Origin of the sequence: Deinococcus sp. QL22 (assembly GCF_023370075.1) — a bacterium.
Lineage (GTDB): Bacteria > Deinococcota > Deinococci > Deinococcales > Deinococcaceae > Deinococcus.
Genome location: NZ_CP097149.1, coordinates 3,155,855 through 3,210,882, shown reverse-complemented (window position 1 = coordinate 3,210,882; position 55,028 = coordinate 3,155,855). Strand labels below are relative to the sequence as shown.

General features: G+C 59.4%; 63 protein-coding genes and 1 pseudogene (2 of these 64 running past the window's edge). 43 read left to right on the top strand and 21 right to left on the bottom strand.

Features of this window, described 5'->3' with window-relative positions:
* A protein-coding gene (locus M1R55_RS15975) for a ComF family protein (protein ID WP_249392708.1) crosses the window boundary here: on the top strand, positions 1-529 show its 3' portion. It extends 71 nt beyond the left edge of the window; only the last 529 of its 600 coding nucleotides appear in the window; its start codon lies off the left edge, out of view; it ends in the stop codon at positions 527-529.
* Here the strand turns inward: M1R55_RS15975 and M1R55_RS15970 are convergent.
* The 8 genes from M1R55_RS15970 to M1R55_RS15935 all read right to left on the bottom strand — a co-directional run bounded on the left by M1R55_RS15970 (position 504) and on the right by M1R55_RS15935 (position 7,898).
* Complete coding sequence (locus tag M1R55_RS15970; RefSeq protein WP_249392707.1) at positions 504-1,892, bottom strand: recombinase family protein; 1,389 nt, start codon at positions 1,890-1,892, stop codon at positions 504-506. The genes M1R55_RS15975 and M1R55_RS15970 overlap by 26 nt on opposite strands.
* 17 nt (positions 1,893-1,909) lie before the next feature.
* Positions 1,910-2,542 carry an HNH endonuclease gene (locus tag M1R55_RS15965; RefSeq protein ID WP_249392706.1) on the bottom strand — a complete coding sequence of 211 codons (633 nt, stop codon included), beginning with the start codon at positions 2,540-2,542 and terminating at the stop codon, positions 1,910-1,912.
* Between the two features lie 129 nt (positions 2,543-2,671).
* Complete coding sequence (locus tag M1R55_RS15960; protein WP_249392705.1) at positions 2,672-2,827, bottom strand: hypothetical protein; 156 nt, start codon at positions 2,825-2,827, stop codon at positions 2,672-2,674.
* Between the two features lie 353 nt (positions 2,828-3,180).
* Positions 3,181-4,200, bottom strand: coding sequence for a tubulin-specific chaperone A (locus M1R55_RS15955; protein ID WP_249392704.1), 1,020 nt, complete (start codon positions 4,198-4,200; stop codon positions 3,181-3,183).
* A 76-nt stretch (positions 4,201-4,276) separates the two neighbouring features.
* Entirely contained in the window at positions 4,277-5,983 is a 1,707-nt protein-coding gene (locus tag M1R55_RS15950; protein ID WP_249392703.1) for a type I restriction endonuclease, read from the bottom strand.
* A gap of 147 nt (positions 5,984-6,130) precedes the next feature.
* Positions 6,131-6,691 carry a hypothetical protein gene (locus M1R55_RS15945; protein WP_249392702.1) on the bottom strand — a complete coding sequence of 187 codons (561 nt, stop codon included), beginning with the start codon at positions 6,689-6,691 and terminating at the stop codon, positions 6,131-6,133.
* A 31-nt stretch (positions 6,692-6,722) separates the two neighbouring features.
* A complete protein-coding gene (locus M1R55_RS15940) occupies positions 6,723-7,385 on the bottom strand; it encodes an ImmA/IrrE family metallo-endopeptidase (RefSeq protein ID WP_249392701.1) in 663 nt (220 codons plus the stop codon).
* Positions 7,386-7,898 (bottom strand): helix-turn-helix transcriptional regulator, encoded by a 513-nt coding sequence (locus M1R55_RS15935; protein ID WP_249392700.1) that lies wholly within the window; start codon positions 7,896-7,898, stop codon positions 7,386-7,388.
* A gap of 129 nt (positions 7,899-8,027) precedes the next feature.
* Between M1R55_RS15935 and M1R55_RS32145 the strand changes: the two genes are divergently transcribed.
* The 11 genes from M1R55_RS32145 to M1R55_RS15885 all read left to right on the top strand — a co-directional run bounded on the left by M1R55_RS32145 (position 8,028) and on the right by M1R55_RS15885 (position 14,894).
* Complete coding sequence (locus M1R55_RS32145) at positions 8,028-8,255, top strand: helix-turn-helix transcriptional regulator (RefSeq protein ID WP_371827123.1); 228 nt, start codon at positions 8,028-8,030, stop codon at positions 8,253-8,255.
* Entirely contained in the window at positions 8,252-8,431 is a 180-nt protein-coding gene (locus tag M1R55_RS15930; RefSeq protein WP_249392699.1) for a hypothetical protein, read from the top strand. Before M1R55_RS32145 ends, M1R55_RS15930 begins: the two co-directional genes overlap by 4 nt.
* Positions 8,432-8,484: 53 nt before the next feature.
* The gene (locus M1R55_RS15925; RefSeq protein ID WP_249392698.1) at positions 8,485-8,895 is read left to right on the top strand and encodes a hypothetical protein; all 411 of its coding nucleotides are present in this window, start codon (positions 8,485-8,487) and stop codon (positions 8,893-8,895) included.
* Between the two features lie 416 nt (positions 8,896-9,311).
* The gene (locus tag M1R55_RS15920) at positions 9,312-9,530 is read left to right on the top strand and encodes a hypothetical protein (RefSeq protein WP_249392697.1); all 219 of its coding nucleotides are present in this window, start codon (positions 9,312-9,314) and stop codon (positions 9,528-9,530) included.
* On the top strand, positions 9,527-10,675 hold the full coding sequence (bet, locus tag M1R55_RS15915; protein ID WP_249392696.1) for a phage recombination protein Bet: 1,149 nt from the start codon (positions 9,527-9,529) through the stop codon (positions 10,673-10,675). The genes M1R55_RS15920 and bet overlap by 4 nt, the downstream gene beginning before the upstream one ends.
* Entirely contained in the window at positions 10,672-11,670 is a 999-nt protein-coding gene (locus M1R55_RS15910) for a hypothetical protein (protein WP_249392695.1), read from the top strand. Before bet ends, M1R55_RS15910 begins: the two co-directional genes overlap by 4 nt.
* Positions 11,657-12,142: a hypothetical protein gene (locus M1R55_RS15905; protein WP_249392694.1), complete on the top strand. Its 486-nt coding sequence runs from the start codon at positions 11,657-11,659 to the stop codon at positions 12,140-12,142. Before M1R55_RS15910 ends, M1R55_RS15905 begins: the two co-directional genes overlap by 14 nt.
* A complete protein-coding gene (locus M1R55_RS15900) occupies positions 12,129-12,344 on the top strand; it encodes a hypothetical protein (protein WP_249392693.1) in 216 nt (71 codons plus the stop codon). The genes M1R55_RS15905 and M1R55_RS15900 overlap by 14 nt, the downstream gene beginning before the upstream one ends.
* 34 nt (positions 12,345-12,378) lie before the next feature.
* Positions 12,379-13,388, top strand: a protein-coding gene (locus M1R55_RS15895; protein WP_249391752.1) for an IS630 family transposase whose coding sequence is annotated in 2 segments (ribosomal slippage) — positions 12,379-12,865 and positions 12,865-13,388 — 1,011 coding nt in all. Because the reading frame shifts where the segments join, the coding sequence is not laid out codon by codon here.
* A 31-nt stretch (positions 13,389-13,419) separates the two neighbouring features.
* A complete protein-coding gene (locus M1R55_RS15890; protein WP_249392692.1) occupies positions 13,420-14,019 on the top strand; it encodes a hypothetical protein in 600 nt (199 codons plus the stop codon).
* Between the two features lie 44 nt (positions 14,020-14,063).
* The gene (locus M1R55_RS15885) at positions 14,064-14,894 is read left to right on the top strand and encodes a hypothetical protein (protein WP_249392691.1); all 831 of its coding nucleotides are present in this window, start codon (positions 14,064-14,066) and stop codon (positions 14,892-14,894) included.
* Positions 14,895-14,905: 11 nt separating this feature from the next.
* On the opposite strand, the gene M1R55_RS15880 is transcribed toward M1R55_RS15885, so the two are convergent.
* Entirely contained in the window at positions 14,906-15,172 is a 267-nt protein-coding gene (locus M1R55_RS15880) for a hypothetical protein (RefSeq protein WP_249392690.1), read from the bottom strand.
* A gap of 92 nt (positions 15,173-15,264) precedes the next feature.
* Between M1R55_RS15880 and M1R55_RS15875 the strand changes: the two genes are divergently transcribed.
* Positions 15,265-15,438, top strand: coding sequence for a hypothetical protein (locus M1R55_RS15875; protein ID WP_249392689.1), 174 nt, complete (start codon positions 15,265-15,267; stop codon positions 15,436-15,438).
* Positions 15,439-15,440: 2 nt separating this feature from the next.
* On the opposite strand, the gene M1R55_RS15870 is transcribed toward M1R55_RS15875, so the two are convergent.
* Both M1R55_RS15870 and M1R55_RS15865 read right to left on the bottom strand, forming a co-directional pair.
* Positions 15,441-15,680 carry a hypothetical protein gene (locus M1R55_RS15870; protein WP_249392688.1) on the bottom strand — a complete coding sequence of 80 codons (240 nt, stop codon included), beginning with the start codon at positions 15,678-15,680 and terminating at the stop codon, positions 15,441-15,443.
* A 356-nt stretch (positions 15,681-16,036) separates the two neighbouring features.
* A complete protein-coding gene (locus M1R55_RS15865) occupies positions 16,037-16,807 on the bottom strand; it encodes an LAGLIDADG family homing endonuclease (RefSeq protein ID WP_249392687.1) in 771 nt (256 codons plus the stop codon).
* An 89-nt stretch (positions 16,808-16,896) separates the two neighbouring features.
* On the opposite strand from M1R55_RS15865, the gene M1R55_RS15860 reads away from it, so the two are divergent.
* The gene (locus tag M1R55_RS15860; RefSeq protein WP_249392686.1) at positions 16,897-17,526 is read left to right on the top strand and encodes a RusA family crossover junction endodeoxyribonuclease; all 630 of its coding nucleotides are present in this window, start codon (positions 16,897-16,899) and stop codon (positions 17,524-17,526) included.
* An 8-nt stretch (positions 17,527-17,534) separates the two neighbouring features.
* Here M1R55_RS15860 and M1R55_RS15855 read toward each other — a convergent pair whose 3' ends face one another.
* Positions 17,535-18,728: a GGDEF domain-containing protein gene (locus tag M1R55_RS15855; RefSeq protein WP_249392685.1), complete on the bottom strand. Its 1,194-nt coding sequence runs from the start codon at positions 18,726-18,728 to the stop codon at positions 17,535-17,537.
* 252 nt (positions 18,729-18,980) lie between these two features.
* Between M1R55_RS15855 and M1R55_RS15850 the strand changes: the two genes are divergently transcribed.
* Positions 18,981-19,514 carry a hypothetical protein gene (locus M1R55_RS15850; RefSeq protein ID WP_249392684.1) on the top strand — a complete coding sequence of 178 codons (534 nt, stop codon included), beginning with the start codon at positions 18,981-18,983 and terminating at the stop codon, positions 19,512-19,514.
* Positions 19,515-20,066: 552 nt separating this feature from the next.
* Here the strand turns inward: M1R55_RS15850 and M1R55_RS15845 are convergent.
* Positions 20,067-20,318, bottom strand: coding sequence for a hypothetical protein (locus M1R55_RS15845; protein WP_249392683.1), 252 nt, complete (start codon positions 20,316-20,318; stop codon positions 20,067-20,069).
* Between the two features lie 124 nt (positions 20,319-20,442).
* Between M1R55_RS15845 and M1R55_RS15840 the strand changes: the two genes are divergently transcribed.
* Entirely contained in the window at positions 20,443-20,679 is a 237-nt protein-coding gene (locus tag M1R55_RS15840) for a hypothetical protein (RefSeq protein ID WP_249392682.1), read from the top strand.
* Between the two features lie 221 nt (positions 20,680-20,900).
* Here M1R55_RS15840 and M1R55_RS15835 read toward each other — a convergent pair whose 3' ends face one another.
* The 3 genes from M1R55_RS15835 to M1R55_RS15825 all read right to left on the bottom strand — a co-directional run bounded on the left by M1R55_RS15835 (position 20,901) and on the right by M1R55_RS15825 (position 23,008).
* Positions 20,901-21,236 (bottom strand): hypothetical protein, encoded by a 336-nt coding sequence (locus tag M1R55_RS15835; protein WP_249392681.1) that lies wholly within the window; start codon positions 21,234-21,236, stop codon positions 20,901-20,903.
* 294 nt (positions 21,237-21,530) lie between these two features.
* Entirely contained in the window at positions 21,531-21,959 is a 429-nt protein-coding gene (locus M1R55_RS15830; protein ID WP_249392680.1) for a hypothetical protein, read from the bottom strand.
* A 263-nt stretch (positions 21,960-22,222) separates the two neighbouring features.
* Positions 22,223-23,008, bottom strand: a complete 786-nt coding sequence (locus M1R55_RS15825; protein WP_249392679.1) for an MHYT domain-containing protein — start codon at positions 23,006-23,008, stop codon at positions 22,223-22,225.
* A 610-nt stretch (positions 23,009-23,618) separates the two neighbouring features.
* Between M1R55_RS15825 and M1R55_RS15820 the strand changes: the two genes are divergently transcribed.
* The 7 genes from M1R55_RS15820 (at position 23,619) to M1R55_RS15790 (ending at position 29,528) form a co-directional block, all read left to right on the top strand.
* The gene (locus M1R55_RS15820; RefSeq protein ID WP_249392678.1) at positions 23,619-24,188 is read left to right on the top strand and encodes a hypothetical protein; all 570 of its coding nucleotides are present in this window, start codon (positions 23,619-23,621) and stop codon (positions 24,186-24,188) included.
* Entirely contained in the window at positions 24,172-25,986 is a 1,815-nt protein-coding gene (locus M1R55_RS15815; RefSeq protein WP_249392677.1) for a hypothetical protein, read from the top strand. The genes M1R55_RS15820 and M1R55_RS15815 overlap by 17 nt, the downstream gene beginning before the upstream one ends.
* 55 nt (positions 25,987-26,041) lie before the next feature.
* Positions 26,042-27,448, top strand: a complete 1,407-nt coding sequence (locus M1R55_RS15810; protein WP_249392676.1) for a hypothetical protein — start codon at positions 26,042-26,044, stop codon at positions 27,446-27,448.
* Positions 27,411-27,566 carry a hypothetical protein gene (locus M1R55_RS15805; protein ID WP_249392675.1) on the top strand — a complete coding sequence of 52 codons (156 nt, stop codon included), beginning with the start codon at positions 27,411-27,413 and terminating at the stop codon, positions 27,564-27,566. The genes M1R55_RS15810 and M1R55_RS15805 overlap by 38 nt, the downstream gene beginning before the upstream one ends.
* On the top strand, positions 27,556-27,750 hold the full coding sequence (locus M1R55_RS15800) for a hypothetical protein (protein WP_249392674.1): 195 nt from the start codon (positions 27,556-27,558) through the stop codon (positions 27,748-27,750). Before M1R55_RS15805 ends, M1R55_RS15800 begins: the two co-directional genes overlap by 11 nt.
* Before the next feature lie 3 nt (positions 27,751-27,753).
* The gene (locus M1R55_RS15795; protein ID WP_249392673.1) at positions 27,754-29,067 is read left to right on the top strand and encodes a hypothetical protein; all 1,314 of its coding nucleotides are present in this window, start codon (positions 27,754-27,756) and stop codon (positions 29,065-29,067) included.
* A 77-nt stretch (positions 29,068-29,144) separates the two neighbouring features.
* Positions 29,145-29,528, top strand: a complete 384-nt coding sequence (locus M1R55_RS15790) for a DUF2190 family protein (protein ID WP_249392672.1) — start codon at positions 29,145-29,147, stop codon at positions 29,526-29,528.
* Between the two features lie 49 nt (positions 29,529-29,577).
* On the opposite strand, the gene M1R55_RS15785 is transcribed toward M1R55_RS15790, so the two are convergent.
* Positions 29,578-30,378 (bottom strand): hypothetical protein, encoded by an 801-nt coding sequence (locus M1R55_RS15785; protein WP_249392671.1) that lies wholly within the window; start codon positions 30,376-30,378, stop codon positions 29,578-29,580.
* Positions 30,379-30,492: 114 nt separating this feature from the next.
* Between M1R55_RS15785 and M1R55_RS15780 the strand changes: the two genes are divergently transcribed.
* Genes M1R55_RS15780 through M1R55_RS15740 form a run of 9 tightly spaced genes read left to right on the top strand, consistent with a single transcriptional unit; the run spans position 30,493 to position 35,780 of the window.
* A complete protein-coding gene (locus tag M1R55_RS15780; RefSeq protein ID WP_249392670.1) occupies positions 30,493-31,695 on the top strand; it encodes a hypothetical protein in 1,203 nt (400 codons plus the stop codon).
* Positions 31,696-31,752: 57 nt separating this feature from the next.
* Positions 31,753-32,310 carry a hypothetical protein gene (locus M1R55_RS15775; RefSeq protein WP_249392669.1) on the top strand — a complete coding sequence of 186 codons (558 nt, stop codon included), beginning with the start codon at positions 31,753-31,755 and terminating at the stop codon, positions 32,308-32,310.
* 3 nt (positions 32,311-32,313) lie between these two features.
* The gene (locus M1R55_RS15770; RefSeq protein ID WP_249392668.1) at positions 32,314-32,712 is read left to right on the top strand and encodes a hypothetical protein; all 399 of its coding nucleotides are present in this window, start codon (positions 32,314-32,316) and stop codon (positions 32,710-32,712) included.
* Entirely contained in the window at positions 32,709-33,068 is a 360-nt protein-coding gene (locus tag M1R55_RS15765) for a hypothetical protein (protein ID WP_249392667.1), read from the top strand. Before M1R55_RS15770 ends, M1R55_RS15765 begins: the two co-directional genes overlap by 4 nt.
* Positions 33,068-33,508, top strand: a complete 441-nt coding sequence (locus M1R55_RS15760; RefSeq protein WP_249392666.1) for a hypothetical protein — start codon at positions 33,068-33,070, stop codon at positions 33,506-33,508. The genes M1R55_RS15765 and M1R55_RS15760 overlap by 1 nt, the downstream gene beginning before the upstream one ends.
* A gap of 5 nt (positions 33,509-33,513) precedes the next feature.
* Positions 33,514-34,182: a hypothetical protein gene (locus M1R55_RS15755; protein ID WP_249392665.1), complete on the top strand. Its 669-nt coding sequence runs from the start codon at positions 33,514-33,516 to the stop codon at positions 34,180-34,182.
* A gap of 60 nt (positions 34,183-34,242) precedes the next feature.
* On the top strand, positions 34,243-34,944 hold the full coding sequence (locus M1R55_RS15750) for a hypothetical protein (protein ID WP_249392664.1): 702 nt from the start codon (positions 34,243-34,245) through the stop codon (positions 34,942-34,944).
* Between the two features lie 21 nt (positions 34,945-34,965).
* Positions 34,966-35,310 carry a hypothetical protein gene (locus M1R55_RS15745; protein ID WP_249392663.1) on the top strand — a complete coding sequence of 115 codons (345 nt, stop codon included), beginning with the start codon at positions 34,966-34,968 and terminating at the stop codon, positions 35,308-35,310.
* Positions 35,307-35,780, top strand: coding sequence for a hypothetical protein (locus tag M1R55_RS15740; RefSeq protein WP_249392662.1), 474 nt, complete (start codon positions 35,307-35,309; stop codon positions 35,778-35,780). The genes M1R55_RS15745 and M1R55_RS15740 overlap by 4 nt, the downstream gene beginning before the upstream one ends.
* 140 nt (positions 35,781-35,920) lie before the next feature.
* Here M1R55_RS15740 and M1R55_RS15735 read toward each other — a convergent pair whose 3' ends face one another.
* Positions 35,921-36,364 carry a hypothetical protein gene (locus M1R55_RS15735; RefSeq protein ID WP_249392661.1) on the bottom strand — a complete coding sequence of 148 codons (444 nt, stop codon included), beginning with the start codon at positions 36,362-36,364 and terminating at the stop codon, positions 35,921-35,923.
* 306 nt (positions 36,365-36,670) lie between these two features.
* Here M1R55_RS15735 and M1R55_RS15730 point away from each other — a divergent pair, with 306 nt between their 5' ends.
* The gene (locus M1R55_RS15730) at positions 36,671-37,015 is read left to right on the top strand and encodes a hypothetical protein (protein ID WP_249392660.1); all 345 of its coding nucleotides are present in this window, start codon (positions 36,671-36,673) and stop codon (positions 37,013-37,015) included.
* A gap of 135 nt (positions 37,016-37,150) precedes the next feature.
* On the opposite strand, the gene M1R55_RS15725 is transcribed toward M1R55_RS15730, so the two are convergent.
* Positions 37,151-38,110 (bottom strand): nuclease-related domain-containing protein, encoded by a 960-nt coding sequence (locus M1R55_RS15725; protein WP_249392659.1) that lies wholly within the window; start codon positions 38,108-38,110, stop codon positions 37,151-37,153.
* 210 nt (positions 38,111-38,320) lie between these two features.
* Here M1R55_RS15725 and M1R55_RS15720 point away from each other — a divergent pair, with 210 nt between their 5' ends.
* Positions 38,321-38,752 carry a hypothetical protein gene (locus tag M1R55_RS15720; RefSeq protein WP_249392658.1) on the top strand — a complete coding sequence of 144 codons (432 nt, stop codon included), beginning with the start codon at positions 38,321-38,323 and terminating at the stop codon, positions 38,750-38,752.
* A 248-nt stretch (positions 38,753-39,000) separates the two neighbouring features.
* Here the strand turns inward: M1R55_RS15720 and M1R55_RS15715 are convergent.
* Positions 39,001-40,192 (bottom strand): annotated as a pseudogene (locus M1R55_RS15715) (IS701 family transposase).
* 111 nt (positions 40,193-40,303) lie between these two features.
* On the opposite strand from M1R55_RS15715, the gene M1R55_RS15710 reads away from it, so the two are divergent.
* On the top strand, positions 40,304-40,741 hold the full coding sequence (locus M1R55_RS15710) for a hypothetical protein (protein WP_249392657.1): 438 nt from the start codon (positions 40,304-40,306) through the stop codon (positions 40,739-40,741).
* Between the two features lie 185 nt (positions 40,742-40,926).
* Here the strand turns inward: M1R55_RS15710 and M1R55_RS15705 are convergent, their stop codons facing one another.
* Complete coding sequence (locus M1R55_RS15705) at positions 40,927-41,556, bottom strand: hypothetical protein (RefSeq protein WP_249392656.1); 630 nt, start codon at positions 41,554-41,556, stop codon at positions 40,927-40,929.
* A gap of 70 nt (positions 41,557-41,626) precedes the next feature.
* On the opposite strand from M1R55_RS15705, the gene M1R55_RS15700 reads away from it, so the two are divergent.
* The 8 genes in view from M1R55_RS15700 to M1R55_RS15665 are tightly spaced (at most 8 nt apart) and all read left to right on the top strand, a layout consistent with a single transcriptional unit that may run on beyond the window.
* Positions 41,627-44,629 carry a phage tail tape measure protein gene (locus tag M1R55_RS15700; RefSeq protein WP_249392655.1) on the top strand — a complete coding sequence of 1,001 codons (3,003 nt, stop codon included), beginning with the start codon at positions 41,627-41,629 and terminating at the stop codon, positions 44,627-44,629.
* Entirely contained in the window at positions 44,602-49,041 is a 4,440-nt protein-coding gene (locus M1R55_RS15695) for a hypothetical protein (protein ID WP_249392654.1), read from the top strand. The genes M1R55_RS15700 and M1R55_RS15695 overlap by 28 nt, the downstream gene beginning before the upstream one ends.
* Entirely contained in the window at positions 49,041-49,472 is a 432-nt protein-coding gene (locus M1R55_RS15690; RefSeq protein ID WP_249392653.1) for a hypothetical protein, read from the top strand. The genes M1R55_RS15695 and M1R55_RS15690 overlap by 1 nt, the downstream gene beginning before the upstream one ends.
* Complete coding sequence (locus M1R55_RS15685; RefSeq protein WP_249392652.1) at positions 49,469-49,816, top strand: hypothetical protein; 348 nt, start codon at positions 49,469-49,471, stop codon at positions 49,814-49,816. Before M1R55_RS15690 ends, M1R55_RS15685 begins: the two co-directional genes overlap by 4 nt.
* Before the next feature lie 3 nt (positions 49,817-49,819).
* Complete coding sequence (locus M1R55_RS15680) at positions 49,820-52,060, top strand: hypothetical protein (protein ID WP_249392651.1); 2,241 nt, start codon at positions 49,820-49,822, stop codon at positions 52,058-52,060.
* On the top strand, positions 52,057-54,036 hold the full coding sequence (locus tag M1R55_RS15675; protein ID WP_249392650.1) for a hypothetical protein: 1,980 nt from the start codon (positions 52,057-52,059) through the stop codon (positions 54,034-54,036). Before M1R55_RS15680 ends, M1R55_RS15675 begins: the two co-directional genes overlap by 4 nt.
* On the top strand, positions 54,033-54,839 hold the full coding sequence (locus tag M1R55_RS15670) for a hypothetical protein (RefSeq protein WP_249392649.1): 807 nt from the start codon (positions 54,033-54,035) through the stop codon (positions 54,837-54,839). The genes M1R55_RS15675 and M1R55_RS15670 overlap by 4 nt, the downstream gene beginning before the upstream one ends.
* 8 nt (positions 54,840-54,847) lie before the next feature.
* A protein-coding gene (locus M1R55_RS15665; protein WP_249392648.1) for a hypothetical protein crosses the window boundary here: on the top strand, positions 54,848-55,028 show its beginning. The gene runs 284 nt beyond the window's last position; only the first 181 of its 465 coding nucleotides appear in the window; the start codon lies at positions 54,848-54,850; its stop codon lies beyond the right edge, outside the window.

Genomic DNA, 55,028 nt, shown 5'->3' with positions numbered 1-55,028 from the left:
GGCAGAGGCGGGTCTGTGTGCGGCGTGCAGGGCGGCCCTGATGCCCCGCATAGAGTGGCACAGCCCGATGCGCCCGCAGCCGGAACCGCATCTGGTCACGCTGGGCCGCTACGTAGGAACCACCCGCCGCGCCGTGCGTGCCCTGAAATACGGCGGCGCACAAGACCTGTCGGGCGTGCTTGGAAGCGTGCTGGCACGGGGTATTCCGGCAGCGTGGGGGGTAACGTCGGTGGTGCCCGTGCCGCTGCACTCTGGCCACCAACGAGAGCGCGGCCTCAATCAATCCATGCTGCTGGCCGAAGTGGTGGGACGGGAACTGGGCATTCCGGCTGTGCCCGCTGTGCGCCGGATCCGGGCCACGACCCAGCAGGCCAAACTGCACGCCACCGAACGCAGTGCCAACCTCACCGGGGCATTTCTGGCCGATGCGGGAAGGTTGCCGCGTGGGCCCGTGCTTTTGCTGGATGACGTGATGACCACCGGAGGCGCACCCATCACAACAATCACCCCGGATCAAGCGTCAAGCTGATCTCCCCACCCGCAACCACCCGCGCCATCAGCCCCAGCCGCACCACAGCCTCATACAAATTCTCCGCACCCACCGCGTCGCTCAGCGCCCGCTGCACCAGCCCCAAATCGGCCACCGGCTGCACCGCGCCCTCCTCACTCAGCGCCAGCAACCGCGCTCGCTGAGCGGTCAGCAAGGTTTTGCTCTCCGCATACTCATCCTCGGTATCGATGCCGCGCAGGTAAGCGGCGCGGGCTTTGCTCAACTGACCGTCCAGATCCCGGATCGCTGCGGTGGTGTCCAGCCGCACGACGGGAGGCGCGATCAATTGCTGGGCTGCCGTCAACGGTTCGGCAGCGAGTGACCGGATACTTCCCCAAATGGCCTCATGCAGCCGCTCAGCACGGTAATACGCCAAGTGGTCACACCCCTTTTTGGTGTGCTTGGACAAGGCCCGGTCTCCACATGAGTAGTAATAGTGGAAGGATTTGCTGCCGTCTTTCCGGGTGTAGCTACTTTTGCAGCCCACCATCGCGCCCGCACACTCGCCGCAGCGCAGTCGTCCGGTCAAGGGATAGATGTCGGTGCGGCTGCCCCGGCGTCCCGCTCCAGTGCTCCGGTAGATCATGGCCCGCTGCACGGCATACCAGACTTCATCGGTCACGATGCGCGGGACAGGGCAACTGATGGATTCGGCCAAGGGACGGCGACTGACCCGCTCCCGGCCATAGATGTACTCGCCCCGGTAGACGCTGTTCATCAGTACCTTGCGGATGGAGTCCCGATCCCAGTTGGGTTTCCCGGTGGGGGAGAGCACACCCAAGCGTCCCAGCTCGGCACTCAGTTCATGCGTGCCTATTTTCAGGGCCTGCTCAAAGATCCAGCGCACCCACTGGGCTTGGGGTTCGTAGATCTCGCCATCCTGATAACCGTAGGCGCTGAGGGGTTGCAAGGGCTTGCCGCCCCGCACTTTCTGTTTCTTACCTTCCATCATGCGCCGCACAATCCGCCGCCGTTCGGCATCGGCCATGACGATCCGGACACCGAAGTTGAGTGCCCCGGCGTCGTCTTGGAGATCAAGCATGCCTTCGATGGCGGTGTGGACTTGGAGGCCTGCGGATTGCAGGGTCTCCAAGAGGGCATACCCGGCGCGGGGGTGGCGGGCCAGACGATCCACGGCGTAGATGATGACGTCGGTGTAGGCGGGGGCGTCGGCCAGGAGCTTGCCGAAGCCGATGCGGGTTTCGGTGGTGCCGGTGATGGCGTCGGTGTAGACCTGGTGGACGGGGAGGCTGAGGCGTTCGGCGTATTCGCGGCAGGCGCGTTCTTGGACGGCGAGGCCGAAGCGGTCAGCAGTGTCGCCACGTGGGTCGGATACGCGCAAATACACTGCTGCCCTACTCATGGCACACTCGGCAAAATAAGTTTCGTATTTTTCTTAGAGTTACAGAGAGCGTGAACAGGACGAACATTTTCAGGGATATGAGCGCCTCCCTTATCAAACGGAATGATGTGATCGAAAGAAAGCTCATAACCTTGAATCGTTTTTCCACAAAGGTAACAAGTTGATCCGTATTGCAGCAGGAGAGCTTGGTAATCAACGTTAGCCACAACTACACCTTTAGCCTTCGCTTTTGATTTGGCTGTTCTTTGCCTACCTATTAAGGGGCTGAGGGCACGAGTACGTACAGCCCTCTGTTGCTCTTGTTCCCTGTTTGTCTCACGCCATTTACGGGCTATCTCAGTCTGGGCACCAGGATGTAAAGCGTGCCATGCTTTTACGCAGGCGCGATGTTTTTCTTTGTTGTTTACATACCAGCGGTGAGAGCGCAAGCGAGTTGCGTCAGCGGTTCTCCTGCGTTGCTCGACAATCTTGTCAGCATTTTTGCGCTTGTATTCAGCATCTTGTAGGCGATTACATGTTCTGCAGACTGTCCTCAAACGCCCTCTGGATTCTCCAAAGAATTCACTAGTTTCACCCTTCGTTTGACCACAGCGTGTGCAGACACGGGTGGCTGTTGTACCCTCATCCATGCGGAACCTCCCAAATAGGTTTCGCCATGCTCCGGGCAGCTCGCTACTGCGCCGGGGCTTAGCTCTTCTACTGTACCCCGCATGATTTTCTAAGCGGAGATAAACCGCAGCGCGGGGAGTCATAGGGTGTCAACCATTGGTTGTCAGTCCTCTGACGGATTTGGGCCGTCTTTTAGAGAACTGGGCATCGCGGAGCTGCACGTCCAGCCCAAAGCGGTCTTCACCGACCTGGTTGCGGGTGCTGACGCGCAGATAGAACGTGGTGGGCTTGGGACTGTTAGCCATTAATGTTTAGACCTATTGTCGTAAAACAAAAGACAAAAATGTCAACGGGGGAACTGCTTCCCGTTGACATTGAATACCAGTTGGTTTGGACTAGCGAGTCAATCCTAAGCTCTTGAGCAGTTCTGCTCTTGGGGTTTCTTTTGCTCGTACCTGAGCAAATTTTTGAGCGGCTTGGCGAATTGCCTGCAAGTTTGGCGTACTGGAACTGAGGGTTTTGGAGCTGGGGGTACTGGCGCCCTTCAACTCGACTGAAGCTCGATTTGATGTGGTGAGGGTCTTTGCGGCCATGGTTCCTCCCTTTTAATGTAGGTACTACCTGAGTGTACGCTACCTCTCTTACTGGGGTATGAATGTCAGAGACGTTCATGTTTGAACATCCTTGGGTCGTTCAGGCACAACGAAATTGACGAAATAATCGGCAAGCAGTACTGGTAAGCTTGGTTTACCAATTCTTCATTTCCGAAGGCATCTACAGCGGGACTATCAACGTTCACGATGGCCATGATCTGTCCTGAGAGATCGTAAACCCTGAGGTTGGCGACCGCCCTATACCCTCGATCCTCTGAGACGCCGCAATCACGAATGTCAGGGATATAGATATTTTTGTTCTGGCGCAAAACATCACACATACCCCAAGTCATCTCCGGTATGTAGCACTCTCTGGGTATCTTTTGACTTCTTCCGCGCCCACCAGGTTCGATCTTTACAATCTGCAACTTTTGACGATCTTGGCTCACAAGGGCAAGAGTTGCAGTGAGGTCAAGGGGAGTCTTGGCTGAATCCGTAAAGAACATTTTAAAACAAGCAATTATTGCTTTGAGATAAGAGTTTATGGCTTCAGTGCTAACGGTTTCATCCACATTGAATGTCATCCCATAGGACAGTTGACGATTTGCATTTATCATTCCATCTTCGTGATTACGTGCGACTTCAGCCCAGAGAATCATTTTTTCCTCTGCGCCTTCCTCTAATCCTTTCTCGAAACTGAGCTGAAGTCGAGAGTGAGCTGCTTCTAATCTCGCTTCAGTTTCGGATAAGGCTGTCTGATAGGTCGCCTCCGCGGCTTTTTGCTCTAATTTTGTCTGTTTGTCTTTCTGCTCTTTGATTTCTTTCTCGCGTTTGTCTTTATAATGCTTGATTGTTTTGCTCGCGCCAATGAGGAGTGCCGCTATGAAAGTAGCAATGCTTAAAGGTGGCCATTTCGCGTCCAGGCCGTTCAAATAGGCAAAGACCAGTAACCCCGCCGGAACCAAGCCAAACCAATCACCTAAAACAATGAATCCATCGAAGATACGCGTTCTCGTGGTGCCGCCGAACATAATGTCGATGGCGCGAGTGACGGCGTGTGGTGGTGGCTCGTTGCTGGATGTCATTGTGAAATCTCAAGATTCATGGTTGCCATCGCTCCACCCCTCAGCTCCAGCACACGCCCAACACCGCATTGGTCTGTCACTTTGCGTCTAGTACTTTGACGGTGTGTAGCAAGCGACTGGCGTGTTTGAAGATGTCATCCAATCCATCCAAGGTCACTCGGGACTCCTGGCGGTCTGCCTTGTCAAAGATGCCCAATTGCAGCCGCTTCTCGCTGAAGTACAGCCGCCCTATTGCTTTGCGCCGGTTGTTGTCCAGCAAAATGGAGCTATAAGACTGGTGCTTACGCAAATGCACGCGGGCATAGTTGATGTTCTCCCGGAGAATGGAACGAATGATGTAAAACGCCTGCCACTCCTCGGTGGTGATGACCAGCCCCGCGTCATCTGAGTCCTGATCGTCAGGTTCTGAGCTGCTGGCCTGATTCGGGTCAGCGGCAACAAAGGCATCCCGCAATCGGTCACTGATCAGTTGCGCCACAAACTCATTCAGAGCCTTGCGCGTGTACAGGGCGAAGCGGTTGCGAACGCCTGTGGTCAGCCGGCCCTCAAAGACTCGGGCCGTAAGCAGGCGAATGAATTCATCCGATGGCTCGGTAAATTCTTGGGCCAAATGTTGCTTGATGGCCTTGACGTATTTCATCTCGCTCGCCAAGCTCAAGATGTTGTCTTGGTCGAAGGCATGCTTGGCGAACTTCAGCAACTCCACCAGCTCGGCTTCCTTGATCTTCAGCAGATTCACTTCAAGGAAGGGCCGACTGTCCATAGTGTTGGGCTTTTCCAGATCAGTGTAGAAGCGGTAAGTAACACCGTTGGTCAAGATGGCAAAACGGGCCTCAGTGACGCTGAAATAGCGGTAGAGCTGCGAAGCGTGCTCCAGACTCGGCGCGACGTTGTGGTGCTTGCACTCGAGCAAGATGATGGGTTTACCGTCTTGGAGGATGGCGTAGTCGACTTTCTCGCCCTTTTTTACGCCAACATCTGCCGTGAGCTCCGGTGTCACTTCCAATGGGTTGAAGACGTCATAGCCCAAGGCCTGAATAAAAGGCATGACAAGGGCATGCTTGGTTGCTTCTTCCGTCTGGAGCTGCTGAATCACAGTGGGGATGCGCCGAGCGACTTCCAGCAACCGAGCCGAAACTTCTACATCTTGCGGTTTAAGTCGACTGATCGGGATCGTCAAGCTCTGCTCTATTTGTGCGGGTGTCACAGGGGCTGGCGCTGGCTCTTCTACAGTTGGCGTCTCTGCGACCGGTGAGGGAGAATCTTCTGTTGTTGCACCACCGAAATGGTGCAGCAGACCTGCCAGATCACCAGCAAACGGCGTTCCAGTAGCTTGCAGATGCCACGCGCCAGAAACTTGGGCGAATTCGCACACCATGACCGACTGCTCAGAGGTGCTGAAGGGCAGTGAGAAGGTGGCTTTGGCCTCTTGATCTGCACCCATCAGGCTCAACTCAACACGTTGTAATTCGCTGAGCCCTTCTTCTGCGGACAAAGTGACCGTGATCCGGCGAACATGTGATGGCAGGGCGGAGAGCGATAGGGCTAATCGTTTCTGGCCCTCTTGCGGGTCAGGCAGCAACCGCAGCTCACGCTTGGGACTGGCCTGCTGATTGTAAAAAACGAAATACGCCTCATCTTTAAGTTTGAGCCGGTCTGTCGTAGCGAACAGGCTGACATCTGCTTCTAGTGGGGGATGCAGTTGAAGGCTGAGGAAGGTTGTAGCTGCAATATCGTCAGAGGCGAGCGTGAAAGGGTCTTGGGGTGGCTGTTCAGTCGTCATGGTTGAATTCCCCTCAGCTGGTGTGTCAAGCGCCCTCGTGTTGGCCTTGGACTATTGCAGCCATTTCAAAGTGATCTTCTTGACCTATCACGCTTACGGCCTCCGCGCACGCAACTTTGACCACCCTCAGCCCCAGCACAGGCCCAATCACCCTGACAGGCTGCAGTAATTCACCCAAGGTGATTCGCCAGGGGTGCCCTGTCTTTCCATCCTGATGACGACTGCTTGGCCGTTCATTGCGCCGGCACGCTTGCTTAAGGTCAACTTAAGCGGCCCAAAATTTGCTTGAGCCAGATCCATCTCAGAAGTTTGAGATGCCCCTGCTTCTTTCACGGAATTGGTCGCAATCCAGTTCTGGATAGACGGTAATCGTGAAACATCCGAGTTAAAACATTTCGTTGCCAACTTTGCGATGCCTTGGCTAAATAGAAGTAACTCCGTTTTGTCCAACTTCCCATTAAATTTGAACACGCTAAGACTGAGGGTGTTGTACCCATTGTCTACAAAATCCAAGACGTTCACACCGACAGTGATTGTCTTGTTGCTGCCTTTGATCTGATAAACAGCATCACCGCCACTTAAGACAAGGACACTCTTCCCATCACCTAAGAGCCGCCACAGGTCTGTGCTCTCAGCAGACGATTGGCCGCCCAGCAATATTCCGATAAGGGCGGAATTGCGTAACACATTAACGACGCTCTTTTTCATGCCATTACCCCCAGCACACGCCCAACACCGCTCACGCCTCTTCCTCACGCCATCCCACGATCACGCCAATTGTTCGGGGCCGGATGTGATCCGACAACGTCAGCAGGGCCGCATGTGGGAATGAAGCCCGAGGATCAGGCAACCGCGAATAAGGGCGTAAGGAGCTACGGGGATGCGTACTTGCCACATCCAAAACAGTCGTCGCTCCGCTCAAAAAGATCGTGGTCGGCTCATCGGTATGGGCCAGCGCAATCCGACGCGAGGCCGCGGCAAAGGACACCCGGGCACTGGACTGCAAATCAAGCACGGTCTGAGGCGTCACGCCATAACGGTCAAATGCCCGCCGCACGAGCGGATCGGGCATCACGAGTAGGGAACCGATATAACTCGCCACCATCTCCAGGTGATCTTGCGCGTCCTCTGCATCAACCTCCCCTTTGATGGCCTCTTCAAGCCCGGCCCGTTGGATCATGATGTGCCCCAGCTCGTGATGCATCGTGAAGCGCTGACGGGGTGCGTAGGTGTCACGTTTCAGGGTGATGACACTGGGTGGCCCGTTGGTGGCGCGATTGGCTTTGCCAGGAATGATGATGACGCCCCAAGCTTTGGCGAGCGGCTCCGGTTCAACGATATGGTTGACGGCTTCATGCTGTTTCAGGGCAAACGCAATCGCCTGATTCGTTGCCCGCCGCACTCAATTGCCCCCGGGTTCGATCCCGGCACGGGTCAAATCCCGGTACAAGTCAAGCCATGCTTCAGGATCTTCTGGCAGCCCTTCACGCCAGTTGAAGCCTGCGAGATAGGTTTGCCAGCGGGGTTCACGCAGATCAGCAAACCGCTTGCCGTACAGGTCGATGGCGGCTTGAAGACCTTCTGGGAGTGGCATAGGGCGGGGTTCAGGTTTAGGTGGTGTAACAACTACCTGGGAAGCATCCAAAGATGCCAACGTGAAATCCAACCCAAGCGCAGCTTCTAATTCAGCCATTGTCCAGTTCAGACCACGTGCGAGGCCAGACAAACGGGCAACGGTCAGATTGCCGACCTCATAGCGCCCACCCTCCAGTTCACTCACGGTGGTCTGGTTCAAAATGCCGCTGTCTAAAGCGACTTGCTCCTGACTTTTACCCAAAGCCGCACGACGTACCCGTAGAGCTGTAGCCCATGCGGGGGGCGGAGTTTTGGGACGGGTACGTGGTTTGGGTGTCATCCCCGAAACCCCTGATATAGACATATGCATATCCGTGTACCCATACGTACATACTCCTCTATGGGTTCCCCGGTGGTCTAACGGTCAACCCATAGTGCTATTGACGTATCACCCGCCAAACCATAGAATATGGGTATGCAGATGAAACGACTAAGAGAGCACCGGGAGGCGCGGGGCCTATCGCGTGAGGCTCTGGCGCGCGAGGCGGGGGTGTCTGCTGCCCTAATTCAAGCCCACGAACAAGGCAGAAATCACGATACGCACGTATCTGTGGCTTCACCGCTGGCTTGTGCGTTGGGTATCCCTATGGAAGAGCTATTTGCGCCTGAAGATATGGGTCTGCGGGTAAAATCATGACCCGTCCTCCTACTCCCACTCTCCGTGTGGTGTCCATCGCGATGGCTGATGGCAGCGACATCAACAGCCCTGCAGCGCGTGCCCAGATCGCTCGCGCCTTGCTGAGCATTCCCGTTTCTCAACCCGTGCCCAGTGCACGTCAAGAGCAGTCTGCCAAAACCAACGCGGCGGACTGAGCAAAAAAAGCCCCGCTTATGGCCTGCAGAGCCAGCGGGGATCGGAGATCGATATGCGAAGTGTACCAGAAACGCTAACTCAGAGCCGCCAACGTGAACGCTTCAACGTGCAGCTGGCCCAGGCGCACACCTACGCACGTGACCACAGCGTGCCCTTCAACCCCATCAAGCCGGATGCGCTGGTTGAACTGAACGGCGATACCTACAGCGTGGAGTGGAAGCTGGTGCGCTTTGACCTGATGAGCCCTACGCAGGTCTGGGCCGTGACGATCCGCCCCCGCAGCACGGGTGTAGCGCAGGGCTACGGCCAGATCATCCGCAAGCAGCGCCGCTCCAAGAAAACGGGCCTCGCCACCGTGCGTTACAACTCGCCTGCTGGCAACCACAGCACTGAAGACGAAGTGCAGACCGCGCTGGTCGCGTTGACGGCTGCCCGCATGACTGACAAGGCAGTAGCGGCATGAATCATCACCTCTTCCAGATGGCCTACACCGCTGCCCTGACTCAGCCCGTGGTGGGCTGGGTTCTGGGCCTTGTGACCGTGGTAAGCAGCGTTTGGGCGGTGTTCGGATGATGGGCATTCACGACCTGCGCCTGCCGGTGCTGCGCCGTCAGACCGCGCCTATGAGTGCCTGCCGCGCCTGCAAATTGCCGATCAGCTCAGACCACCTGTATTGCGATGAGTGCATGGAGCGCCCCGTTCAACCGGGTTACGGCCCCGTGTGCATCGACTGTGGAAATTTCATCGCGTGCGTGTGTGAGGGAGAAAAGTCATGAAGAACGCCCTGATCGTCTGCCTGTTGATCGTTCCCGTGTTCAGTGTGATGTGGGGCTGCTGTGTCGTCAGCGGCGGCATCAGCCGTCAAGAAGAGGCCTGCGCATGATGTTCGCCCTGCTGGTCATCAGCCTGATCCTGATCGCCGCCCTCGCGCTGGATAAGACCCGCGACATCCCCCTGCCTGCAGTCGAAGTCACGCCCCGCAACCGCCGTGTGTACACGCCCGGTGTGGTGATCCGGACTCGCCAGCTTGTGCGGGCGATGGAAGCTCGCCGCGCTGTGCGTGGTGACGACGGGTACGTCAAATCGAGCCGCGCATGACTGCTTCCCAGATTCAGCCCGCCCACAACATACAATTGGCCCACGCTTTCGACTTCACCCGTGAGCAGATTGACCTGATTAAAAACACCGTAGCTGTGGGCTGCACTGACCTGGAACTGCAACTGTTCCTAGAAGTCTGCCGCTCCACTGGACTCAACCCCATGCTGAAACAGGCCTATGCCATCAAGCGCAAGGTAGGCCGTGAAGAGAAGATGGTTATTCAGACTGGCATCGACGGTTACCGCCTGATCGCCAGTCGCACCGGGATTCACCTCGGCACCACCGATCCAGAATTTGGCCCCAAGAATGCTGACGGCTACCCGGACTGGGCACGGGTCATCGTACGCCGCCTCGTGCACGGGCATATCGCAGAGTTCCCCGCCACCGCCCGTTGGAGTGAGTACGTTCAGACGAAGAACGAGTGGAAGAACGGGCAATCCACTGGAAACAAAACGGTGTCGGACATGTGGGCGCGGATGCCCCACACCATGCTCGGAAAATGCGCGGAGAGCTTGGCGCTGCGGAAAGCCTTTCCCGCTGAACTATCGGGCGTGTTTACCAATGAGGAGATGGCGCAGGCGGATAACGTCCACCCCGTTCCAGCAGCTGTGCAGGAAGCCAAGCCTGTTGTGCAGGAAACCAAACCCGCGCCCGCTCCCCAGTCTGCCCCCGATCCCAAAGAAGCCGCCCTGCAAGCATGGGCCATCAAGATCGGAGAGATGGCCGAAAGGGTACGCAATTTGGGCGCACCAGAGAACGTCAGCGCCATCGAGAAGGCGCACGCTTGGCGCACCGATCTGGACGCCGCCCGCCTTTGCTATGACCAATTGAAAGCGCTGGGCATGGAGCTGCACAACGGCAAGGCACAGCCGACTGAACCCACCCCCATGCCCGCCGAAGCCATGCTCACCCCAGAGCAGCGGGGCCAATTGCAAGCTGTCGCCAAAGCCAGCGATGCGGCCAGCAGTGAGCAGCGGTACGCGCTGTGGGCTTACATGATCAATAGCCCCACGCCGATTGCCACCAATAATCTGACCGCTGAGCAAGCCGCCTATTTGTTGGACACCTTCAGCGCCATGAATCCGGATGAGCGTGCCCAGTGCCTCACCGAAGCCTGCGCCAAATTCAAGGTCGCTGCGGAATGACAGCCCCTATTCCCGGCGTGCATACGGCCCTCAAGCGTGGTCAAGACACCGTCATGCCTAATTGGGCGCTCGAAGCCTTCGACACCCTGACGCTGATGAGCGATGCCAAGTTGCTGAACTGGCTCACCCGCCACCGTCAGTACCGCGCCAACAGTTACAGCACCAAGCAACTGGCGATTGCTCTGGAGCTTGATCCCAGAACGGTGAGAGATGGGTTGGTCAGATTGCGCGAGGCCGGGTACATCCTGAGTGTCGATGGGCTGCACTGTTCGGTAGACGCGCACAGCAGATTGACCCCCAGCCAGATCAAGGCGGCGGCAACGCCGGTGCAAGCCTCGCGCAAGCCCGCTGCAACGCCCGTGCAAATATACCCCGCCCAAAACGCTGAATATGGCGTGCAGAACGAAGAAAAACAGTCCCTGAAGAAAGGAAGAAAGGAATATAAGGAAGAAAAGAATTTAAAACCACAGGCGCAGGAAGACGCTGCGCCGTGGGGTGAAGATCCTGCTGCTCCTGTTCAGGATGAAGTTCAAAGCCCGGCACGCCAGAAGACCAACGGCACCGACAAGCAAAATGTTCCGGCGGCGCGGCGGGCGGCGGGCGAATCCACGCCCTTCCAGGAACTCTTTGCCGCCCTTGCGCTGGCTTGCTACGGGGGTCAGGACGATCTGACCAACAGCGCCAGTATCCGTCTGGCCAGCGCTGCCAAGAGCTTCGACAAAGCCAAATTCGTAGCCAGCGACATCCCGCCGCTGGTGGCGTGGCTGCACCAGACCGAAAGCTGGCGGGATGCCGTGACGCCTCAAGTGCTGGAGGAACGCGCCCCAGCATGGCGGGCCACGCTTCGGGGGTCACTTCCAGCCCGACCCATGAAGGCCCACGTCGTGAAGTTCACCCCCCGTCCGCAGAGCACTGAACAGGCCAACCAGCAGGCCGCAGACCGGGCCAGCGATATCTACGCCGCGCTCCAGGAGGGAACCCATGCCGTTTTCTGATCAACACTTTGCCGCCGCCTGGACAGTGCTGGAAGACCGTTTCAACCGCAAGCACAACGCTCAGACCGTCAAGATTTACCACGACATCTTGGCCGCTGAACTCACGGCTGACCAGTTTGCTGAAGCGTGCCGTGCGGCGTTCCGGTTTGAGCAGTTCATGCCCAGCCCGCAGAAGCTGATCGACTACGGCTTGGGTGCAGGTGACTTCCAGGCGCAGGCCTTGAGTGCATGGGATGACCTGGTGACGCGGGTGAACCGGGGCGAACAGGCCACTACTGAATCCGGCCCGATCCGCACGCTGCTGAACAGTGTCTGCAACGGCCAACCGCTTGGGATGATGGAAACCCGCCAGTTCCCCTTCCTGAAAAAAGAGTTTGTGGAGCGGTACGCCCAGCAGCTGCTGACCGAAGCCCGCACGAATACGCCCGTCCTTGTGGCCCCAATTCAGGAGGTGGCGCGTGTTCTCCAGTAACGAACGCATGAACCGGCCCGTGACCTTTGGCGAGGCACTGGGCGCGAAAGCAGGGGAGACGTTGGAACTGAACACGATGCAGGCCGCGACGTGCCACCGATGTGGCGCGGAACCCCGCCTGTACCACCACGTTTCCCCGAAAGGTCGTGACGTAACGGTCTGGATCCCCGCCGTTCACTCTTGCTCCGCTCGCCACTATTGATCTCGGCTGAAGTAAAAGACGATAGATTGTGTGGGTGACCGACCATTGGCGACCCTCGCACCTTACGCGAGCTCAACTTGAAGAACGTCGACTGCACTTCCTCCAGCTGCTCGAGACCCAGCAGCATAGTTCCAAAGAGCTGGCTGAGTTCCTAGGGGTCTCGATGAGTACCCTCCGCACTTGGAGACAACGCCTGCGGCAGCAGGGGTCAGACGCCCTGCAGGCCACCGTCACTACGGGGAGAGCGCCGGCGCTCTCCCCAGAGCAACGGGAGACGCTGAAGCGCCTCCTCAACGAAGGGGCGCAGGTTCACGGCTTCCCGGACGTGAGTTGGACGACGCTCCGGGTCAGGGACGTCATCGGTCGTCAGTTCAACATCTGGCATCATCGCGATCACGTCCGCAGAATCTTGCACCAGCTAGGTTTTTCTCGTCAGAAACCCGATAAACGCGCTCTGGAACAGAACCCAGAAGCCGTGGCGACTTGGATCCAAACCACGGTTCCGGAACTGAAAAAAAAGTAGCTGCGGGCGCGACTTTAGTCTTTCTCGACGAAGTGGGGTTCAGTTTGAAAGGCACCGTGAAGCAGACGTGGGCTCTGCGTGGGCAGACTCCGGTGGTCTTCGCCAAAGCCAGTTGGGACAAGGTGTCCACCCTAGGGGCGATCACCAGTGCCGGCCAGTTTCTGCAGCACACGCAGCAGGGGGCCTTCACAGGCCCCCAGGTAATTCGCTTCTTTCAACACCTCTTGACGCACATTCCAGGCGATCTCCTGGTGGTGTTGGACAATGCCAGCATCCATAAAACGAAGGCCGTCACGGCCTTCGTTGCTGCTGAAACACGGCTGTCCTTGTCGTATCTGCCGCCATACGCTCCGGAACTGAATCCTATTGAACTCGTCTGGGCCTACGTGAAGCGCAATATTTTAGGCAATTTCTGCGCGCAAACCTTGAAGGTGTTGAAGGCACGACTCCGGGTCGGTTGGCAGCGCGTTCGATATATCCGGCTGCCAAAACAGCTGCTTCATAGCTACCTTCCGTCGTAAACTTCAGCCGAGATCAATAAGGAGACCCACCATGCAAACCTACGGAATTTTCGGCCTGACCTTCAAGACCGCCACCATCAAAACTGATAACGACGCGGGTCGCGTACTGGACGCCAAATACAAGTTCTCTTCTGGGGTACGGGCGGAGCGCCGATTCATGCTGGAGCATGTGCCTGTCCTCAAGGGTGCGGCGCAGGACGGCGGCAAGCTGCGCTTGGAAGTGACCCCCATGATGGACGGCCAAGCTTTCCCCGCTGTCGACGTGCCGGTGATCTTGCGCGGCAACATCACGATTGATGAGGCTGGAGACGTGCTGGTCAACTTGCGGGTGCAGTTCTCTGAGTTGGAGAACGCAGGCTTGGGGGTGGATGCCCTGCTGATGGCCAGTTGCTGCCTGGAATGCACGGTGAGCAATCAGCCCACGTTGGACGAGCAGATCCGGACGGAATTGCAGGCAGAAGGACAGCTCAAAGAGGACGTAGCTGATGTGCTCAGAGACACGGAAGCGCTGCTTAAACCTGCTGAAGCGGCTGCCCCGAATATCCCTCTTGGCCCGGATTTGGATGTGGAAGAAGACATGCCCTTCCCGACTGGCGGCAGCGACAACTTCGGCACACAACCCAGCGCCTGAACGAACCGGGGCGGGCCTGTGTGCCCGCCCTGTTGGAGATTCCTATGACGATGACTGAGCAAGGCGTGACGCCACTGGCGCCGGAAGAACAAGAGACCCTCATGCGGCTGGAAGCTGTAGTCCGGCAAGGCTGGGCTGGGTTTGTCAGTGTTGGAGAAGCTCTACTGAGCATCCGGGATGCCCGGCTATATCGCGCAGCCCACAAGACTTTCGGTGACTATTGTGAACAGGTCTGGGGTTGGTCTCGCCAGCGGGCGCAGCAGTTGATGGACGCAGCAGAAACCAGCCAGACGTTGACAACCATTGGTTTACACCCGGAGAACGAACGGCAAGCCCGCGAGTACAAAGACGCCGCCAAACTAGTGGCCACCCTTGAGCCGGAACTGCAGGTGGCTGTGGCCACGTACTTGAAGACGGCCACCGGTAGTGAGCGGCCTAGTACGAGTCAAGTGAAAGCAGCGGCAGAGGTGGCAGCGGCCATCGATGCACACGGGACGGTGGCACACCCGGATACGGGCAATGAAGTCCCCTTCCACGCTTTGACCGGTGAGCAGCGGGCAACGGCCTTGGCCGAGAACGTCACCAACGGAACCTACGAACGGCTGAAGCGGCAAGAGAACCACATCCAGACCAGCATTCAGCAGACCAACAGCACCGGCAAAGGGGGCTGGGCGGATTGGTGCTTGAACTATGCCCAGCAGCAGTTGACCGACACCCAAGAACTACGGATCGTGGTCAAGAAAGACACCAGTGGCAACGCTCAAGTGCAGGCGTTAATCGTCGATTCGGAATCGCACGCGACGGTGGCTTTCGGCGACACGGCCCCTTATCTGAAGAAAGCCGTGCTGAACCTCGTGGAAGAGGTCAAAGGATGATTCCAACTGGTTCAAACCGAATCTACAACGCTCTGTGCCCCATTCAAGCCGGACGGCTGAAGGTTCAACGAGGCCAAAGCCTCCTGAATGGCCATCAGCAAGGCCCGGTTCATGGTGTTGCCCCAACCACGGCCAATCACCTGCCCATGCTGACTGACCTCATAGCGGTCAAGCAGTTGGCCTGCCTCCCACACTCTCGGCAACACGTTCAATTGACATCCGTTTTGACGCAGCGCCTCCCAGGTTTCGAGCATTACCCCTTTCGCAAGCAGATTCATTCTCTGGAGCCTAGAGGGTTCAGTTTCGCGCCGCCTAACGCCTTTCTTGAACGAGTGCAGAGCGTCAAATCATGCTGTGAAGTGTGGGATTTATGACTGCATCTGCCCTTCAAATCGAAGCCAAGTTCTTCGTCAATGGGTTGGCTGTTGGGCACCCGACCACCCTGGACTTGAACAGCCACCTGCGGGAGGCGCTGACCGACCTTTCTGCCAAGCCATCTCTGAAGAACGCCGTGATGAACTTAGTCGAAGAGGTCAAAGGGTGAAGCTACAGCAAGCGGTACCTGCCAACGCCCACCCTTTCAAAGTCGTTATATCTCTGGCCATGACGTTGCCTGGGAGCGTTCTGACACATGAGCGAACTGATGTACGTCCGAATCGTCGGAATCGAATACTGGGTGTGATTGGCCACCATCGAGGCCAGCACTTCACGGATATGAAACGTCTTGGGCGTGCGGTCATCCACCAATGCGTTGACGGTTTTCAAAATTTCATTGCGGCAGGTCATGGGCGCATCTTGACGCCGCCGATGGGTCCATGATTGTGCCCTCTGTAAACGCCGAGCTCGCCCCACCCGAGGCAGGTGAGGGCTGATGCCGATCAAGCCAGAGAATCTTAAGCGCTACCCCACTGACTGGAAGGATGTCGCTGCCAGCATCCGGCAACGGGCCAACAACCGCTGTGAGGGCAGCCCTGCTTACCCTGACTGCCGCGCCGCCAACGGTGAACCGCACCCTGTGACCAGAAGCCGTGTGGTGTTGACGGTAGGCCACTTGGATCACGTGCCTGAGAACTGTTCCCCTCAGAACCTACGGGCTTGGTGCACCCGTTGTCACAACACGTATGACGCTCAACATCGGGTAGCTAATCGGCGGGCAACAAAGGCCGCGAAGGCCGCCCAGATCGTACTCGTGGAGTCTGCATCCACAGGAGGTAAGCGTCATGCTTCCGAGACAGAGTAGGCCCGCCATCGTAAAGCAATCCGTACAGTACCCGCAGACTTGCTTGACCGGTCACAGTGATCTTATAGACCGGGTTCTGTTCATTCCAGCCGCTTTTCTTCACATTCCAATTGAAGGTGATGCCCTGGCTGCTGAGCCAGTCGCGCAGACCCGTCATCAATGTCAGGGACGCTCCCGTCATGGAAACGGTGAGGTCCGGCACCTGCTGCCCCGTGCGCCGCTGGCTGAGCAGCACACTCCCGTCACCGTCAATCAGGCCACGCACGAAAGGGCCATACAGCTTCGCAGGCAGTTCCGGCCAGGGCACAATCAGGCTCTTGCGCGGAGTCAGCCCCAGCCCCTTCAACACGCTAGCGGTGTGGGGAGAACTGAACACGACGCGCCACACCTGCCCGCCATTCTTAGGGCGTACTCCCCCAGGCTGCTGAATCAGGGCCGCTACCTCATCCATGAGTTCCCGATCCTTGGAGACGACTTCTACCGAGTTGCGAGACAGGTTGCCGTCACTCCAGATCAGGCCCAGCAGCCATGCTCCAGGCGCGGCCAGTTCGTCAAAGAAGTGCTCGTTGAAGGGGTAACGGAACACGGGTTGAGTCATCCCAGCAGCGGCCCGCCGTCTGAATTCAGTGCGCTTGCTCATGGGCTGTCCGTCCTGAACCAGGATGCGCGGCATACACCTATTCTACATGCTTATAGCCAGCGCTGCCACAACACCTACGACGCCGCGCATCCGGCAGCGAACTGGGCGAAAGCGGTGGGCCTGTGAATCCTTTTGGCAGCCGTGCCGCTGCTGAGCAGTACCTCAGCCGGATCGCGCCCAATTTGCGCGATGGCATCCGGCTGAGGTTGGGCCTAGTGGAAGCGCCCCAGCCAGTACTCGAAACTAGTCCACCTGTGCAGCCGCGCCCAGCGCAGGAAAAACAACCCGAGTGGACTACTGAGCCGCTGGAAGCCGAAACGAGTCCACCCGGAACCCTGATTTTCACCCTGCCGTACCCGCCGTCCCTGAACAGCATCTGGCGTTCGATCCTCGTGCGCTTCACGCCGAAGAATCCGAAGGCCATCCCGTACCGGGTCAAAGTCTTGCTGAGCGAAGAGGGACGCAACTACCGCAGGGCTGTCATCTCGTGCGTGCAGAACTATGGGCAGCCCAAAACCCCGCCTGGTGCGCGGCTGTCCCTGTTGCTGATCGTCTCGCCGCCGGACCTACGGAAACGCGACCTCAGCAATATTCCCAAGGCATTGGAAGATGCCCTGACTCATGCGGGGGTCTGGGCGGATGACTCGCTGATCGATGTGCTGACCGTGCGGCGTGCCCCGGTGCATCCCGGCGGGCAGGTTGTCGTGCAGATCATGCCATTGACTGAGACGCTGTTTGGAGGTGTGCCTTGAACTCTACTCTAAGGGTTGTTGGTCTGCCTGGGCTGTTGCACATGCATGCCACGCGCCTTAGCCCGGTACATCCCCTGATCCGCTCGGTTCATGGCTTTCGCCAAGTCTTCTCCGGCAACGACCTCGGTGCTTCCGAAACTCACTGTGAAGCCCAACGTGCCTTGTTGGTCTTTGGCCAGGTGCACTTCCAGCGCTTTGATTTGCTGTATGCGCTGTTCTTCAGGCCCAGTGAGCAGCAATGCAAATTCATCCCCGCCCACCCGACTGGCCAGATCCCCCGGCTGAGCAATGGTTCGCAGTGTCTCAGCCAACTGCACCAGACAGCGGTCGCCCTCCGCATGCCCATGTCGATCATTGATGGCTTTGAACTCATTGATGTCCAGCATCAACAAGACCGCCGAAGCGGCCTTGTCCCGGTCTCCCCAGACGTCATAGGCCTGGGCCAGTCCCCGCCGATTGAGCAGCATCGTCAAGGGATCCAGTGTGGCGTGGACGAGCAGTTCGTCATGCAGGTGCTGCATCTCCCAGCGGCGCCGGTCATCATGCAGCAACCAGAAGGCGAAACTGCCCCCCACCGACAACACCAGGACACCGGCGTGCAACAGCACATTCGGGCCATTCAGCGCAAAGCCCATGTGGGCGTCGGCGCTGACCATCATCTGCGAGCGAGGCAAGGCCAGCAGGCTTCCTCCCAGGAAGATCAAGAGGTTCAGGCCATAGGCCGTCCGCAAGGCTGGGTGCCGCCGCATTTGCTTCACGATCAGGGTGACCAGCATCACCAGCAGCGTCAAGCTGTAGCCCGAGACCAGAACAAACCGAAGTGCAATCTGGTTCCAGACTGTGGTCAGCAAGATCAACGCGACAATGATGGCGGCGCACAACTCCCAGGTCCATTGGCGGGTGCTGGGCCTGACGAACTGCCCACTGAAGCGCTGAAAGGCGCTCAAGCACAATGTTGCTCCGGCCAGGATCAGACTGTTGCCGATCACCACCGAGGCCAGCAGCGTCTCTGGGGTTCGCAGACTCCCCACGAGCAGGCCCAGTACCAGCGCCGTCTGGCCCAGCGCCCAACCGCGCCACCCTGGATACGAGGGCCGGAGCAACGAGACCATGACGATGATGACCGATACCAAGACCGTGACACCCCAGGTGAAAGCCGACAACGCCGCCATCGTGGTCCATTCACTTGGGGTACTGATCACTTCCAGCCTCCCTTGCTCACGCTGACGCTCACTCTATGTCTAGCGAAACAGAGGAGGTGTTGCTGAATTCTTATGGCTCCTGTAAATACGGGCATCCTACAAGCCGCACAAGACTTGACCTGGATAGCGCAGGGTGGCGACTTGCCCGGCTGGACTTTGATCAAAGCCGCATGTTCTCGAGCAATTGAAATGCTGGCTGCACAGGACACAGCACCGATGACCCTCACCCTTTCCCGCCCACAGGAGGCGCACTTGACGAACGGAGCGAAGAGAGCCCGCGTGATTCGGGTGGCTGGCCCCGGCCCTGCTGTTCGGGAATTCATCTCTGAGCGCAACAAACAGCAGGCAGCACGGGCCTACGCTGAGCAGTGGTATCAGTCGCTGAGAGCATGGAAGCTGGTGTTCGGTGAAGCGGCGGTCATGTCCGTAAGCTACGCCGCCTTCCGGAACAGTGGTGGCGATGGAATCAGCACTTTGGGCGAGGGTGGCACGCCTTCTCCTACCACGCTGATCACGCCAATGGGGGAGGTTGGGGAGGGCGAAACAGGCCGCACCATCACCACTCTGGAATATGCAGGGACGCCGGATGCTGCTCGACTGGGGAGACGGCTGAAGGCCATTCGTGGAGGCACAAGCATGGCGACTCTCGTGGATGAGCGCGGGGGGTGGGCCAGTCCGAAAGAGCGGGCGATGGAATATGCCGTGGCTGTGCTGACGTTGGCAGTGCGATTGCGTGATCCTCATGCCGAGATTCACCTATTCCACTTGCAGAAATCCGTTGATTGACCTACTATTAATGTAAGTTCAGGGTTTTATCCCCCAAGGCGGCCTCGCTTGGGGGATTTTCTGTGAACCCTACCCTGACTTCTGCGCCTCAGCCGTGCTTAGCATCCGCGGGCGCACCATATGGGCACTGTTCGTAGGAACCGTCTGGACTCCAAATCTGGATAGGCAGGGTGCAACTCCCTGAGGGTTTGCCAAATTCAGAGCGTCACAAAGTGTGACGCTCTCCGACTACTGCCCTGAAGTCTGATTCCGAAGAGCTGTCGCAACCAGTACGGCTTCGTCCACCAAGGCCTCAGTGATCCTCTCGTGTTCGAGGGTGGTTCCAGTCCGCCCTTGATAGGTCAATTCTAAGAAGTAGACAGGGACATCAGGTGCTGCCATCCGCACAAACGCTTTAATCTGAACGCCCCACTCTTGGAGGGTGTCCAATTGTGTTTGACGATGGGTGTCAAGACTTGTCCGAACATCCTGGAGAGACATCTCAAAGTCTGTATCCATGTCCTTCAACTGTACATGTCCTGCCTCTATTCGCAGATGGCTTAGGCAGCCCGTTCAGCTGTCCGAGCGCACGACCCGGAACTTGGCGCCGTTGCCCAGGCTGATGAGCGTCACGGTGCCGTTGATCGTGAACGCTGGCCCGATGATCTCCACGGTTTGGTTGTTCGTGACCGCTTCTTCTAAGAGCTTGATCTCGTGGGATGCGCTGCCCATCGGGTAATCCACCCACGCAAAGCTCTTGGTGCTGCGGTACATCTGGCCGTCTTTGATTCGAATGGCGGGTACGGGCATGGCGTATTTGAACATGCCATCCCATCGAATCGGGACGTTCGGCTCACCTTGGCCGGCTAGACGTCCTTCATCCCAAACAATTCAAGCTGTGCCCGCCGACTGTGGCGGGTTTTTTCTTGCCCCTGGAGGTCGCATGTTGATGCAACGATTCCAATTGGTCAGGACTCAGGATGTCAGCGGTTCCAGCGGTATCGGGGTAGTGGCTGAAGGTGTCGTGTTCAGTGATGGAGCCGCTGTGCTGCGCTGGCGTGTGCCACCTTTCTCAACTGGGTTCTACGCGAGTGTGGATGATCTGATTCAGGTGCATGGGCACGAGGGACGCACGACATTGCAGGTGATAGACCAGCCCATCCCAGCTGAGTTCTCCAGTGTCTAAGAAGGCACAGAAGCGGGCGGCCCGACGTGCCCAGGTCACCTCACACTTGTCTCAGCCGGATGAACGCCGTGACTGGCTGATGAAAGAAGAACGGCGCCGGCGGTTGCAGACCACGCCTAAAGAGTGGAAGCAACTCGACCCTGCGCCCTGGTACTTGCCAGAGCTGGGGCTGCAGCGTGAACCGTTCGTAGGGTTAGTGCCGAGATATCAGCCAGGCGTGGTCATTCGGTGTCGGATTTCTTGCGTCGTTCCCGGTTGTGTACAACCTGAACAGCTTGAATGAATTCGCGTGCCATTTCATCTGAAAGAGTGCTGTATGGGGGTGATTTAACCACCTCATCACCTACCCAGCCAGCCAACAGCAAATCGCCACCGACGTAGTACAGGCCAACATCATCCACCCCAAGGGTACTGGCTCTTTGAAGAGCAGCCTTAAAGAACAGACTCAAACCGCTCAATTCCATCTCCGTTTGTCTGAAGCCACTTACAGGTTCGCCGTTACCGTCCAATCCAAGTTCGGTTGCTTCGGAAGTCAAACTTCTCTGCGTATTGGCCATCCCCTACTCTACTCACCTCTGGAGGTGACCCCCGCCATGTTTCAACACCACCGACCCCATGGAGGGGACACGCTCCGGAGTACCCCATGAAGGGGACACCAAAACGAGTTCCCGGTAAGAAACCCACCACCCGTGCTGAGCGTGCCAAGCTGCCCGCCTGTGGAGCTAAGCATAAATACCTCATGCTGCTCTACCTCCTGTTGGAGCAGTGTCGAAAGAGGCTGCGCTGCACTGCCCACAACCAAACATCCACCTGCACCCCCAGTTACAGGCTGGGGGTGCGTTTCGTTGGGTTTACGAGAGTGGATTCAGGTCGTCATCAACAGGGGGGCGCTGGCTGTCTGCGCGGATGATGTTGAGGACAGCGATGAAGTTGCCACGCAATCCTTGTGCTGTATGCAAGGTCTGTTCGGCAGCAGAGTCCATTCTGTTGATCAGTTCCTGAGTCGGTGCCGATACGGTTTGGTTCCGATTTAACTCTTGTCGTGTGGCACGAATCGCATCATTGAGCACATCAATAGCTCCCTTCAACTCTGCGACCGTGTCACGCCCTTCGCTGAGTAGAGTGGCTGAGTCGCGAAGTTCTGTTCTTCTGGGCTCGTTCAAGGTGTGCCGTGCCTGCCAGTCTGGTTCCTGCTCGAGTTGCTTCTCCATGTTCTGCCAATCCTGGAGAAAAAGATTGAGGTTGGCGGCTTTTTCCTGCAGGGCTTCCCAAGTGGACATCCTGCATTCTCCCACCTGCCTCGGAGTTTGAGCAGGGGGGGTAGCTCTACCTGCAGCACGCTAGGTTTGAGCGTTCCAGCGCTACTCTGTCTTGTTTGACGCATCATCCTCAGACGGCTTCTGAGTCGGTTATAGGAGGATGGAGCGAGAAGAAGTCACCCGCCTCTATGACCGAGGCGAGATGACAGAACGGGGCACTCAGAGAAAACGGGCTTCAGCAGGGCCGAGTACCCAAAACGACCCCATCAGATGACCTGCAGAGATCAGTCCCCGCTTCCACCCACGACAGGCCTGTTGTCGTTGCCCGTCACGATATAGACCAAAGCCAACCCCAAGACGAGAAAGGTCGTGAACAAAATCAGGATGCTCAAGACAGTGGTGTCCGTGGCAAACCCTATGGTCTGTGCTGTTGTAGGTGCAGCGCTGAACTGAATAGCGGCCATGCCCATGTAGTGCATGCCCACAATGGCCGCCCCCATCACCAAGGCAGCCGTCACTTTGAGCGAGAGCAACGTTGTCTTGGCCAGTTGCACGGCGCGTTCGCTATTCACCTGTGCAAAGAGGAACAGAGCAATGGTGGCCGCCGCAATGGCAATCACGACCGAGAGGATGAAGGGCAGAGGCAAATAGCTGGTTTGTGCCCCAGTTTGCATGGCCATCATTCCCGCGTAATGCATCACACTGATCCCAAAACCGGCGATCACACCGCCGGTTAGAAAGCGGCCCCAACTGGCACGGCCGCCGTTGACAATGAACAGGGCCCCCGTTACGAACAGCACTGCGGCCAAGCCCGAGGCCGCCGTGATGAACAAGTTGTACTGAACCAACGCCTTCAGATTGAACGCCAACATCCCAACAAAATGCATGGCCCAAATGCCGTACCCCAGCAGCGCCCCTTGAGCCAGAAGGCGGCGGTTGCGGCCCTCTTGGTGGTGGCCTATGCGGCTGGCCAATTCGAGTGAGACATAGGAGGCAAACGCCGCGATGACGTAGGAGAGGGCGACATAGCCCCAGTTCCAAGAATGAGCGAGGTGTTGTGTCTGATCCATAAAAGCTCCTAAGGTGTGGCTGGACTGCCACTGGCGGCCCACGCAGAGAGAACCGAACTCGGAACAACAAGGCACCCGTCAGCGTCCCCGAAGAGCTCAAGGGATCTGGGTCTTGCCGCTCGAGGCGGTCAGGATGTGTGTGACAACTGGCTGTTGACTCCGTTCCGGATCATCTGCGTTGGCGCAAGCGGATCGGCCACCCGATGCCATCCCAATGCGTGACAACACGGTTCGAGTCCAGTCAAGTTCCCGATAAAAACAAAGCGAGCTGGCTCACTGACCAAGGAGGCGAGCGACGAGTCATGAGTGAAGCGAGGTCAACATGCGTCCTTATTAGTGTGATGACCCAGGTCGATGGACTTTGTGGAATGGCTTGCCAAGCGTCCTCACGTAGAGGGGGGGCCTAGAGGAGCTCAACAGTTACAAAGTTCTCTTCTGGCCTCCGGTCTGCATGATTTGGCACCTGAGGATGAGCTAGAGGGAGCTTGTCATTCAGGTGACCAAGCACAGTTCTGTCGCTCCTTTCCAACTCCACCCTCCTCCTTTCTGCCTTCTTTAGGCCTGCTTCCGTCTTAAGGGAGTGCTCTTCCATTCATCCTGAGGAGTTCTGATGTTCAGAGAACGCGATTCGCCCAAATCCAAGAAGACCCCAGCCAAAAAGAGCAGCGGCGCGCGCAGCGCGGGAGGCCGGCCCACTAAATACGATTGGACGGCTCTGCGCCGCGAGTACATCCGGGGAGATGACACCATCACACTGGCGAGCCTTGCCGCCATAGCTCGTGCTCCTAGCGCGAGGCAGCTTGAACGCCGCTGTGCTGCGGAAGATTGGGCCGATCTGCGCCTGCAATTGCGTCGGGAAGTTGACGGTAGGTTGAGGGCGGTTGACGTTGACCTGAAAACCGAAGTGCGGGTGCGCCAGGCCAAGATCGGCAAAGCCTTCATGACGCTGGCCGTGCGCGGCATGGCCCACCAAGATCCCAGCAAAATGGATGCGATTGACGTGGCCCGCTTCGCGAAGATCGGCGCGGAACTGGAGCGCAAGGCCCTGGGCATGGAAGAACTGAACGTCAACCTGGGCCGCGTCAAGTCGCCCGACGACCTCGACCGACTCAGCGAGGCCGAACTGTGGAAGATCGCGGGCATGCTGCCCCCGGATGAGAGCGATGACCCAGACTTCTAACCGCCTGCCGGGCTGGCTGACGCGCCAGCAGGTGATGCAGGCCATTGCCCGGCGGCGACTTAAGGACTCCGGCAAGCTGTCAGAAGCGCGCAGCGAGAACGGCCGCGACGAGCAATCCCGCTGGACCGAGCGCTACAGCCGAGACCTGATCGGCTTTTCAGAGCGTGTCCTGGGCATGAAGCCCTGGAAGGGTGTCAACGGGAAACCTGGCCAATACGAGGTACTTGAAGCCATCCAGAACAGTGTGGCGCGGCAATTGGACGGCGAGAAGGATGTGCCGTACATCTTCGTGATTGAGGCCGGGCACGGCCTGGGCAAGACTTACGGGATCGAAGCCCCGGCCATCGCCTGGTTCTACCGCTGCTTTGCCCCGTGCGTGGTGCAGAGCACGGCCAACAACATTCAGCAGGTGCGCGACACGCTCTGGAAGGATGTCCGCACCCACGTCACCAACGCCAAACAGCGGCGGCGCACGGTCATGCCGGGCCTGATGCCCCGTGACATGCGCGCCGAGCAGGCCGCCAACCACTTCGCCATGGGCTTCACGACCAGTGATGCAGGTGGCAGTGGTACCGAGCGTGCCCAGGGGCAACACAACGAATTTCACCTGTGGGTCTTTGAGGAGGCTGAAGGGATCCCGGAGTTTATGTATGACGCGGTGAAGCGCCAGTTCACCGGCAACCGCGTCCGGCTCTGGCTCCTGATCGCCAACCCCAAGACCAGCAGCTCCACCTTCCAGGAGATGAAGCTGCACCCTATGAGCATCGTGGTTCGGCTGAGCCTGCTTGATTTCCCGAACGTCTGGAACGGGACGGCGGAAGTGCCCGGCGGCACAGACCGCAGCACCTTTAATGGCTGGATTGAAGATCAGCGGACCTTCGGCTGTGAGGTGGTGCCGGAGCATGACGAAACGCGGCACACCTTTGAGGTGCCCTGGGATGTCCCGAAGGCAGGCGGCGGCCACCATCCAGCGGGCACGATCTTCGCGCCCAAGAGAGGCTTCCTGTACGGCGCACTCGGCATTCCGCCCAGTGGGGGCGGCGGGGATACGTTCATCAGTGCGGGCCGCTTCGACGCCTGCCTGACCCGCGACATGAAGCCAGAGCCTCTGCTGGAGCCGGTTCCGAACACAGAGCTGCCCGTCATGCGGGAAGTCTGGGCCGTGCAGCTGGGGATCGACTGCGCCCGGTTTGGCGACGATGCAGGCACGATCTACAGCCTGTTCAAGCGCACCCTGCGCTTTGAGGACGCGATCCAAGGCGCGCAGGATCTGGACGAAATGACCCGCACCGACCGCTACGTGCAGGCCGCCAAGAAAGCCCTCAAACGGGCGGCGGCCCTCGGCGCAACGCGGGCCAGTGTCCGAGTTGACGCCGGGTACGGCGGTGGCATCATTGACGGTCTGCGCAAAGACACCGAACTACAGGCCCTCTTTCCAGATGGCTACGTGGTACACGAGGTGGCCTTCGGTTCATCCCCTTCAGACGGCGACCAGTACGCCGATCTGGTGACCGAGATGTACGCACTGGCCGACGAGGTGCTGAGCGTGGTGCGCGTGCACAGCCCGCCGCTACTGCTCAAGCGTGATCTGGTCGAGCGGCGCTACGGCTACGTCACGAAAGGTGACCGCGACGTGCGGAAGCTCGAAAAGAAAATCAAGTTCAAGGCTCGCAACAAGGGTCAATCCCCCGATGACGGGGACGGCGCAGTGTTGGCGCTGGCTCCGGAGCGACTCTTCCAGGTGGCGACCAATGCCGACGCCATCGCTGCCCTTGACGATTACACCGATGACCTGTAACGCCACCCCTAGGAGGTGACCTGCCCTGACCCTATTCCCTGAACATGCCACCCTCTTGTACGGCCCCGACGGCGAGTTGCTGGAAGCCAGTGATCCCGGTCTCCGGGGGGGCTGGCGCGAAGGCCTGATCGGAGACTCGCTGAATGGTCGCGTGCCCATCTATGGCCTCGACCGTGCCCTGACCCGGCAGCGCACGCGCCGTGCCTTCTTTACCAATCCGCTGTTCGGGGCCATCGTGGAAATCGCGGCGGCTCTGTTGATTGGAGACGAGTTCACGCATGCGCCCTTGAACGCGGATAAGACCGCCCGTGATGCGCTGGACGAGTTTTGGACAGTGAACAACCTCGGCCAGTTGATGGTCAGCCGCCTCGCCATGGAGTATCTGCTCGACGGTGAACTCTGCGCGGTGCATCCGCTCGAAGACCCCGGCAAGGACGTGGCCGCCCGCGTGACGCACCTCGACATGAATCAGGGCGTGACTGTGGAGGGCAACACCTTAGAAGGCATCACTCAAATCACCTTGCCCCGGAATGTGGGTGACCCGATGCGCTGGGAGCCCGGCCAGTTTGCGTTCACGGCCCACAACGCCCTGTGGAACGACACGCGTGGGTGGCCGGTCGCCATGCGGGCCGTGCGCCCAGCCGAGGACTACATGACCTTGCTGCAGCACCGGCTGAACACCCATGATTTGCAGGGCCGTATCCTCGGCGTCCAAACGGTGTTCATTGACCGCAACGATGTGAACAGCCGAGCTATTTTTCGGGAGAAGGCGGGAGCCTACCGCCATATGCCCAAGAAAGGCGGGATGCTCACCCTCGCCATGGTCGAAGGCAAAGACGGCAAGGTCATCTCGGACAAGATCGAATTTATGACGCCTGCTGCTGGAGCAGCGAACGCCGAGAAGGATGCGCGGGCATACGTCCGCCTAACCGCACTCGCGGTATTGGGCTTGCCAGAGCATTACGCCGGAGAGGGCGGCAACACGACGCGCACCACCGCAGAGAGCATGAGCCTGCCCGCGATTCGTTCGGTCAAACGGATTCATGCGGCCCTACGTTCGCACTTGGACACGCTCTACCGGATTGACCTCAAACGGCGGTACGGCCCAGACCGGCTCTACACCATCACCACCTACGAAGTTCAGGCCGACGGCAAAACCCGCGTGAAGAAAACCAAACGGGTCAAAGCTGACCGCATCGAAGTGCCTTGGGTTTTCCCGGCCATTACGCAAGACAGCCTGGACACCCTGGTCAAACGGGCTGAAGCCGCGACGCGCAACGGCTGGGCCAGTCCGCAGACCCACAGCGGTGACCTGGGCTACGACCCCGCTGAAGAGGCTGACCGCATGGCTGCCGTGGGCCTCACGTTCGGCATACCCCCTGCCCGCCTCATCGCACCTACCCCACCCGTAGGAGGGAATCCCAATGACGACCACCAGAGACCGCCCGCGCCCCCGACCTGAGCCTGTCCGTGAGCCTGCTCCAGACGCCAACGGTCAACCCGTCCCCGAAGCGGGCAAGCCGAGGCAGCGGCCCACCCGCGAGCAAGGGCAACGCCGAGAAGTGCTCCGTGAGAGTTGAGATCAAAGGCTGCCAGCGCTGCGGCCAGGATCATCCCGTCGACGCCCAACCCTTGAGCAATCCTACCGACCAGTTCACCTACTGGGCCATGTGCCCCACCGTGCAGGAACCACTTCGGATCGTGGTACTGACAGATGGCCCGCCTGTCCGTTCCCCCACAGCTCGCGTGCTCAAGGAGGATTGACCCATGCCCGATCAACTCAACCGTTCGCCCTGCGCGTCACTGTTGCGTGGCCGCCTCTCGCTGCAGGAAGGCGTTGCGCCTGCACCTTTGCAGAACACCGACCTCCGTGAAACGCGGAGTGCTGAACGCAGTCACGTCACGCTGCGGGAAGAAACGCGGGCAGGCAAGACGGTCACGCTGGTGGATGTCACCGTGGCCACTGCCGGACGGCTGAATCGCAACCAGCGCCTCTACACCCGTGAAGTCTGGCAGAAGGCTGTAGACGCTGCCCAGGAGGAGATCGAAGCGGGTAAGTTTTGGGCGTTGATGGAGCATCCCGAGGATGGCTGGGACTCCTGGGATCCGCTCAAGGGACGTCTTTCCAACATCTGCTTGCGGTATGAATCCCTCACGCTGGACGGCGAGCAGGTCAAAGCCACGGGCATCTTGATCGACACGGCTGCTGGACAAGACCTCAAAGCGCTTCTGGCTGGCGGCATTGTCGTCGGTGTCAGCAGCAACGGCACGGGCAGCGCCAAATACCTTCCTGCCAAGGAAGTGCTGCCCGATCATCCCGATCCGGAAGCCTACATCGCAGTTATTCAAGACGACTTCCGCTTGCTGACCGTGGACATGGTCAGTGATCCTTCCGACGTTTCCGGCTCAGCCCGCCAGCGGGAGCAGCGTCGCCACCGTCCCCCCACCCCCGGCCCACAGGAGGGCAGCATGAACCCCAAGATCAAAGCCTTGATGGAAAAGCACGGTGTCACGACGGTTGAAGCACTGAAGGCCAAAGCGCCTGCTGAGTACACCACCGTCCTAGAAGAACTGATGCAGGAGAGCCTGAATCCTCCTGCCCCCAGGCCGAACCCTACCCCCGCTCCTGAAAGCGGCACGATGAGCCTGGCGGATTACCGCGCGCTGGAATCCACGGTGGTTGAATTGCGCGGCACGGTGAACACCCTGACCGCCGACAATCTGAATGCCCGGCGCGACGCCATCGCCATCACCGCGCTTGAAGCCGCTCGCCTGCCGAGTGCAGGCAAGGTCAAACACGGTGAAACCGAAATCGATCTGGACGCTTCGTTCCGCACGGAACTGATCCAGACCGCCCGCACGGCTGAGAACGATGACACCGCCAAAACAGCGGTCGACGAGAAGATCGCGACGCGCCGTGGTGTCCTCGGTCAACGCGAGAGCGCTCCTGTTCAGCGTCCCCAGAACGGCTTGAAGCTGCCTGCAGGCGATAACAGCCGCACGCAGACGGAAGCCGAGCGCATCCAGACCGGGCAGACCCGCCAGTTTGAAAGCGTCCGGCGCGGTGCAGGCCTGATCTAACCCGCAACCCTCCAGCACAGCAGTTCTTCGCTCGCCCCTTTCCAACGCCCTCCGAGGCGTTGTGTCTGTTTAAGGACGTGATTCTTATCAAAAACAAAAAGCATTGGGCCTATACCGGTGGTGCGATTACCCTCGCCCTGATCGTCGCTGCAGGCACCAAGAGCGGTGACACCGTGAAGCTGGGTAACGACGGCTTGTACGGAGTGGCCCAGACTGACATTGCCACTGCCGATCAGGTCACGAAAGGCCTGGCTCCCCAAGGTTTGGTCGAGAATCAGGCCAGCGTGTTCCTGCCTGGGATCGTGATGAGCCTGAGCGTGCCACCCGCTGCCCTGACGGGCATCCCGGACTACGCCAAGGTCTACATGGCCGCCGATAAAACCTACACGGTGACGGCCGCAGGCAACCTCTTCGTGGGCTACCGCCTGGGCGCGACCACCCTCGGTCTGCGCTCCAACTAAAGCCTGCTTTTCAAGGTGAGCTTCTCCTCTGGGTGGTGTTGATTACAGCCTAAGGCACTCGAATGATGGCGGTTTGCTGCTCGGAGCCATGCCAGTCGAACCGGGTCACGAAGTAGCCGCAGCGGTCATGACGTTGGGCGTCGAAAAACCGCGCGCTGGCCACCTCCAGAAAGTTTTCCAATATGAGCAAATCATCCAGTGGCCCACACCCAGACCGTTCGGCAATCTTCAAGTTCAACGTCCGGGTCGTCCCCGTAGTGGTGTTGACGGCCAGCAGCTTGACGTTGACCGGATCGTTGGGCATGCCCGCTTTCGTCGGGGCGCGGAACAGCGCTTCCCCCAATGCCTCCGCACGTGGAGGGCCTGTCCCTGACGTCTCCCAAACGGGAGTGCCCCCGTGAATGCGGAACCCGAAGTTGTCGTTCGTCCACATCTCCCCAGCACTGTTGCGGGCAATCCACACCGTGCCGTCAATCACGCCCCAGCCCCGCTCCTCAGGGAGGGTTCCTTCGCCGCTGCCATCCAGCTTGCCCTGAAGGTCATGGTGCCAGAGGGCCTGCCCTGTTTTTCCCGACAGCAACGTGACCCCAAGGCGTCTGACCTCAAGGTCTTGAATGCTGGCTTGTCTGCTCAGCTCGGTCAGCACCAGCACCTCCGGGCCGATGTGCCCCGTGCTGACCACCCTGACCCCCGTCCCCGGGAAAGCATGCTTCCACTCAAGCCGTCCAGAAGCACTGGTGCTGATGACCTCGTGGGTGGTGGATTGAAGGGTGGTGAGCGGCCCTGCTCCTCCAGCTGCCGCAACCGCACTGTTCATGGCCATAAAGAGCAGCAGGAAACGGAGACGCATGTTCGCAGCATAAGACCTTCCAGCTTGGTTTATAGACCCTAATCCCCTCGTCTCGCTCTGCCTGCTGCTTGTGCCGGAGCGGGCCATTTCATTTGCACCCTTAGGAGGGCCGCAATGTCCATCAAAGACATCAAACACGAGTTGACCCGTCTCGCCGATAAAGGCGTCATCCCCCAGGCGCGCGTCACGGCCCTGACCATTCAGACCGTGTTGGAGGCTGCCCAGCAGCACTTCCATATGGCCTACTTCGGTGAACTGCTCGACAAAGAACTGGACAACGTTCGGGCTCTGGATCACAGTGCCAAAGAAGCCGCGCTGTTGGTCATGGAAGGCCTGATTCTCGATTTCGAGAAGACCCGCCGAGCCCACCGCGAAACACTGACGACCAGCGACTTTCCTTTGGCTGTCGCCCGTGCACGTCAAGCTGCACAGCGTCCGAGCTACACCTTCCCCGAATCGGATCTGCCCAAGTTCGCCGCCCGTCGCACGGCCACCGACTTCAAGGTACTCAAAGGCGCACGGCCTGGTGCGATCGGCCACCGCTTCCTGCCTGTCCGGCCCGAAAGCACCAACATTGAGTACTCCAAGTTCTTCACCAGCGAAGAAGGGTACACGGTGGCCGACTATGCGCTGGCGCTGACCTTCACCTTTGAGGCATACATCAATGATGACCTCGGCGACTTCACGGCGGCAGCGGCGGATCTGGGCAATGTCGCCCGCCGCACGCGGGCGTCGGTGATCGTGGATACCGCACTTCGCCGGGCCACCCGCATTCCACTGGTCAATGGCGAGGAAGGGCCTACCCCTGAAAATCTCGACAAGATTGCGGAATTCTTCGGCAACCAGGTGGACAGCGCTACCGGCCGCCGTGCAGGCCGCCGCATCACCGACCTGTTCGTGCCGACCCGTTGGGAGCGTAAGGCCACCGCGAGCATGGCCAGCGAATACCTCGTGCCTGTCGGTGGAGCGAGCGGTGCACTGGCGCTGATGTCCAACCGCAACCCGGCGTACCAACTGGGCACCGTGCACGTCGAAGACCTGATCGCTGACCTGTTGGCCGAATACCCGGAGCGCTACGCCGCCAAGGGCATCAGTGCCGACGATTACCTGGTGATCGACGGACGTAACCTGCCGTTCGAACTGGCAACCCTCACCGGTTATCAGGGTGGGCCGAAGGTGTTCACCCGGATCGTGAACGTGGACGAAACCGATCTGGAAGGCGACTTCGAGAACCGGAACTTCGCCATGAAGGTGCACGACATCGTGGGTGCGACCGCACGCGATCCCTACGGCGTCGCCATCGCTCAAGGCGACTGAACCCACTAAGGCTTCGGCCCTCGCTGCTGGACTGACTTCTTTTCCCCTGGAGACCCTATGAAAAACCTACTGACCCCGACTGGCCTTTTCGCGAACGGAAGGTGGCTGCGTCCGGGCAGCTCCGTGCCCGGCGATTTGAAAGGCTTCGATTACGAGAAGCATGCCCGCAAGGGCATGCTTGAGGACACTGAAGGTGCGGAGATCGTCAATCCTGCGCCCGAGGTGCTTGAATTTCAGCCTGCGCAGGAAGCTGCCCAGCTGAAGGCACAGCCTGACCCGGAACTTCAGCAGACCAAAGCTGCACTGACTGGGGCACAGACCGAGGTTGAGCGGCTCAAGACGGAGCAGACCCGCTTGCAGACCGAACTGGCCACGGCTCAAGCGGCAGCCGCCAAGCCTGAAGACGTGGCACTGCTGGCTGATTACCGCGAGGCCGTGGGCAAGCTCCTGCCCAAAGGATTCCCCGCCCGCAAAATCCTGTTCAACAACGGCTATTACACCCTAGACGTGGTGCAGGCCGCGCCCGACCAGGACCTGCTCGATCTGGACGGCATTGCCGAAACCCTCCTGGGCGAGATCCGCAAACTGGCCCCCTATATCGCCCCCAGCGAGTAACCGGTGAAGCCGGTTGACCGTCTGCTGCTAGACCCAGAGCCGCTCACGCCGGAGTTGCTGGGTCTGGCTGACCAGAATGCCCTCAAGACCCGGCTGACGGCGTACCTGCGTCTGGCAGGCTTCGTGCCGGACCCGGCCCAGCTCGAGCTTCAACCCACCGAAGTGCAGCGGCAACATGCTGTAGCACTGATCTACGGGGCTAGGATCGTGGTGCTCGAAGAGAAGGTCGAAGAGTTTGAAGCTGTCGGTGAGGTCAAGATCAAGCAGGCGGTGATGGCACGGGTCGCCCGTTTGACGGTGTTGCGGGACGCGGCCCTGGCCGCAATGCAGGTTGTTCCGGCTGAGGACAGTGGTGGCTTGAGCTTCGCTCCAACGCTCACCGCTTGGGGCGTGGAGCCATGAACCGTCTGCCTGGTCTTCAGGCTTTGACCCGCCGCATCCTCACGGACAATGGCGATCTGTTGTTCCGCCATACAGGCACATTTACGCTGAAGCAATCCACCTGGCCGGACACGCGTTTCAGCGTGAAAGACCCGGACAAGTTGGGCCGTGACGCGATCGATGCAGCGACTGCAGCCGCGCAGCGCTTCAATGTGGCGTACCGTGACATTCGCTTGCTCACTGTTCACCCAGAGGACACGCCGCCTGCTGTGGGCGCGTCCATCACCTGGGACGGGGGGACGCTGGTGGTTCGAGAATGGAGTCAGGAAGGCGATTACGGCGGCACCAGCCTCGGCACCTGTGTGCTGGAGCGCTGATGACCAACCAAGATCCCCTGGACATGGTGCTCAGCCGCCTGCAAGGGTTGGCCCTGCCCGTTCCGCTCCTCTTGCCACCCGACGCCCTGACGCCTGCAGAGTGGGCTGAGCTGGATGACCAGGGTCGCCCGAAGGCCAAAGGCGAGCGTGGCCTCCATCTCTACCTCTCCCAGCAAGCACCCAACGGGTACGTGCAGGTCTACGAAGCCACCCCAGTCCTGACCACCTCTGGCGTCCACGACGAGCACTGGGTCACGGTGGATGCTGTCGCCGCTGACCGAACAGTTGCCCAAGCTCTGGCCCGACTCGTGCGGGGCATCACTGGCACGCCCCGCACGGGCGGGCGTGTCTGGCTCTTCATTCCCCCTCAAACCCAGAGTGACCGCGTCAGCACCCGCATCACTCAGCAATTTCAGGTGCGCACCACCCACGCGAGGTAAGACCCATGCTCAAGAAAAACCCCAATGTGCTCGACGCTGACAAGTTCGTGACCGCTGGCCGTGAGTTCTACGGCATTCGCAAGGGCGACGCTGGAAAATTCACCGACTTCGGTCTGATCGAGAGCATCGATATTACCCGTGAGGACGTTAAGCGCACGCTGACGGGCAACCGCCGTGGCCTGACCGAGCTGTACAAAGAAATCATCGACCAAAGCACCCTCACCGCCGTCTTCCAGACCGCCTCCACCGGCGATCTGGCGGTGCGTGAGTGGTTCCAGGGCACCATTGCCATCGTCACTGGCGCTGGCACCGACGAGGACGACAAGATCTACGCCTACGAAAGCGCATCCAAACTGGCGACGGGTGGCTTCATCATCGTCCAGAGCACTCAGGACAGCGAAGGCGTGGCCGGACGCAGCCTGATTCGTATCTTCCCGGACGGCAGTCTGCAGGGGACCGGCAATCCGGATATCCAGGAATTCGACGGCTACGAATTCACGATGACCGCGACCAAGAACAAGGGCTTCACGCCTCCTGCGTCGCTGGGCGACTTCGGCACCCGGAAACCAGATGGCTTTGTTTACGACGTGCCCAACAGCCTCCTGGATGCCACGCTGGATACCTTGTCGCTGGCGCTTGCCACCTACGTCGAAGCGGAACCCGAAGCAGCCTAACCACGTTCTCCCAGCCCGTATCGCTTGATGCGGGCTGTGCCCCCTTAACACGAGATGACCATGACGTATTTGCAGCCGGTGACCTTGAATGCAGGCATGACTGTCACAGTCGCCGCTTGGCGTCTGGCGGATATGGCTGGACACGCCGCAGACCTTCAGGCCGTGATTCATGCTCTAAGTGCGCCTGTGCGCGGTGAGACCTCTGGCTTGGCACGTTCCGCCACCTTTCCTGGACTGGCCCGCCTGATTCGGCTGAGCCTGACCCGGCCTGAAGACGCTGGGTTGGTGCAGGCCTGCGATTTACCTCCACTGCTCCTGGCCATGTGGGACCTCAACGGCCTCCGGGAGTTGACGCAACAACTTGCGGGAGCGGCCTCCGCGCAGCGCGCGGGAGAAGGCCACCCGGCACCCCTAACCCTGACGCAACAAGCGTTAGAACACTTGACCTGGGAAGAAGTGCAAGCCACCCCGCCTCGCGTCTTAGCAGAGCGGCTGGATGCCCTGTCGCGCCGACGCAATCGCGAACGAGCTGAAGACCTGATGGATGCAGCCATGAGCAACGAAATCAATTACGGACAGTCGATCAAAGGCAGGATGCCTGCGAACAAACTGCCTTACAAGGTCTTGAATACGCCCTTTGATCGGTGGCACCGCAGGCTGGAGCGGGCCGGATTGGGTCTGCCTTACGAGGAATTGCCCGAAGAACGGATGGCCCGACTCGCCGCCGAGAACAAGAGGCTGCATAAAGCGCTGCTGGCCTAAACCCCCTCAAGGAGGAACCCTATGAAGTTGCTCAGCCTGGCCAACGGCACCAGCGTCACCATCCAGCCCTGGACGCTCGACATGATGATCAGCCACCCCACCGACTGCTTAAACATGCTCGAAGCGTTCACGGCACGCATCCAGGGGCGACCTCAACTGCTGCCCGATCTGGACACCATGCAGATGATGGGGCGTGTGATTCGATTCAGCCTGACCCGGCCAGAAGACGCCGGACAGATCCAGGCCACCGACCTACCCACCCTGATTGACGCGATCTGGGAGGTCAACCGGTTCTCTGACTTGGTGGGCGTGTTTATGAAGTTGAGACTGGAAGCCCACGAACGCCAGGAGCAATTCGTGACATGAGGGTCAAGATTGAACGGGGCAGCAAAGGGCTATGGGCGAAGCGCGCGAAGGCCATCAGCAAAGGGCTGGGAGGCTTGGCCCGGGATGGCGCACGCTCAGCAGAACTGCACGTCCGGCGCGGGCTTCAAATTAATGTCTATGCCACCGAACCCGGCGAGTACGAGCGCACCAATCTCCTGCTGCGCCAGGTGTACTCAGCGGGGCAGGCCAACGCGACTTCACTGGGCATTCTGGTGGGCAACCGGGCACCCTACGCCACCGAGATTGAGTTCGGGACAGGGCCATATGAGCTGAGCGAATTGCAGTTGGCCGCCTATCTGGAGGTGCTGCCGCGAGGCGGCCAACTGCAATTCGGGCGTAGCGGTAAGGCCTATCTGTTACCAGGGCCGACACTTGGCCCGGGGATCACGTTTGCCCGCACGCTCACCCGCGAGCGGTTTCAACGGCTGATGCAAGACGCTTGGGCGTGATCAACGGGCTGAAAACGTTAGATGCGCCGAACTCAAGGCAGACATAAGAGCAGGCCCGCGTGATTGCGGGCCTTGCTAATGGAGGGAATGATGACCAAGAAAAACCCCCCCGCACTGGGCAGGGGCGAGGGGAGAAAGAGTTACTTTCGCCTCTGCCCTTTGCTCTTGGATTTCTTCCGCGATTGGCCTAAAGTCTGGCCTCTCTGGTACTTGCTTTCCATACTCTGCCGAGTTGCCGCTGCCAAGGCTTTAAAATCTACGGCTCCCGACTCAATGTTCTCCACCGATACCACTGGCGCACGAGTCCCCTTGCGTCCATCCAACAGTTGGGTGTTGGTCGCCGCAAACCATGCTTCAAACTCTGGCGTCGCTTCAAACAGCATGTCTTTGGCAGTCTTGCTGTATTTCTCGCCTCCCGTACCTCGGCGCGTGAACTGTTTGGGCAGTTCAAATTTTCCGTCAGGCAGTTCGAGGGCGTCAAACTTGCCTTCTCGCACTGCTGAACGAAACTGCTTGACAAACATGTCACTGCGTTGGGGTTCACTGAGCTTCTGGATTTGAACACTGAGCTTGATATAGGACATAACGTGTTCTAGCAGATTGAGTAAAAAAGTAGACCGTTCGTATGGAAAAGAGAAACCCCCGCTCAATAAGTGGGGGTTTGCTATTGGAGGTGATACCGATGCGTCAAATTGTCGTATTTCAATCTTCGAAGGTGAAGAGGTCGCCTACGGTCAGAGATTGATCGCCCGTGAGGGTTCGTAGGGCAACAATTGGGTCATATGGGTGAGGTGACCTACAGTGCGTGAATGCCATGCCTCTTTAGTGCAGCAGGAGAAGAATTTGATGTTGACGCCTATCTCCAAAGTGCCCTGCTAAAACCTCAATCAGTGTGGCGACGTGACCAGCCCACTGAAGGCCGCACTCCGCACTGGTCGGGCTTCACGCTGCGTGCAAGTGACGCCAAATTCAGTGACCCTACCCAACAGATGGATGATGCCATGGACTTCCTCAAGCGCTATGAACGTGAACTCGCGGTTTTAGCAACGTTTCCTGGTGTAGATACACGTGACCTCGACTTTGGGATCGAAGACCGAGATGTGGGGATTCAAGGTGATGTGTTTCCCTCAGAATTGTTGCTCCTGATGGGACGCCTGAACATCAACCTTGGAATTTCACGCTTTCCACGACTTCTGAAAGACGACGCAGAACAACTGCGTGCCAGCGAAAGGTAAGCGCAACAGGAAGCAAAAGCCAAAGCCCGCAATCAAATGCGGGCCTTTCCATTGGAGGTGATACCGAATGTGACTGAAACAAACAGTTACAACTCAAGGTTTTTTTTGAGGCCAATCAACAGACTTCTAGCAGAGCTATGGATTAGTGAAATAGAGAGCCGAGAATTTGCAGCTTGGGCATTCAGCATAGAACTGTGCCCCGCTTTTCCTGAGCCGCCCCGGAGTGCTGCACTTTGGACAACTGAGTTTGATGCTGGTGTTGGCCTCGCAACTTCGGCACTTGAAGTAGTAGCTGTGCCCAAACTTGATCTCTAAGTTTTGACTCTTGCACTTGCTGCATTCGATGCGAGTTGTGCTGGACGGACTCTCTGGTGCTGTCACAGGAACAGCCTGAGGCAGTGGTGCTGCGGGGAGCGGTTCAGGCACGGCAGCAGTTGCGGGGCGGTCACGGTGTTTGGCTCGCAAGAACGCCGTGATGCGGACCACCTCTTCCGGGGAAATATTGAAGCCCCACTGCTCAGCACGTTTGTCGCGGCTGAATGGCCGGGCCAGCTGTTGGTGGTCAGCAATTAACTCCTTCACCCGGTCCGGCACTTGATCGGCTTTCTTGACGTCGGGCAGCGCCCCTTTGTACTCCACGACCCCGCTGTCGCTGATGCCCACAACCACATCGATCATGAATGCCTTGAATCCACCTTGTTTCAGGCCGAGCAGAATTTTATTTCGTAACTCTTCTTTGTTGGCCTGCAGCAGCGCCCGGAGCAAATCGCCCTGGCGTCTGGCCTGCAAGATGGGAGACGGCATGCCGCGCCACTGGCCATTCCACTGTCTGGCCCACTCTTCCCGGTCATTGATGCGCACCGCACTGGTGACGCTCTTGCTCTCAATCACAATCAATCCAGCACGGTGAAAAATCAGGTGGTCGATTTGTGCGACTTCGCCTCCATGTTCAAGCCGGAGGTTGTTGAAGACCTGGACATCTGGGTCGTCTCCGAAGGCCCGCTTGAGGTAGTGCGCCATCTGGCGTTCCGCCTCGTCACCTGCTTTCTGGAACCGATCTGCTGTAGGGAGAGGGGCGTACTCCTTGGCAATCATGATGTGACTTAGAGTAGCGGCTCAGCTCTTACTGAAGAACTCAAATCTTGCAACCTCATTCATCAGCGTTGAGCCTCCGACAAGAAGCGATGCCCAGAAAAAATTCAACCCCTGCCAACTGGTGGGGCTTTCCATTGGAGGAATGGACATGCTGACTTTCAGGTACTGCGCTGACCGCTACTGGATAGACTCTTTTGAAGCAGTTCAAGGATGCTTGCCGAAGGAGCGATTATGGCGCATATCCTACTCTCTGATTTTTTAAGTTTCGCCATTGGCCTACATCGTGGCACCACTCTAGAAGATTTCCAAAATGTGTTCCAAATTGTATTGAAAACTTACCCAATGAATGATGGTACGGTTCAGGGATTTGATAAAAATATTGTCGCCTATTTTGATGGGGCGGGTCTATATAGAGTTGAACTACTCGCTACTGATAGAGCATATTCTGACGGTATCGATATGCAGGGATTGAGACTGGATGGAGAGGAGATTCTTGAGTGGCTCCACGGTAAAAACATCGGCTATGCAAAGTTAATTTTGGAGACCGACGAAACAGGTGAGACTTATCAACTCACTTTCGCTAGTAAAGCTGATGTCGTTATCGTTTCCGGTAAGGTACAAAGGATCGCTATAAGCTATTGAGATTGATGTTCCATCAAAAGTAAATTTAAGGCCCGCATTTGATTGCGGGCTTTGTCGTTGGGGGTGCTAGTACTACAGTTGCAGTTAGCGGGAGGAGAGCCAGCGTTGTTGACGTTGGCGATGACACCGTTGGGCTCGTGCCTGGTGGCGTCGTCGCCACCCCGACCACTCCCAGATCCGCAGGTTGAGCTGGTGCTGCGGGAGAACCAAGCGCAACAGACGGCGCACCTCAGGAACCGTCAATGGAATCAACTCCGGGTCGTTGACTGACCCCCCTTTTTTTCGTGGGCGGTGACCACGGTCAGGAAAGCGTGGGCCAACAGGGCTAGCGTGATATGTCGGTACCAGCCCACCCACGAGCGCACTTCATAGTGATCCAACCCCACCTCACCCTTGGCCATCTCAAAGGCCACTTCTATCGCCCACCGTGATCCAGCGGCCTGCACGACCTCTGGCAAGGTCGTGCTTGAGGGTGCGAAGGCCAGGTAATACGCGAGGTCTGTGGGGTCTTTGAGCGAGCGACGAACCAGCACCCAACGCTCGAATCCAGCTGGCAGGATCGGCCCGAGTCCCGCCGACACGGCGGGACCCATCAATTCGGTGACACTGACCCAAGCCCACTCAAAGAGGCGGTCTCCTTGCTCCCGGAACCGGCACTCCAGGTCTGCCACTGATCCGGCTCAAACTGCTGGGCGACGTCAGCCACCTGGTTTGCTTGGGACCAGACTGGTCCCAAGTCCACACATGACAATTTGACGCCACCGCCAAGACATATGGTTGCTGACGCTGTTCGAGGAAGCTACGGACGTTGGAAGCCGAATACACCGCGTCGCCAGTGACCCAGGCGGCGTGTACGCCGCCTGTAAAAGCCCGCTCAAGCATGGCGAGCGCGAGTTGTGGCTTGGTCGCGGCCCCAACAGTCTCAGGAATCTGAGCCGCTGCACACCGGGCAGGATCATCCACCCAGCTTTTGGGCAAAAAGAGCTCGCGGTCGATCAGGGCAGTGCCATGAGGCGTGGCGTAGGCGAGGAAGACCCCAATTTGACAGTTTTCAACTCGCCCCGCAGTGCCGCTGTACTGCCGTTGGACACCAGCGGATTGCGTGCCCTTCTTGAGAAAGCCGGTTTCATCGAGGATCAGCACCGCTTCGGGGGTCTGAAGGTGTTCGAGGACGTACTCGCGGAGGTCGTCACGAACGACCTCCGCATCCCACTGCGCCGTGGACAACAAGCGTTGCACGCCGAAGGGCGTGCGCTCACCGATCTGCTCGGCGATCTGCCAGCCGTTCTTGCGCTCAACAGGGCTGAGGAGAGCCTGCAAGTATGCGAAGGCCCGCTGACGTTGTTCACTGCGGGTAAAACGGGACGCAATCCGTTGGTGGAGCACCTTCAAGTCAGCCGACCAGTGATGGGGTTGAGACAGAGGGGAAGAGCTCGACATGCCTCATGCTAACGCTCTTAACTGCAACTGTAGTACTAGGGTCTGTCGGCCAAGTCCTGAACCTAAGCTCGTCAGGAGCTCTATTTCTCGTTTCTGGCGTCAAACTAAGGCATGAGCACGTACGACTATGATCTGATTTTTCAAGGGGAGAAACCCAAGTTCGGGGGGCAAGTCCTTGAACAATTGATTGGGCAGAACTACCAGACCCACGACGAGCCGTACTCCCCACATCAAGTGTTCGTTTTGGTGAATGATCAGTGGTGGCGGCTGTTTGTCGATGGCCCGATGCTGTACCTGCAACGCTGGGAGAAGGCTCCTGAAGCTTGGGCCGTCCCTGAGGATCAGATGTTTTGGTCTCTGCGCGATCTGGGCCGAGAACTCAATGTTCGAGGAGAAGTGCTGAGTGGATGGTCCTATGGGCAGCGGAACCGAGCGCCTTCCTTCTCCCTGAATTTTGAGAGTGGCCTTCAGATCACGTTTTTCTCAACCGATGGGGAGCATTGGTCCACCTTCGACGTAACCCGGTGGATGGTCTCCCGTCTGACATGACGCGTGCCCTTGAGGGCCGTACAGGCCTCCAACGTTGACCCTTGGCCGACACGCTCTAGCCAGTGCGGCTGGAAAATAGAAGGGAGGACACGATGCCATCAGCCTGTTTCCCCTTTACAACCAGGCCACGCGCAGCGTTTTTCAGACTCCCGCAGTTGTTTGCAGCTGAAGTACGGCGGATTTGATCAAGGAAGAGGGATCAGATTCGTGATGGCGCGGGCGTCGTTGTACGTCTCGCCGGTCACAGTACACAGAAATTGGTTCCGGATGGCCGCTCCAAAGCTGTTCTCGGCGTTCACACCCCCCACGTACATCCACTTGGTCCCATCGAAATAGGGTTCATATTGACCCGCCACAAACTGAGCGCTGGACGGGACTTTGAGACGTTCCTGGGCCGACTCCTCGCAGAGGGTGGTCACGGTACCCCGTGAGATTTCAGACAGGGGCAGCGGCGCGGCAGGTGCGGCTGTAGAGCAGCTCCGGAAGAGAAAGGCCAACCCCAGAATCAATACGGCGAGCACGGCCACCGCCCGTAGGTTCTCCGTGCGCCGTTGCTTGGGCGTCAGTGCGGCGCGGCGCTCCAGATTCTTCCGGTTCATTTCGGCTACATCCATACTCGTTTGGGCTTTTGTGGCAGCCTGCTCCTGTTTTTTGGTCAGGAGGACCGGGGTAGGGGGTGCCACCTGTGCCCGCATCTGGGCACGGTATTCCTCTTCAGCGCGGATTCGAGCTTTATCCGCGTCGCTCAGCGTGACTTCTGGAGAAGTTTCGCTGGGCCGCTGTGAGTTGCGCCCGAACTGTTCATCATCGCTCATATTCCTTTACCGTAGCCTGCTGCCTTTGCCAGCGGGTCACTATTTGCGTTCCATCCCCAGGAGGTTCCCTATGGCGGAGTATCAAGACCGGGCCACCCTCGATATCTCCGACGTGCTTAGAAAAGCAGACCTCGTCGAAGCTCGATTGGCCAAAGCGTTCGCTGTTAAGACCGGGCAGACTGTTCAAACGCCGACCCTGAAAGTGGACACTCAAGTCTCGCGTCAGCTCAGCGAAACGGATGCCCAGATCAAACGCCTGGGCCAGACGGTGAAAAGCACGCGGGATGCGTGGCAGACCCAAGCCCTGACCGACGATGAAACCATTGCTGCCTCGCGCAGACTTCGGAACGAACTGCTGAAACTCGCGACCGCTGAAGACGCCAACATTGACAGCGTGCTCCGGGCCACCAGTGCAGCCGCTTCAGCACAGCGGACGATGGATCAAGCGCGTGGCACGGTCACCAAAGGCGGCTTTGCCTTTAATGCGTCTGCTGGGATTATTGATTCCCTGAGCAAGCTGGGTGGCCCAGCCGGTGCAGCAGCAGGCACGGTGGGCCAGTTCGTAATTGACGGCCTCGCCCGATCCATGAATCGGGGTAAGAGTCAGTTAGCGGACGAAAGCGAGTCCCTGTCCAACGAAATCGTTGATGCTCTCAAGAAGAAGCTCAAGATCCAGAGTCCCTCCAAAGTGATGGAAGAAATCGGCGGATACATCATGGAAGGGCTGATCGGCGGTTTCAGAAGCAAGCGTGAACTGCTGCTGATCGCCGTGCGCGATGTGGCCAGCGACATTCCAAGTGCATTTCATGCCACTGGAAACACGCTGGACGGCGGAGACCTCGCAGCGCCGATCCTCACGGGCCTCTCGGAAGGGCTGGTCAACATCCCCGAATTGTTTCAAAAGGCCTTTGGTGGTGCAGGCCAAGCCGCTACTGAAGGCGTTGCAGAGGTGTCAGCGGAGACGGTTAACGTCACCCTAGCGCTTGAAGGGCTGGCGGCTGGGTTCGAGAAGGCGAGCACCAAATTGGCCGCATTCCCGGCTGCTGCTGAACCTGCTGCTGCCGCCGTAGGGGACGCGGCGGAGGCGGCAGATGAGGCTGGCGATTCTGCCCAGGAAGCGGGCAACGGCTTCGAACAACTGTCTGGCTTCTTGGCCGTGGCAGGCACAGCCGTCACGGTGTTTACTGCCGCCGTTGCTGTAGCCGTGCCGAAAGCGGCTGAGTTTCAAGAGGGCTTGGCAGCCATCGGGACTGAAAGCGACCTCACTGAACAGCAACTCACTGAGTTGGGGGCAGGTTTGCTGCGGATCAGTGGACAGGTCGGACAGAGTTCGCAAGAGCTCGTCAAAGCCAGTTTTGATGTGGTGGGTGCGGGCGTCAAAGGTGCGGATACGGTCGCCAAGATCAACACGCTTACGGAAGTCAGCGCGAAAGCGGCGAGCGCCGGATTGACGGATGTCAAAACGTCGGCCGACATCATCACCTCGGCGCTCAATTCTTACGGCTTTTCGGCAGAGAACGCTGAGCACGTCAGTGACGTCTTGTTTAAGACCACCGCTGTGGGCAAGATCAGCTTCAATCAACTCGGCAAAACCATGGGGGAAATCTTCCCTAAGGCCAAGACCCTTGGCGTGTCTTTGGAAGAATTGTCTGCCAGTGCAGCGGCGCTCACCTCCAGTGGTGTCCCCGCGGAGCAGGCCATGACTGGGATTGGCGCGGCGCTCGACAATGTGCTCAAGCCCAGTGCAGATGCCGTAGAACTGTCGAAAGAACTTGGCTTGAGCTTCAATGCAGCGGCCCTCCAATCTCAGGGCTGGTCTGCCTTTCTGGACGAGATCCGGGCCAAAACGGGCGGCAACGTCGAGTTGATGGGCCGTTTGTTTGGCAGCTCGGAAGCGGTCAACGCCATTTTTGCCCTCACTGGATCGGAGGGTGGGCCCCGCTTCAAGAAGGCACTGGACGAAGTCACCAATTCAGCAGGAGCGACGGACGAGGCCTTTCAAAAGCAGGCGGCCACCTTCAAGTTTGCTCAGAAGCAGTACGCGGCGGCGAGCGAAGCCTTTCAGATCGAATTTGGCCTCAGATTCCTTCCCCTGTTGACAAAGCTCACCAAGGGTGCGGCTCACCTCATCACGAAATTTGACGAGTTGGGGCAAAACGGCGTGGTGCAGTTTGCGCTGGTGACCGGGGGCGTGGGGTTGGCTGCGCTCGGCGTGGCAAAGCTAGCGACAGCGCTGAAAAGTGCGGCAGCCGCTTCAGCCTTGCTGCAGGGCGTGACGGCTGCGGGCGGATTGAAAGCCTTCTTAACCGCGCCCGCAGCCGCTGTCAACGGCTTGACCAAGGTTGCCGCCTTCATCCCTGGCAGATTCCTACCTCAATTGGCAGGGGCAAACGGGGCACTGGCCAACGTCGTCACGAAATTGGGCGTCTTCGGTCAAGCGGGACTCGTGGCCGGAGCTGCCTTTGCAGGTTGGAAAATTGGGGAGTGGATCGGCAAACTCAAGCTATTTGGGGATGAAACCACCACGCTGAACGATAAAATTCAAGACTTTTTGGCGGTCACTGTTTACAGGGCCGACCCTGCCCTGATCAAGCAAGCCCGCGAAGACGAAGAAGCCTTGCAGCAAAAAGCACTCGCCACCAAGGGAGTCACCGACGCCACGATTGACAGTGGTGCAGCAGAGCGGAAGGCAGCGGAGGCGGTTCAGAAAGCTGCAGACAAACGGGCTGCCCTCCTGGAAGTCATTCGTCAGCAGACCATTTCTCTCAAAGAATTGACCAAAGAACTGGGAGACCGCAAGGTCAAATTGGAATTGGAGGGCAAGACTGAATTTCAACGGGATTTGGGTGAATTGGGGGCGACTTTTGAAGCCCTCCGCGAAAAGTTCAAGGCTCCGTTTTACGTAAACGGCGCACTTGACCTCAAGAATCCCAAGCTCCAAGCCGGGTTTTCAGCATTAGATGCTCAGCAAGGCGCGGAAGCCGGGGCCTTGGTTCAGCGTGAACTGGACAAGCAGGGGATGCACGTCTCCAGCATGAACGGGACGTGCAGGCCGCTCAAACGAGCTTGCTGAAGGATGAGACGGCCCGCCGCCGCGCAGAGCTTGATCAGCAGGTGAGCGACGTCGAGCGCTCTTACCAAAAGCAGATCGACGCGGCCCGCACCAATGCGGGGGCCGTCGAAGACCCTGCTCAGCGGCAGAAATTCTTGAGCCTGGCCACGGAACTCGAAGGGCAACAGGCCGAGCAAGTGAAGGCCATTCGCCAGAAAGCCGCAGATGACCTGGCCCAGATTGACGAGGGCCGCTTGCAGAAAGTGAAGGCAGGCTACCGGGAACTGCTGGACGCGCAGGCCAAGCAAAGCAGCGCCAGCAGCACCCTCTTGGCCCAGCAGCGGGATCGTGAACTCGCGTTGGCTGGGAGTGTGCCGGAAGTCAAACTCGCAATTGAACGGCGGTATGGCCCCCTGCTGACCCAGCTGCAAGAGGAACAGCAGGCCATCGCGGGCAAGTCGGCCCGCGCTCAATTGCAACAGAATCTGGATCAGCAACTGAAGGATGCCGAGACGGCTGGAGCACAACGGGCCACCCTGGAGAAAAGTGCCCGGGCGACTTACTTGGCTCAAATCAATGCCCTAGAAGTCAGTGAGCAGGCCGAAACGGGGAGCCGCCTGCTAGCCCAAGAAGAGCGGGTGCAGACTCAGCGCCTCGCCATTTATCGCAAAGGGCTGGATGCTCGTCTCAGTAGCCTGAAGGACGCGACTGGCAAAGAGATCGCGGCACTGGAGCGAACCATTGTTGCGGAACGGGCCAAAGCGGTGGCGAGTGGCGACGGAAGCCGGGTGACTCTCCTAGATGACGGTTTGAAGCAGATCGGTGGCGTGAAAGCAGACAACCTCAAGGGCTTCCGTCTTGCTTTAACGGACGCCACCCGTGAAGCGACCGGTCTGAGAGAGGAACTGACGTCCATTGCTCGAACCCCTTTGGCCAGCGCTCGTTCAACAGCGGCCGCTCCCTTCGACGCTGTCGTCAAAGGGGCTAACAAGCAATTGGCAGACCTGAAAAAAGCTTACGGGCAAGTGGCCGCCCCCACGGCTGATCAGCGCGAGACGTTTCAGGCCCAACAGGATGACCTGACGGCCATCGTGACCCGTGCCACGACCCAGCGTACACAGGCTCAAGAACAGGCTGAAGCCAAGTATTACCGCGAGCGGGATGACAAGGCGCAAGCGGCCCACATCACCCTCAGCAAGCGCGAGCTCGACCTGGGGCGATTGACCATTGACGGCTACGCTGCCGTGCTGGTCGCCGACCGCGTCTATTGGGAAACCCGCAAAACGAATGCGAAACAGGGCAGTGAGGCCCGTGAAGAGGCGGACCAGAAGATCCGCGAGAACGAAGACGAGCGCCTGCGCTTGGAAAACGAGCGGCGCGATTTGGCCAAAGATGCGGCGGCGTTTCAGCGTGATGAACTCGTTTCTGCCGTTGAACTTGCTGATTCGGATGAAGCCAGAGCCGTCGCTTTGGCCCGTCTTACGGTCAGTGATCAGGACCGGCTTGCCGCACTGAACACTGAAATTGATCAACTGGAGCGCCAGGGCGCCCATGAACGCGAACTGTTGACTCTCAAGCAAGAGCGCGTCAGCATCCAGAAGGAGCTCACCAGCCGTCAACAGGAGGAACAGCAACGGGCCAATGAACTGGTCGATTCCACCCTGGCGCGGGTGGCTGCTGAAAATAAGCTGGCGTCCAAGCTTGCCAAGACGGATTCAGATGTGGTGGCCGCTCGGAAAAGGGATTTAAGCCAACTGCAAGGGCAACTCGCGGCGATTGACACCCGCATTCCTAAGGCCCGCAGCAAAACTGAAGAGAACGGCCTGTATGTCGAGCGTTTGGGCGTGCTGGAACAGATTTTCGATCTCCAACAGGAGATCAATCAGTTGCCGATTGAGAACGATCAGCGGCGACTGGATCTGTATAAAGCCCAGGCGCAAGCTCAACTCATCCTCTCTGGTCTGGATGACGATCAGGTGGCGAGTGCCCAGCTCGCGCTCCAGTTGGCACAAGCCGATCTGGATCTGGCCGAGAAGCGCCTGGCGCTTGCTACCACGGACGCGGGGAAAGACACGGCTCGGGGTGCGGTCGTGCAGGCCTCCGGAGCCGTGGCCCTCGCCCAGCGTGCGGCCAATCAAGCGCCAATCAAAGCGCAGGAAGATGTTCTGGCCCTTCTCCGGGCGCAAGCAGAAGCGCGCCTGGTGCTGTTGGGGCTGGATGATGACGCGGCGGCCAAAGCACAACTGGCCTTGCAGTTCGCCCGCGCTGACCTCGTCGTCGCCCAACGCCGCTTTGATCTGGCGGAGGCAGGGAGCCGGACAGAAGCCGGGAAAGCCCTGGCACAGGCCACGGTGAACGCTGCTCAAGCAGAACGTGCCCTCTCCCTAGTCCCCATCGAACTGCATGAGCGGGCACTGCGGCTCCTGCAGGCCCAAACCGCCCAGCAGCTCGAACTCAACGGGCTGGCCAGCGATGGCGTAGCAATTGCTGCTGCTGCTGTCCAGGAAGCCCAGAACAATCTCGATCTGGCGAATGAACGCGTCGTTCTCGCCCCCACACCACGGGCACGTGAAGACGCTGTGGTCACGCAAACCGCTGCGGTCACCGCCCTCTCTCAAAGTCAGCGGGCCCTGTCTAATGCCCGTTTGACGGCTGAAGACAAAGCACTGGACACTCTGAAAGCACAGGTCTTAGCTCAGGCCCAGATCACGGGACTCAGCCTCGACGCCGTGGGCAGCAAGCAACTCGACCTGGCTTTCACTCAGCAAGACCTGCAAACGACCCAGCGGCGCTTGGCAAACGCGGCTGGATTGAAATTGACCGAGGAACAGGTGCGGGACTTGCGCACCAAGAGTGTGCAACTCACCGCACAGGAGGTGGTGCAGCAGCGGGAACTGGCCAAGGCACAGGTCGAGCAGCAGCGTTCGGCACTGGATCTCTCCGATGCTCGCAGGCGGGCTCAGGCCGAACTGAGGGGCATGGCCGACGACGCGGTGACCACGGCACAAGATGACCTCGACATCACGCGCCAGCGTCAGGCATTGAACGCCCAGCAGTTGGCGGATCAGGGCAAATTGGGCCTCAGCCAACAGGAAATCAACGGCCTCTTGAAAGAGCAGGCCGACCTCACCGCGCAGGCGTCTCAAAACGAGCGCAAATTGCTCGACGCACAACGTGCTCGCCGGGATCTGCTCGAAGGTTTAGCTCAAGCGGCTCTGAACTTAGACCGCGAGGCTCTAGGAGGCACGCCAGAGGCCCGGAGTGCCCGTGAAGCGGTGGATGGGGTCACGGATGCCCGTCTGAAGCTCACACAGGCCGAGCGGGGCTATGCGGAGGCGCTGGCTGCCGTGCAGCGCTCGCAGTCCAGCAGCAATCTGGAGAAGTTCAAAACGGCCACCGAGACCTTGACCGGCGCGATCGCTGGCCAACGGACTGCGGTCAAAAACCTCGCCAGCTCATATACCGATCTGCTCGGCACGATGAAGGGCGTGCAGGATGCAGGAGACCGCCTGAAAGGGGTGGTGAACGAAGGCAAAGAGGGGCCGTTCAACGGCAACCAAGAAGTCGACCGGTTCATGGCCATTCAGAAACGCCGGGACGCGGCCATTTTGCGGTTGCGCAAGGCCCTGGCCTCCGGCGATAAAGCCCAGATCGCGGCAGCCACCGACGACCTGGCCACCCAAGAGGAACGCTACAAAAAGCAAGCTGCCTTCCTGAAGAAAAACGGGGTGGATCTGAGCCTGACCCGTGAAAACGAAGTGGCTCAGCTGTCCGATCAGGTGGACAAGTTGGGCATTCAATACGACCGGGAAGCTGACCTCCTGCAGCAGCGGGCAGATCTGGCGTTGCGTGAAAGCGAAACAGCCCGGTTCGCGGCTGAGTCCTTGAAGGCCTCTGACGACGCCCAGCAAGCCCAACTCGACCAGCGCATTGATCTCGCGGCGCAGGAACGTTCCACCATGACGCTGTTTAGAGATGCAGTGCAGGCCCTGGCAGCGGCGGCCGCGCTCCTGCACGAACCTGTGGCCGTCCCGGTGCAACCGTCTTCGGCTCAGGCGTCCAGCAATGCCTCAGCGCCGCTGGTCATCAATGCCGCTTCCGCTCCAGCTCAGCCCATTCCGGTGGTTGATGCCTCGCGTTGGGCGGAGGAGCTGCGCCGGGGCGGGCAGCAGGCCGGGCAACTCTTCGCCCGCGAGATTCAAGCTGCCCTCGACCGCCCAGTGAATATCAAGCTGGATGTCAACGCCCGCCTGAGCGGAACCCTGTCCAAAGGCAACGTGCCAGCAGGGCCGATGTCCAAGACGATCACCATCCACAACAGCTACGCCCTGAAGGTCGAAAACCAGGGGCCTGAAGTGGACGCCCAAGACCTGCTGAACCAACTCAAACAACTGGCCTCACGCGAAAAAGCGTGGAATGAGGACACCTGCTAATGCCGACCGACCCCTTGCTGCTCTACCCCCTGATTCTCCGCATTCAAACGCCTTCAAGCCTGGTCAATTTCAACTGGCGTGAGCCCGCGCTGGATGCGGTGCAGGCCGAAACAGTACGGGCCAACGAACTCAAAACCTTGCTGAATGGCATGGGACGCTTTGCGGTCGCGGGTCAGGTGACGGCCACCCGGCTCCGCATTCAAAGTGGCCCGAACAACGCGCTGGAGTACGCCCTGGCCCGCTACCTGCGGGCCTTGACCATTGGAGACCCCGTGACCATCACTGAGAATTACACCGACCGCTACACCTTGCGCGTCTGGACGGATGCGGCGGTGTCAGCCGCGCCGAACGTGCCGCACTGGGGCGGGGGCGAAGGCGAGGAATACGCCAGCTTCCGCCTTGAATTCGTTCACATCACGGAGATTTCATGAAACTACTCAGTCTGCTCAATGCCGCTGGCAACGATCCCCTGCCGGTGGCGATGGACGAAACACCGTCCGGCATGGTCTCGACCCAAACCGGACTCCTCAAAAACATGGGCGATCAGGATCTCACCAGCGTCCGGGTCTGGATCGAGCAAGACCCCATCCAGCCGGGCACTTTGAGTGCGGTGGTCAACGGCGTCATTGCCGGGGCCGCACCCACCGAACTCCTGACGGGTGGCGACACCCTGACCGTGGGTGAATCCCTGAGTGTCACCCTCTCTTGGTCTAACCCTGCCGACAACGGTGTGGAGGCCGAGGATCAGGGCGTCTTCCGCTGGGACGTGTTTTAAGCCGTGCCCCTGGTTTTCAATGGGCAAGGCGGTGAATCGCCAGACGAACGGGTGAGCGGGCAGCACGCCCTCACCACCCAGCTCGTTCCCCGCCGGGTGCGCGGCTCGTGGCGCTCACGGGTGCAGCTGGGGCAGACGCGGGTGGCTGGGCAGCATGTATCCACGGTTCGGCTGGGGGGCCGGGTCGCCGGGCAGCACACCTCGATCACGGCGCTGCGCATTGAACCGACCCCAGTGCCGATGCCCCTGCAGATGCGCCCCGGTGTCTTGCCCGACATCTGGGAAGTGAGCTGCTCGCTGGGCCAGGTGCAGAGCCTGAGCTACGAACACAGTGGGATAGACGAAACAGCCACCCTGACCCTGCTGAATGTGGGAGCACCCAGCAGTGGGAGTGTCAGCTTCATAGCGGGCCTAAGAAATGGCACGTCCCTCTCCCGTACCCTCAAGCTTGACGCGGGCCAGTACGAAACCAATTGGACGCCAGAAGGCAGCGTGACCACCGTGCGCCTGCTCAATGAAACCGCTGAAAAGGCCCGCACGAAACGCCTGTCCGAGCTGTTGCCATGGAAGCTCAACCCACGCGGGGACATGCGCAACGTGCCCTGTGCCCAGCGCCCCAAGCCCCGCACGATCACCGTGGATGCGTTGCTGACTCAGGCGGCAGGCAACGCTGGGGTGCAGTTCGTGCAGCCGCAACGCCCGCTCGGAGCGGAAACGTACATGGAAGGCGTGCGGGACATCAAGGTGCAGGGGCGAACCTTTGCCGAGCTGTTCAACGAAATTTACTCTGGGATTGGCTATCAATTGATCGTGCGCGGCACCATCCTGTACGGTCTGGGGCCGGGTCAATCAATCAGCGGTGCAGCCTCCACGCCTCTGCCTGTGATGGCCCACACCGAGCGCGGTGAGCGGGCACAGACTCCCGGCCTGATCCGGCTGACTGGAGGCGATCAGCTCGCCAAGCGGCCGCCTTTGGTGGGCTTTGCGCCGGATGCCCCCAACCCGGAACTGTGGCGACGGGCCGTGTCCCCGAACTACGACTGGATCACCCGAGTCTTCACGCCGAACGGCGAAACCATGACGGGCAAGACGAAACTCAATGGCAACCTCGTGCGCACCGTCGAAATCACCACCGACCGGGTGGAGGTCAAAGAAGAAGGCGAGACGCCCGCCAAGGTGTTCAACAACGTCTTGATGGGCTACAACACCACCGAAATGGAATACGACCCGGAGTGCCCGGACAAGCTGCTCTGGCAGCGCACGGTCAAGCGCACCTATGGCTATTCGGCGGCCACCAAGCTCAAGTCCACCTACATTGCCGGTGGACTCGTGGGCGGCGGCTTCTCGGCAGGCGACACCGGCGACGATGAGCAGGAAATCATTGAATACCGCTGGGGCGAGGATGGTGTTCAGCGGCAAGAAATCATGTACCGGCAGCGAGTGAATTCCATGCAACAAGCCGCTGCAGAGGGGGAAATCAGCGAACGCGGCGTGCTCACCAGCCGGGAAACGCAGGCAGAGGTAACCAACGTGACCTTCGATCAACAGGGCGGCGAGTGGCAGCGAACCTCGACGACTTCCGGCGCGGTCGCCCTGCCCGTCTACGATCTGGAGAGCCAGGAGCCGGTGCGCCTGAACATCAAAACCGGGTCAACCCAGAGCGTCACGGAACGGATGGAGGGCATGCCCAAAACCTTCAAGTGCACCTCGGATTGTCCCGCACCGTTGGCCTTTCCAAACCAGGCGGCAGGGACCGTGACGGGCGGCGGCTCTGGCATCACGGACGCCAGTTTCCCGATGGTGGCGCGGGAAGCCAAGCTGCAGTCGCTCATCCCTTTGGTGGCCAAGAGCTTGGCACCTCGCGTGGTGCACCGCCTGACGGTGGCTCAGCCTGTGAATGTGCAGCCGGGAAGCACCACGGGCTACGGCATTTGCACCCGTTTCAGTCTGTCTGTGCAGAACGGGCTGGGAAGCGTCGAGGTGGAGTCGGTAGAACTCAAACCGGTCTCGACCCTGCTGATCGACGACCCTGAAACGCCCAGGCGCGGGATGATGCTCTGGCACGTTCCGGGCGGGATCATGGTGGGCACGCTGAACACCCTGTCTGAAGGGGGAGACGCGACCTTCAAGCGCATCTTTGTGCGGGCGGGCGCGGGAGTAAATCCGGCTCCAGGGGAACTGGTGGAGTTTGTGCCGTCGCCTGCTGAGGGCATCCTGACCCTGGTGGGCGGCTGGGGCGGATGAACGACGCCGAATTCCTGCGCTACCTGACGGGGGAATGCTGCTGTTGCTGTGAGGACGAGCGGGCACCCCCGCCCGTTCCTGTTCGACCTCAAGGGAGTACCCAGAACCGCGCCGTGACGCCGGTGAGACGCCCAGCGCGGGATGAACCGTTTGTGCCGCCTCGTCCCTTCGATTTCGCGCCCCTGCCTCTGATCGGTGCAGGAACTCTCGTGGCCTCTGGTGCAGGTGACTGGCGGGCGATCCTGTACAGCACTGCGCAACGGCTGGAGCTGGGCGTTACGGGCCTCGCGGAGTTGCTGCAAAGCACGTTGGTAGGCATGAATCTGCCGTTCCCCACCACCTTCACAGAGGAACTGGGACGCTCACAACTGCTGCCCGTCGCCTCCACGACCTCCGGCAACACCCTCCTTGTCCTGTACAGCGTGCGGGCCAACCGGGGCGGCTTCTATCCGGCCTATGCCCTGATCCGCCTTGATCCGCAGCAGGACACCTGTACGCTGGTCGGGACGGCCCTGCCTGAACTGCCTGTGCCTGTCACCTACGACCCGCCTGCCGATGGGGAATGGATCGGCAATGCAGGCGGCCACCTCACCCGGTACGACCCGTTCGCTGAACCTCTCACCGCGGCCACCGAGCCGTGGGCCTCCATCGTCTGTGAGGAAGGCAGTCTCCGGGCGGTCGGACTGATCGAATATTCCCGCTTTGTGGGATCTCAGCACGAGTGGAGGGATTACTGGATTGACGTGCGGGCCACGGCGGGCAGCCTGACGGCCACGTTTGGCACCTCCGACCAGGTGGTGATTGGCCCAGGCGGCAACGTGGTGTCCAGCACGCCGTACCGGGGCTGGGTGGCCTTTACCACTGGGAGCACCTTGCCGAATAGCCTCAAACTCGGCGCAAGCGGCGGGCTGCCTGACGGACGCCCGGCTGTCTTAGCAGGCACGAACAGCGACCTGAGACTCATGGCTTTGGGCGAAGACGGGTGGACAACCCTTGCCAGTGCAGCAGGAAACACCGCCCAGGTGGATGCTGATGCCCGCCTCGCTTACCTGAACGTGCCTCTGGAGCGGCATGACCAACTCTTTCTGCCGAACGAACTCATCATTCGGCGGCCCATTCCCGCAGGCCTGGGGCGCATCAACCGAACTGGAGGTGTCCTCAGCGTCGGCAACCGGGATGACCTAGCCGAGTTTACGCACCGCTACCGGGATCACCGCACCAACCAGGTGGTGTCCATCCTTCGGGGCGAGGTGGATCTGGGCCGAACTGGAGCGCCCTTGACGGTGACCCACACGGCGCGGCACACGGCGGAAGATGTGACAGAGAACCGCAGGCTGAGGGTGCGGGTGGACTACAGCGCAGGTCTGCGAGTGGGAGACGCGGTGACGCTGCCCGGCGTGGCCTTGCCGTTGGTGGTCTTGGGCGCGACAGCACAGGCCGTCGAAGTGAGGCCGCTTGCCCCGGTTACGGTAGCCAAAGACAGCGTGCTCATGGCTCTCTCCGTCGCTACCGCCTTCTGGAACGACGCCCGCACGGGGCAAGTGTTGCCGGAACTGCCGCGCCTCCCCCTCGTGCACGGCGTTCCACTGACCAGCGACGCCACACCGTCCAATCAACCGCGTTCACCAGGCTTCTGGCAGGGTGACCTTGCGAAATTGCAGGTGCTGCGCGATCCGGACGGTTCTCCCAGCTTCTTACGAACGCCACACTTCTACGGCTTGGCGGATGACGTGCTGACCCTGACGTTTATGGGCAGGAGTCCCACCGACCTGCACAGCCTCGTCTTCAGCGTGCGCCTGCTGCGCCCCGGCACGGCCACGGCCTTCGCAGGCGGCACGGCGGTGCAGCGGACGCTCGCCAAGGGCCGCTGGACACAGCTCCGCTTTCCGCTCGGCAACGCGCCCTACACCACGCTGACCCTATCGGCAGATGTCCCCATCCAACTCAGTTCTGCCTACTCGGAGGCGACCCCATGAAACCACCACTGATGTACGGCAAATCTGCCCTGCCGACTCGGCACGCTATCGCGCCCGACGACCCGATGGTGATTGATACGGTTGTGGGTCTGGTCAGCGTGACCCTGAACGGCACGCCGCTGGATCTGAATAACGTCTACGGGCAAACCCTGTTGCCGGGAGACGTGCTGGACGTTCTGGCGGGTCCAGACGGGGGCAGCATCAACGGCTACCACGATGCCGCACACGCGGCCAGTGCACTGAGCCTGCGCGTCCGCAGCAGCCTGATCGACCTCTACGACAACGAGCCGACTCACCCGGATTCTCCGTATGCCCAGCGGGTCGCCTTCACCCTGAACGCGCCGCAGGGCTTTAACGCCCTGTACCTGTGGGGCGATGCCTGGGGGGCGACCGTCGGTTTACGTGAGGCCGCGCAGGATGCGGGGATACCCGACCTGCCCTTTGTGCCGCTGGGCGTGATGCAAGACCCGTATGGCGGCCCGGTCACGGTCTACCGCCCCAATTTCAATTCCCTTTCTCCGGGCGCGTACCTGCTGACGGTCACGGGGGGCGACCCTACGGTGTCGGAGATCGGTGGCACAACGCTCGGGCAATACTTCCCGGCCCGCATTGCCCGTGCCTCGGCAGTGAGTTACAAGAAACAGGACACCCAAGGTGGTCCCTGGACGGACACCCCTTACGGCCCCTCAGTCCAACTGGACCAGTACGAATTTCCGCCACATTTCTTTAACAAGATCCTGGGCCGCCCGATCTGGCGTACGGCGCTGGGGACTTGGGTAGACGCCACTGGAACAGAGGTCTAGGAGCCCGTATGAGCATGATTGAAGCTGTCCTGACCCCGCTGCACGGGCTGAAGCAGTCGGTGGACTTCCCCTTTACCGTGACCTTTCCAGGGTATGGGCTCACCCCCGGCGACACCGCCTACATGGAGCTGCGCTACGACCTGAACGATCCCCTTCCCATCGACACGCTCAGCACTGAAAACGAACGCA

Bases quoted from the DNA above. Each gene is read 5' to 3' on its own strand.
- M1R55_RS15705 (WP_249392656.1), bottom strand. From the start codon at position 41,556: ATGAGCGATGATGAACAGTTCGGGCGCAACTCACAGCGGCCCAGCGAA.
- M1R55_RS15740 (WP_249392662.1), top strand. From the start codon at position 35,307: ATGAGGGTCAAGATTGAACGGGGCAGCAAAGGGCTATGGGCGAAGCGC.
- bet (WP_249392696.1), top strand. From the start codon at position 9,527: ATGACTGCTTCCCAGATTCAGCCCGCCCACAACATACAATTGGCCCAC.
- M1R55_RS15820 (WP_249392678.1), top strand. From the start codon at position 23,619: ATGTTCAGAGAACGCGATTCGCCCAAATCCAAGAAGACCCCAGCCAAA.
- M1R55_RS15795 (WP_249392673.1), top strand. From the start codon at position 27,754: ATGCCCGATCAACTCAACCGTTCGCCCTGCGCGTCACTGTTGCGTGGC.
- M1R55_RS15870 (WP_249392688.1), bottom strand. From the start codon at position 15,680: ATGACCTGCCGCAATGAAATTTTGAAAACCGTCAACGCATTGGTGGAT.
- M1R55_RS15745 (WP_249392663.1), top strand. From the start codon at position 34,966: ATGAAGTTGCTCAGCCTGGCCAACGGCACCAGCGTCACCATCCAGCCC.
- M1R55_RS15950 (WP_249392703.1), bottom strand. From the start codon at position 5,983: ATGACGACTGAACAGCCACCCCAAGACCCTTTCACGCTCGCCTCTGAC.
- M1R55_RS15775 (WP_249392669.1), top strand. From the start codon at position 31,753: ATGAAAAACCTACTGACCCCGACTGGCCTTTTCGCGAACGGAAGGTGG.
- M1R55_RS15935 (WP_249392700.1), bottom strand. From the start codon at position 7,898: ATGACACCCAAACCACGTACCCGTCCCAAAACTCCGCCCCCCGCATGG.
- M1R55_RS15675 (WP_249392650.1), top strand. From the start codon at position 52,057: ATGAACGACGCCGAATTCCTGCGCTACCTGACGGGGGAATGCTGCTGT.
- M1R55_RS15890 (WP_249392692.1), top strand. From the start codon at position 13,420: ATGCAAACCTACGGAATTTTCGGCCTGACCTTCAAGACCGCCACCATC.
- M1R55_RS15830 (WP_249392680.1), bottom strand. From the start codon at position 21,959: ATGTCCACTTGGGAAGCCCTGCAGGAAAAAGCCGCCAACCTCAATCTT.
- M1R55_RS15735 (WP_249392661.1), bottom strand. From the start codon at position 36,364: ATGTCCTATATCAAGCTCAGTGTTCAAATCCAGAAGCTCAGTGAACCC.
- M1R55_RS15780 (WP_249392670.1), top strand. From the start codon at position 30,493: ATGTCCATCAAAGACATCAAACACGAGTTGACCCGTCTCGCCGATAAA.
- M1R55_RS15700 (WP_249392655.1), top strand. From the start codon at position 41,627: ATGGCGGAGTATCAAGACCGGGCCACCCTCGATATCTCCGACGTGCTT.
- M1R55_RS15835 (WP_249392681.1), bottom strand. From the start codon at position 21,236: ATGGCCAATACGCAGAGAAGTTTGACTTCCGAAGCAACCGAACTTGGA.
- M1R55_RS32145 (WP_371827123.1), top strand. From the start codon at position 8,028: ATGGGTATGCAGATGAAACGACTAAGAGAGCACCGGGAGGCGCGGGGC.
- M1R55_RS15905 (WP_249392694.1), top strand. From the start codon at position 11,657: ATGCCGTTTTCTGATCAACACTTTGCCGCCGCCTGGACAGTGCTGGAA.
- M1R55_RS15960 (WP_249392705.1), bottom strand. From the start codon at position 2,827: ATGGCTAACAGTCCCAAGCCCACCACGTTCTATCTGCGCGTCAGCACC.
- M1R55_RS15825 (WP_249392679.1), bottom strand. From the start codon at position 23,008: ATGGATCAGACACAACACCTCGCTCATTCTTGGAACTGGGGCTATGTC.
- M1R55_RS15685 (WP_249392652.1), top strand. From the start codon at position 49,469: ATGAAACTACTCAGTCTGCTCAATGCCGCTGGCAACGATCCCCTGCCG.
- M1R55_RS15925 (WP_249392698.1), top strand. From the start codon at position 8,485: ATGCGAAGTGTACCAGAAACGCTAACTCAGAGCCGCCAACGTGAACGC.
- M1R55_RS15785 (WP_249392671.1), bottom strand. From the start codon at position 30,378: ATGCGTCTCCGTTTCCTGCTGCTCTTTATGGCCATGAACAGTGCGGTT.
- M1R55_RS15955 (WP_249392704.1), bottom strand. From the start codon at position 4,200: ATGACATCCAGCAACGAGCCACCACCACACGCCGTCACTCGCGCCATC.
- M1R55_RS15910 (WP_249392695.1), top strand. From the start codon at position 10,672: ATGACAGCCCCTATTCCCGGCGTGCATACGGCCCTCAAGCGTGGTCAA.
- M1R55_RS15690 (WP_249392653.1), top strand. From the start codon at position 49,041: ATGCCGACCGACCCCTTGCTGCTCTACCCCCTGATTCTCCGCATTCAA.
- M1R55_RS15930 (WP_249392699.1), top strand. From the start codon at position 8,252: ATGACCCGTCCTCCTACTCCCACTCTCCGTGTGGTGTCCATCGCGATG.
- M1R55_RS15865 (WP_249392687.1), bottom strand. From the start codon at position 16,807: ATGCCGCGCATCCTGGTTCAGGACGGACAGCCCATGAGCAAGCGCACT.
- M1R55_RS15725 (WP_249392659.1), bottom strand. From the start codon at position 38,110: ATGATTGCCAAGGAGTACGCCCCTCTCCCTACAGCAGATCGGTTCCAG.
- M1R55_RS15845 (WP_249392683.1), bottom strand. From the start codon at position 20,318: ATGTTCAAATACGCCATGCCCGTACCCGCCATTCGAATCAAAGACGGC.
- M1R55_RS15880 (WP_249392690.1), bottom strand. From the start codon at position 15,172: ATGAATCTGCTTGCGAAAGGGGTAATGCTCGAAACCTGGGAGGCGCTG.
- M1R55_RS15670 (WP_249392649.1), top strand. From the start codon at position 54,033: ATGAAACCACCACTGATGTACGGCAAATCTGCCCTGCCGACTCGGCAC.
- M1R55_RS15875 (WP_249392689.1), top strand. From the start codon at position 15,265: ATGACTGCATCTGCCCTTCAAATCGAAGCCAAGTTCTTCGTCAATGGG.
- M1R55_RS15710 (WP_249392657.1), top strand. From the start codon at position 40,304: ATGAGCACGTACGACTATGATCTGATTTTTCAAGGGGAGAAACCCAAG.
- M1R55_RS15765 (WP_249392667.1), top strand. From the start codon at position 32,709: ATGAACCGTCTGCCTGGTCTTCAGGCTTTGACCCGCCGCATCCTCACG.
- M1R55_RS15750 (WP_249392664.1), top strand. From the start codon at position 34,243: ATGACGTATTTGCAGCCGGTGACCTTGAATGCAGGCATGACTGTCACA.
- M1R55_RS15840 (WP_249392682.1), top strand. From the start codon at position 20,443: ATGCAACGATTCCAATTGGTCAGGACTCAGGATGTCAGCGGTTCCAGC.
- M1R55_RS15945 (WP_249392702.1), bottom strand. From the start codon at position 6,691: ATGAAAAAGAGCGTCGTTAATGTGTTACGCAATTCCGCCCTTATCGGA.
- M1R55_RS15720 (WP_249392658.1), top strand. From the start codon at position 38,321: ATGCTTGCCGAAGGAGCGATTATGGCGCATATCCTACTCTCTGATTTT.
- M1R55_RS15920 (WP_249392697.1), top strand. From the start codon at position 9,312: ATGATGTTCGCCCTGCTGGTCATCAGCCTGATCCTGATCGCCGCCCTC.
- M1R55_RS15965 (WP_249392706.1), bottom strand. From the start codon at position 2,542: ATGGATGAGGGTACAACAGCCACCCGTGTCTGCACACGCTGTGGTCAA.
- M1R55_RS15755 (WP_249392665.1), top strand. From the start codon at position 33,514: ATGCTCAAGAAAAACCCCAATGTGCTCGACGCTGACAAGTTCGTGACC.
- M1R55_RS15815 (WP_249392677.1), top strand. From the start codon at position 24,172: ATGACCCAGACTTCTAACCGCCTGCCGGGCTGGCTGACGCGCCAGCAG.
- M1R55_RS15885 (WP_249392691.1), top strand. From the start codon at position 14,064: ATGACGATGACTGAGCAAGGCGTGACGCCACTGGCGCCGGAAGAACAA.
- M1R55_RS15760 (WP_249392666.1), top strand. From the start codon at position 33,068: ATGACCAACCAAGATCCCCTGGACATGGTGCTCAGCCGCCTGCAAGGG.
- M1R55_RS15805 (WP_249392675.1), top strand. From the start codon at position 27,411: ATGACGACCACCAGAGACCGCCCGCGCCCCCGACCTGAGCCTGTCCGT.